Origin of the sequence: Paenibacillus sp. 2TAF8 (assembly GCF_052114825.1) — a bacterium.
In the GTDB taxonomy this organism is placed as follows: Bacteria; Bacillota; Bacilli; order Paenibacillales; family Paenibacillaceae; genus Paenibacillus.
The window spans coordinates 1-55477 of sequence record NZ_JBFRFN010000009.1 but is presented as its reverse complement, the minus strand read 5'-3'; the positions used below and the strand labels follow the sequence as shown (position 1 = coordinate 55477).

77 protein-coding genes and 1 pseudogene are annotated in these 55477 nt (G+C 38.3%); 5 read left to right on the top strand and 73 right to left on the bottom strand.

The window, feature by feature from the left end; translation table 11 throughout:
- Positions 1-75: 75 nt before the first annotated feature.
- From AB4Z30_RS15125 to AB4Z30_RS15110, 4 genes are all read right to left on the bottom strand, one after another.
- Entirely contained in the window at positions 76-852 is a 777-nt protein-coding gene (locus AB4Z30_RS15125) for a (2Fe-2S)-binding protein (RefSeq protein ID WP_441927747.1), read from the bottom strand.
- A 1-nt stretch (position 853) separates the two neighbouring features.
- Positions 854-1894 (bottom strand): ABC transporter substrate-binding protein, encoded by a 1041-nt coding sequence (locus tag AB4Z30_RS15120; RefSeq protein WP_441927745.1) that lies wholly within the window; start codon positions 1892-1894, stop codon positions 854-856.
- A gap of 151 nt (positions 1895-2045) precedes the next feature.
- Complete coding sequence (locus AB4Z30_RS15115) at positions 2046-2324, bottom strand: hypothetical protein (RefSeq protein WP_441927743.1); 279 nt, start codon at positions 2322-2324, stop codon at positions 2046-2048.
- A 26-nt stretch (positions 2325-2350) separates the two neighbouring features.
- On the bottom strand, positions 2351-2911 hold the full coding sequence (locus AB4Z30_RS15110) for a TetR/AcrR family transcriptional regulator (protein ID WP_441927741.1): 561 nt from the start codon (positions 2909-2911) through the stop codon (positions 2351-2353).
- A gap of 185 nt (positions 2912-3096) precedes the next feature.
- Here AB4Z30_RS15110 and AB4Z30_RS15105 point away from each other — a divergent pair, with 185 nt between their 5' ends.
- Together AB4Z30_RS15105 and AB4Z30_RS15100 are read left to right on the top strand one after the other, a co-directional pair.
- Positions 3097-3798 carry an NAD(P)-dependent oxidoreductase gene (locus AB4Z30_RS15105; RefSeq protein ID WP_441927739.1) on the top strand — a complete coding sequence of 234 codons (702 nt, stop codon included), beginning with the start codon at positions 3097-3099 and terminating at the stop codon, positions 3796-3798.
- Between the two features lie 127 nt (positions 3799-3925).
- Entirely contained in the window at positions 3926-4297 is a 372-nt protein-coding gene (locus tag AB4Z30_RS15100) for a hypothetical protein (protein ID WP_441927737.1), read from the top strand.
- A gap of 122 nt (positions 4298-4419) precedes the next feature.
- On the opposite strand, the gene AB4Z30_RS15095 is transcribed toward AB4Z30_RS15100, so the two are convergent.
- The 13 genes from AB4Z30_RS15095 to AB4Z30_RS15035 all read right to left on the bottom strand — a co-directional run bounded on the left by AB4Z30_RS15095 (position 4420) and on the right by AB4Z30_RS15035 (position 13450).
- Complete coding sequence (locus AB4Z30_RS15095; RefSeq protein WP_441927735.1) at positions 4420-4914, bottom strand: DinB family protein; 495 nt, start codon at positions 4912-4914, stop codon at positions 4420-4422.
- Positions 4915-4975: 61 nt separating this feature from the next.
- The gene (locus tag AB4Z30_RS15090; RefSeq protein WP_441927733.1) at positions 4976-5986 is read right to left on the bottom strand and encodes an LLM class flavin-dependent oxidoreductase; all 1011 of its coding nucleotides are present in this window, start codon (positions 5984-5986) and stop codon (positions 4976-4978) included.
- A gap of 48 nt (positions 5987-6034) precedes the next feature.
- The gene (locus AB4Z30_RS15085) at positions 6035-6787 is read right to left on the bottom strand and encodes an amino acid ABC transporter ATP-binding protein (RefSeq protein ID WP_434752309.1); all 753 of its coding nucleotides are present in this window, start codon (positions 6785-6787) and stop codon (positions 6035-6037) included.
- Positions 6784-7494: an amino acid ABC transporter permease gene (locus AB4Z30_RS15080; RefSeq protein ID WP_441927730.1), complete on the bottom strand. Its 711-nt coding sequence runs from the start codon at positions 7492-7494 to the stop codon at positions 6784-6786. Before AB4Z30_RS15080 ends, AB4Z30_RS15085 begins: the two co-directional genes overlap by 4 nt.
- Positions 7491-8186: an amino acid ABC transporter permease gene (locus AB4Z30_RS15075; RefSeq protein WP_441927728.1), complete on the bottom strand. Its 696-nt coding sequence runs from the start codon at positions 8184-8186 to the stop codon at positions 7491-7493. Before AB4Z30_RS15075 ends, AB4Z30_RS15080 begins: the two co-directional genes overlap by 4 nt.
- Positions 8187-8213: 27 nt before the next feature.
- A complete protein-coding gene (locus AB4Z30_RS15070) occupies positions 8214-9041 on the bottom strand; it encodes a transporter substrate-binding domain-containing protein (RefSeq protein ID WP_441927726.1) in 828 nt (275 codons plus the stop codon).
- Positions 9042-9496: 455 nt separating this feature from the next.
- Complete coding sequence (locus AB4Z30_RS15065) at positions 9497-9976, bottom strand: hypothetical protein (RefSeq protein WP_441927724.1); 480 nt, start codon at positions 9974-9976, stop codon at positions 9497-9499.
- Positions 9967-10182, bottom strand: coding sequence for a hypothetical protein (locus tag AB4Z30_RS15060; protein ID WP_441927722.1), 216 nt, complete (start codon positions 10180-10182; stop codon positions 9967-9969). The genes AB4Z30_RS15065 and AB4Z30_RS15060 overlap by 10 nt, the downstream gene beginning before the upstream one ends.
- Before the next feature lie 34 nt (positions 10183-10216).
- Entirely contained in the window at positions 10217-11095 is an 879-nt protein-coding gene (locus tag AB4Z30_RS15055; protein ID WP_441927720.1) for an alpha/beta fold hydrolase, read from the bottom strand.
- A gap of 21 nt (positions 11096-11116) precedes the next feature.
- Positions 11117-11656, bottom strand: a complete 540-nt coding sequence (locus AB4Z30_RS15050; RefSeq protein ID WP_441927718.1) for a hypothetical protein — start codon at positions 11654-11656, stop codon at positions 11117-11119.
- A 31-nt stretch (positions 11657-11687) separates the two neighbouring features.
- Positions 11688-12413, bottom strand: coding sequence for a hypothetical protein (locus tag AB4Z30_RS15045; RefSeq protein ID WP_441927716.1), 726 nt, complete (start codon positions 12411-12413; stop codon positions 11688-11690).
- A 31-nt stretch (positions 12414-12444) separates the two neighbouring features.
- Positions 12445-12795 carry a hypothetical protein gene (locus AB4Z30_RS15040; protein ID WP_441927714.1) on the bottom strand — a complete coding sequence of 117 codons (351 nt, stop codon included), beginning with the start codon at positions 12793-12795 and terminating at the stop codon, positions 12445-12447.
- An 88-nt stretch (positions 12796-12883) separates the two neighbouring features.
- Entirely contained in the window at positions 12884-13450 is a 567-nt protein-coding gene (locus tag AB4Z30_RS15035; RefSeq protein WP_441927712.1) for a histidine phosphatase family protein, read from the bottom strand.
- Between the two features lie 218 nt (positions 13451-13668).
- On the opposite strand from AB4Z30_RS15035, the gene AB4Z30_RS15030 reads away from it, so the two are divergent.
- The gene (locus AB4Z30_RS15030; protein ID WP_441927710.1) at positions 13669-13947 is read left to right on the top strand and encodes a hypothetical protein; all 279 of its coding nucleotides are present in this window, start codon (positions 13669-13671) and stop codon (positions 13945-13947) included.
- Between the two features lie 24 nt (positions 13948-13971).
- Positions 13972-14580, top strand: a complete 609-nt coding sequence (locus AB4Z30_RS15025) for a hypothetical protein (protein WP_441927708.1) — start codon at positions 13972-13974, stop codon at positions 14578-14580.
- Between the two features lie 17 nt (positions 14581-14597).
- Here the strand turns inward: AB4Z30_RS15025 and AB4Z30_RS15020 are convergent, their stop codons facing one another.
- The 10 genes from AB4Z30_RS15020 to AB4Z30_RS14975 all read right to left on the bottom strand — a co-directional run bounded on the left by AB4Z30_RS15020 (position 14598) and on the right by AB4Z30_RS14975 (position 20499).
- Positions 14598-15089 carry a hypothetical protein gene (locus AB4Z30_RS15020; protein WP_441927707.1) on the bottom strand — a complete coding sequence of 164 codons (492 nt, stop codon included), beginning with the start codon at positions 15087-15089 and terminating at the stop codon, positions 14598-14600.
- A gap of 23 nt (positions 15090-15112) precedes the next feature.
- Complete coding sequence (locus AB4Z30_RS15015) at positions 15113-15667, bottom strand: hypothetical protein (protein ID WP_441927705.1); 555 nt, start codon at positions 15665-15667, stop codon at positions 15113-15115.
- An 88-nt stretch (positions 15668-15755) separates the two neighbouring features.
- Positions 15756-15926, bottom strand: a complete 171-nt coding sequence (locus tag AB4Z30_RS15010) for a hypothetical protein (protein ID WP_441927703.1) — start codon at positions 15924-15926, stop codon at positions 15756-15758.
- Complete coding sequence (locus tag AB4Z30_RS15005) at positions 15910-16239, bottom strand: hypothetical protein (RefSeq protein ID WP_441927701.1); 330 nt, start codon at positions 16237-16239, stop codon at positions 15910-15912. The genes AB4Z30_RS15010 and AB4Z30_RS15005 overlap by 17 nt, the downstream gene beginning before the upstream one ends.
- Positions 16240-16273: 34 nt before the next feature.
- Entirely contained in the window at positions 16274-16930 is a 657-nt protein-coding gene (locus tag AB4Z30_RS15000; protein ID WP_441927699.1) for a hypothetical protein, read from the bottom strand.
- Between the two features lie 66 nt (positions 16931-16996).
- Positions 16997-17440, bottom strand: a complete 444-nt coding sequence (locus AB4Z30_RS14995; protein WP_441927697.1) for a GNAT family N-acetyltransferase — start codon at positions 17438-17440, stop codon at positions 16997-16999.
- A 750-nt stretch (positions 17441-18190) separates the two neighbouring features.
- The gene (locus AB4Z30_RS14990; protein ID WP_441927695.1) at positions 18191-19099 is read right to left on the bottom strand and encodes a serine hydrolase domain-containing protein; all 909 of its coding nucleotides are present in this window, start codon (positions 19097-19099) and stop codon (positions 18191-18193) included.
- A gap of 108 nt (positions 19100-19207) precedes the next feature.
- Positions 19208-19579, bottom strand: coding sequence for a pentapeptide repeat-containing protein (locus AB4Z30_RS14985; protein ID WP_441927693.1), 372 nt, complete (start codon positions 19577-19579; stop codon positions 19208-19210).
- A 53-nt stretch (positions 19580-19632) separates the two neighbouring features.
- Positions 19633-19800 carry a GNAT family N-acetyltransferase gene (locus AB4Z30_RS14980; protein WP_441928156.1) on the bottom strand — a complete coding sequence of 56 codons (168 nt, stop codon included), beginning with the start codon at positions 19798-19800 and terminating at the stop codon, positions 19633-19635.
- Positions 19801-20025: 225 nt separating this feature from the next.
- Positions 20026-20499: a hypothetical protein gene (locus tag AB4Z30_RS14975; protein WP_441927691.1), complete on the bottom strand. Its 474-nt coding sequence runs from the start codon at positions 20497-20499 to the stop codon at positions 20026-20028.
- A gap of 196 nt (positions 20500-20695) precedes the next feature.
- On the opposite strand from AB4Z30_RS14975, the gene AB4Z30_RS14970 reads away from it, so the two are divergent.
- Positions 20696-21379 (top strand): class I SAM-dependent methyltransferase, encoded by a 684-nt coding sequence (locus tag AB4Z30_RS14970; protein ID WP_441927689.1) that lies wholly within the window; start codon positions 20696-20698, stop codon positions 21377-21379.
- Positions 21380-21543: 164 nt separating this feature from the next.
- Here the strand turns inward: AB4Z30_RS14970 and AB4Z30_RS14965 are convergent, their stop codons facing one another.
- From AB4Z30_RS14965 to AB4Z30_RS14740, 46 genes and pseudogenes are all read right to left on the bottom strand, one after another.
- A complete protein-coding gene (locus AB4Z30_RS14965) occupies positions 21544-22038 on the bottom strand; it encodes an NUDIX domain-containing protein (RefSeq protein ID WP_441927687.1) in 495 nt (164 codons plus the stop codon).
- Between the two features lie 735 nt (positions 22039-22773).
- Entirely contained in the window at positions 22774-23310 is a 537-nt protein-coding gene (locus AB4Z30_RS14960) for an HAD-IIIA family hydrolase (RefSeq protein ID WP_441927685.1), read from the bottom strand.
- A gap of 23 nt (positions 23311-23333) precedes the next feature.
- Complete coding sequence (locus AB4Z30_RS14955) at positions 23334-23942, bottom strand: GNAT family N-acetyltransferase (RefSeq protein WP_441927683.1); 609 nt, start codon at positions 23940-23942, stop codon at positions 23334-23336.
- Positions 23943-24430: 488 nt separating this feature from the next.
- A complete protein-coding gene (locus tag AB4Z30_RS14950; protein WP_441927681.1) occupies positions 24431-24964 on the bottom strand; it encodes a GrpB family protein in 534 nt (177 codons plus the stop codon).
- Positions 24965-25085: 121 nt separating this feature from the next.
- Positions 25086-25544, bottom strand: a complete 459-nt coding sequence (locus AB4Z30_RS14945) for a hypothetical protein (RefSeq protein ID WP_441927679.1) — start codon at positions 25542-25544, stop codon at positions 25086-25088.
- 41 nt (positions 25545-25585) lie between these two features.
- Entirely contained in the window at positions 25586-26647 is a 1062-nt protein-coding gene (locus tag AB4Z30_RS14940; protein ID WP_441927677.1) for a serine hydrolase domain-containing protein, read from the bottom strand.
- A 50-nt stretch (positions 26648-26697) separates the two neighbouring features.
- Positions 26698-27693: a phosphotransferase enzyme family protein gene (locus AB4Z30_RS14935; protein ID WP_441927675.1), complete on the bottom strand. Its 996-nt coding sequence runs from the start codon at positions 27691-27693 to the stop codon at positions 26698-26700.
- 42 nt (positions 27694-27735) lie between these two features.
- Positions 27736-28239, bottom strand: a complete 504-nt coding sequence (locus tag AB4Z30_RS14930; protein WP_441927673.1) for a GNAT family N-acetyltransferase — start codon at positions 28237-28239, stop codon at positions 27736-27738.
- A 93-nt stretch (positions 28240-28332) separates the two neighbouring features.
- Complete coding sequence (locus tag AB4Z30_RS14925) at positions 28333-28821, bottom strand: DUF4760 domain-containing protein (protein ID WP_441927671.1); 489 nt, start codon at positions 28819-28821, stop codon at positions 28333-28335.
- Between the two features lie 98 nt (positions 28822-28919).
- Entirely contained in the window at positions 28920-29495 is a 576-nt protein-coding gene (locus tag AB4Z30_RS14920; RefSeq protein WP_441927669.1) for a hypothetical protein, read from the bottom strand.
- A gap of 100 nt (positions 29496-29595) precedes the next feature.
- Positions 29596-30015, bottom strand: coding sequence for a DUF7674 family protein (locus tag AB4Z30_RS14915; RefSeq protein ID WP_441927667.1), 420 nt, complete (start codon positions 30013-30015; stop codon positions 29596-29598).
- Between the two features lie 234 nt (positions 30016-30249).
- Positions 30250-30642: a hypothetical protein gene (locus AB4Z30_RS14910; protein WP_441927665.1), complete on the bottom strand. Its 393-nt coding sequence runs from the start codon at positions 30640-30642 to the stop codon at positions 30250-30252.
- Positions 30643-30783: 141 nt separating this feature from the next.
- Positions 30784-31584 (bottom strand): CPBP family intramembrane glutamic endopeptidase, encoded by an 801-nt coding sequence (locus AB4Z30_RS14905; RefSeq protein ID WP_441927663.1) that lies wholly within the window; start codon positions 31582-31584, stop codon positions 30784-30786.
- Positions 31585-31746: 162 nt separating this feature from the next.
- Positions 31747-31989 carry a hypothetical protein gene (locus AB4Z30_RS14900; RefSeq protein WP_441927661.1) on the bottom strand — a complete coding sequence of 81 codons (243 nt, stop codon included), beginning with the start codon at positions 31987-31989 and terminating at the stop codon, positions 31747-31749.
- A gap of 311 nt (positions 31990-32300) precedes the next feature.
- Positions 32301-33071 (bottom strand): nucleotidyltransferase, encoded by a 771-nt coding sequence (locus AB4Z30_RS14895; protein ID WP_441927659.1) that lies wholly within the window; start codon positions 33069-33071, stop codon positions 32301-32303.
- Between the two features lie 73 nt (positions 33072-33144).
- Positions 33145-33567, bottom strand: coding sequence for a GNAT family N-acetyltransferase (locus AB4Z30_RS14890; RefSeq protein ID WP_441927657.1), 423 nt, complete (start codon positions 33565-33567; stop codon positions 33145-33147).
- Between the two features lie 46 nt (positions 33568-33613).
- Positions 33614-34102, bottom strand: coding sequence for a hypothetical protein (locus tag AB4Z30_RS14885; RefSeq protein WP_441927655.1), 489 nt, complete (start codon positions 34100-34102; stop codon positions 33614-33616).
- 118 nt (positions 34103-34220) lie between these two features.
- Positions 34221-34856, bottom strand: a complete 636-nt coding sequence (locus tag AB4Z30_RS14880) for a serine hydrolase domain-containing protein (protein ID WP_441927653.1) — start codon at positions 34854-34856, stop codon at positions 34221-34223.
- A gap of 341 nt (positions 34857-35197) precedes the next feature.
- Positions 35198-35713, bottom strand: coding sequence for a DNA topology modulation protein FlaR (locus AB4Z30_RS14875; RefSeq protein WP_441927651.1), 516 nt, complete (start codon positions 35711-35713; stop codon positions 35198-35200).
- A 166-nt stretch (positions 35714-35879) separates the two neighbouring features.
- Entirely contained in the window at positions 35880-36689 is an 810-nt protein-coding gene (locus AB4Z30_RS14870) for a GNAT family N-acetyltransferase (RefSeq protein WP_441927649.1), read from the bottom strand.
- Between the two features lie 111 nt (positions 36690-36800).
- Positions 36801-37352, bottom strand: coding sequence for a hypothetical protein (locus AB4Z30_RS14865; RefSeq protein ID WP_441927647.1), 552 nt, complete (start codon positions 37350-37352; stop codon positions 36801-36803).
- Between the two features lie 53 nt (positions 37353-37405).
- Positions 37406-37768 (bottom strand): hypothetical protein, encoded by a 363-nt coding sequence (locus tag AB4Z30_RS14860; RefSeq protein WP_441927645.1) that lies wholly within the window; start codon positions 37766-37768, stop codon positions 37406-37408.
- A 152-nt stretch (positions 37769-37920) separates the two neighbouring features.
- Positions 37921-38493: a DinB family protein gene (locus tag AB4Z30_RS14855; protein ID WP_441927643.1), complete on the bottom strand. Its 573-nt coding sequence runs from the start codon at positions 38491-38493 to the stop codon at positions 37921-37923.
- On the bottom strand, positions 38490-38996 hold the full coding sequence (locus tag AB4Z30_RS14850) for a GNAT family N-acetyltransferase (protein WP_441927641.1): 507 nt from the start codon (positions 38994-38996) through the stop codon (positions 38490-38492). The genes AB4Z30_RS14855 and AB4Z30_RS14850 overlap by 4 nt, the downstream gene beginning before the upstream one ends.
- Before the next feature lie 92 nt (positions 38997-39088).
- A complete protein-coding gene (locus tag AB4Z30_RS14845; protein WP_441927639.1) occupies positions 39089-39619 on the bottom strand; it encodes an AAA family ATPase in 531 nt (176 codons plus the stop codon).
- A 145-nt stretch (positions 39620-39764) separates the two neighbouring features.
- Positions 39765-40343: a hypothetical protein gene (locus AB4Z30_RS14840; protein ID WP_441927637.1), complete on the bottom strand. Its 579-nt coding sequence runs from the start codon at positions 40341-40343 to the stop codon at positions 39765-39767.
- Between the two features lie 40 nt (positions 40344-40383).
- Entirely contained in the window at positions 40384-41073 is a 690-nt protein-coding gene (locus AB4Z30_RS14835) for an HAD family hydrolase (RefSeq protein WP_441927635.1), read from the bottom strand.
- A gap of 184 nt (positions 41074-41257) precedes the next feature.
- On the bottom strand, positions 41258-42073 hold the full coding sequence (hisJ, locus tag AB4Z30_RS14830) for a histidinol-phosphatase HisJ (RefSeq protein WP_441927633.1): 816 nt from the start codon (positions 42071-42073) through the stop codon (positions 41258-41260).
- Between the two features lie 198 nt (positions 42074-42271).
- On the bottom strand, positions 42272-42808 hold the full coding sequence (locus tag AB4Z30_RS14825) for an AAA family ATPase (protein ID WP_441927631.1): 537 nt from the start codon (positions 42806-42808) through the stop codon (positions 42272-42274).
- 357 nt (positions 42809-43165) lie between these two features.
- Positions 43166-43489, bottom strand: a complete 324-nt coding sequence (locus tag AB4Z30_RS14820; protein ID WP_441927629.1) for a hypothetical protein — start codon at positions 43487-43489, stop codon at positions 43166-43168.
- A gap of 180 nt (positions 43490-43669) precedes the next feature.
- Positions 43670-44461: a GNAT family N-acetyltransferase gene (locus AB4Z30_RS14815; RefSeq protein ID WP_441927627.1), complete on the bottom strand. Its 792-nt coding sequence runs from the start codon at positions 44459-44461 to the stop codon at positions 43670-43672.
- Between the two features lie 85 nt (positions 44462-44546).
- A complete protein-coding gene (locus tag AB4Z30_RS14810) occupies positions 44547-44687 on the bottom strand; it encodes a hypothetical protein (protein WP_441927625.1) in 141 nt (46 codons plus the stop codon).
- Positions 44674-45429: a methyltransferase domain-containing protein gene (locus AB4Z30_RS14805; RefSeq protein ID WP_441927623.1), complete on the bottom strand. Its 756-nt coding sequence runs from the start codon at positions 45427-45429 to the stop codon at positions 44674-44676. The genes AB4Z30_RS14810 and AB4Z30_RS14805 overlap by 14 nt, the downstream gene beginning before the upstream one ends.
- A gap of 206 nt (positions 45430-45635) precedes the next feature.
- The gene (locus AB4Z30_RS14800; RefSeq protein ID WP_441927621.1) at positions 45636-45968 is read right to left on the bottom strand and encodes a DUF6547 family protein; all 333 of its coding nucleotides are present in this window, start codon (positions 45966-45968) and stop codon (positions 45636-45638) included.
- A gap of 721 nt (positions 45969-46689) precedes the next feature.
- Positions 46690-47625, bottom strand: a complete 936-nt coding sequence (locus tag AB4Z30_RS14795) for an aminoglycoside phosphotransferase family protein (protein WP_441927619.1) — start codon at positions 47623-47625, stop codon at positions 46690-46692.
- 634 nt (positions 47626-48259) lie between these two features.
- A complete protein-coding gene (locus AB4Z30_RS14790; RefSeq protein ID WP_441927617.1) occupies positions 48260-48718 on the bottom strand; it encodes a DUF2262 domain-containing protein in 459 nt (152 codons plus the stop codon).
- 343 nt (positions 48719-49061) lie between these two features.
- Positions 49062-49934, bottom strand: a complete 873-nt coding sequence (locus tag AB4Z30_RS14785) for a phosphotransferase family protein (protein ID WP_441927615.1) — start codon at positions 49932-49934, stop codon at positions 49062-49064.
- A 56-nt stretch (positions 49935-49990) separates the two neighbouring features.
- Positions 49991-50164 (bottom strand): hypothetical protein, encoded by a 174-nt coding sequence (locus tag AB4Z30_RS14780; protein ID WP_441927613.1) that lies wholly within the window; start codon positions 50162-50164, stop codon positions 49991-49993.
- Positions 50165-50184: 20 nt separating this feature from the next.
- Positions 50185-50646, bottom strand: coding sequence for an NUDIX domain-containing protein (locus tag AB4Z30_RS14775; protein WP_441927611.1), 462 nt, complete (start codon positions 50644-50646; stop codon positions 50185-50187).
- 112 nt (positions 50647-50758) lie between these two features.
- Positions 50759-51286 (bottom strand): GNAT family N-acetyltransferase, encoded by a 528-nt coding sequence (locus tag AB4Z30_RS14770; RefSeq protein WP_441927609.1) that lies wholly within the window; start codon positions 51284-51286, stop codon positions 50759-50761.
- Between the two features lie 212 nt (positions 51287-51498).
- Complete coding sequence (locus tag AB4Z30_RS14765) at positions 51499-52167, bottom strand: hypothetical protein (RefSeq protein ID WP_441927607.1); 669 nt, start codon at positions 52165-52167, stop codon at positions 51499-51501.
- Between the two features lie 178 nt (positions 52168-52345).
- Complete coding sequence (locus AB4Z30_RS14760) at positions 52346-53098, bottom strand: GNAT family N-acetyltransferase (RefSeq protein ID WP_441927605.1); 753 nt, start codon at positions 53096-53098, stop codon at positions 52346-52348.
- Positions 53099-53256: 158 nt separating this feature from the next.
- A complete protein-coding gene (locus AB4Z30_RS14755; protein ID WP_441927603.1) occupies positions 53257-53502 on the bottom strand; it encodes a hypothetical protein in 246 nt (81 codons plus the stop codon).
- Positions 53503-53926: 424 nt separating this feature from the next.
- Positions 53927-54322 (bottom strand): hypothetical protein, encoded by a 396-nt coding sequence (locus AB4Z30_RS14750; protein ID WP_441927601.1) that lies wholly within the window; start codon positions 54320-54322, stop codon positions 53927-53929.
- Between the two features lie 340 nt (positions 54323-54662).
- The gene (locus AB4Z30_RS14745; RefSeq protein WP_441927599.1) at positions 54663-54983 is read right to left on the bottom strand and encodes a hypothetical protein; all 321 of its coding nucleotides are present in this window, start codon (positions 54981-54983) and stop codon (positions 54663-54665) included.
- A gap of 262 nt (positions 54984-55245) precedes the next feature.
- Positions 55246-55477: pseudogene (locus AB4Z30_RS14740) on the bottom strand (hypothetical protein); the annotation flags it as partial.

Below are 55477 nucleotides of genomic sequence, written 5' to 3'. Positions count from 1 at the left end.
TCGTGTAAAACGCTGCTCTTGCAGCGGTATTTCTCTCATCTCCTGACAATCGCATAGGTATAATCATTGCTGTTGTCATTGTAGTTGAGATTCTTTCTCATTGTCAATTTTCGGACATTTGAGACAATATTCCCCTGACATCTGATAATAGAAACAGCAGGTAAGCCGCTCACTTTTGGCAACATGTACATCGTCCTTACAATCGGTGAAACGGGTCAACGGATTCTTCCTCTCACCAAACACTTGCCCGGACGCCACCTGCGTCAGATAGGAGAAGTCCTCTCGAATGATCTGACGTTCCTGCTCCGTCTCACCTTCATCAGGAGCGTACAGTCGCCCGATCCGTACCATGATATTCTCCCAGAGAATGCTCATCGAAAGAGGCGCAACCGCAGCCAGTGTCTTTAACAGAGGTGTCAGCTGTACCGCAAACATCTCCTGAACCGCCTTTTCCCGCCATGCGTGCCTGTCTCCCGTTAATTCCTCAGCCCGAACCCCGTTCACCGCTAGAAAAGGAAACCGTGTACCCTCCTCATGCTCTTCGAGCTTCGGATGATACAGAAAGGTGTTCTCCAGCTCAAACGTCACATGCTGATGATGGAACGTCATCGCAGTCACGAGCGGAGTCGTCCATAGATAGCCAAGTCGCTTGGCTAACATGGAAGCGGCAACCTTCATGTCTGGTGCATCGATATAATGTTGAAACCAGCTGATATACTCTCGGCACGCCTCTTCGTCATGCAGCTCACTCAGCGCAATGCTACGGACACTATGTTGAGGCGGCTCGCCAAGCAAAATCGAATGATCCTCCACCGTCTCTTTCCATACGTCTGTCGAGAGATATCGGTTCATATTAGTTCGATCCGAGCAGGGCTTCCGAAGCCTGATCTACAATCAGATTAATCGCAAGCGGTCCGTAGTACGCGATCCATAGCGTGGAGTTTACGTCATACGTGCGGTTATTTTTTACAGCATCAAGAGATTTCCATACCGGGTTATTCACCATCGCCTCTGCTTCTGCCGCAAACAACTCATCGGACAGTACAAAGTAACGATCTGCTCCAATCTCAGGCACTTTCTCCATCGAGATTTCTACGGAAGTATCATCCTTGATTCCTTCAACGAGTGCAGGCATTTTCAAGCCCAGATCATTATACAGAATGCCACCTGTGCGGTGCTCAATGCCATGAACACGGATGCCTTCTTTACGCGGACGAATTAGTGCTACCGTCTCATCGCCCAGCTTCTCCGCCAGTTTCGTTTTCATTCCTGCTACTTTCTCTTCATAAGCTGTGCGCACTTTCTCTGCTTCGTCCTGCTTGTCTGTAATCTTAGCTACTGTAGCTAACGTATCACGCCAGTCTTCGTAGAAATCCAGTACCAGGGTAGGTGCAATTTTGCTTACACTCTCATACTGTTTCTCCTGGAAGTCGGTCATGATAATCAAATCTGGATCTAAGGCAACAATGGCTTCCAGGTTAGGCTCGTCCCGTGTACCCAGAACTTCAACGCCACTTGCCTGATCGCCTAAGTATTCTGGGAAATCAGTGTTCCCTCCAGCGATAACACTACCTGCCGGCTTTTCGCCAACGGCTAACATCTGATCCAAAAACTTAACATCCAGCACGGCAACTTTCTTCGGTTTTTCGTTTAGAGTGATGTCACCCTTCATACCCTTGATCGTTACTGGAAAAGCGCCGTCGGTCTTTGTCTCTGTACTCGCAGGTGTCTCCGCTGGTGTTGCCGCGGACTGTTTACCGCTATCTTTACCTGTTCCGGCACCGCAAGCCGTCAGTACTAAAATCAGGGCTAACATCAAGCCTATGAGTAATCGTGATTTGTGAGCAACATAGCCTTTATTTGCGGCTGCTTGCCCGTTTGTTCCTTGTTTCATCTGTAAATCCCCCTTATGTATACTAGTGATAATGATTTTCATTATCGAAACATAAAGAGAGTATATACGATCTGTGTATCGTGTTACCATGTACTTTTGCGACATTTCAGTCGGACTAATGCGACATCATAATTCATGTTTTACCTATCCACTATGCACCTTTTAATTTCTCAGCAATATAAGCCTGTAGACGGTAAATGTCTGCAAGAAGCTCTTCTTCCTCCGGCGTATTGCCATACTCCCCCAGCCAGCGCGGTGTGCGGATATGCCAATCCTCTGTCAGGTATTGCTTCTCATCGCGATACTCTAGAATATGTCCCAGGAAATATTCCAGTGAGCCGAAGGATTGCTTTCCTTGATCGTTAATGATGGATTGTGCGCTCTCAATGATGGTATGTAACCTTTGTTGAATATGCTCTTCTGGATTCATAGTGGATCTCCTCCAAAGGAATATTTTTAAGGATTCATATCCAGATTTCGTTCAAGCATTGCCCCTATACGTTCAGCCATCACGGAAGGTGGGAGAGGTCTTTCCTGTGTAAACCACCATTCCACGACCCCAATGATCGCTCCACCCACAAACTGAACCTCCACAAGTTGATCTTTCATGAATTCGGTGTTCATAACGCCTGGATCGCTCTCGTTCCCATTCTGTAATTCATCGATAAAAAAGTCCAGAAACTGCTTACGAAAAAAAGAACTGCCTTTACTCTCCAGCAATGCGGAGAAAAATAAAAAATGCTTCTCAAAATAGTCAAACCACATGAATACCATGTTGTTATAACCCATGTCCATCTCCGTAGATTCACAGATTTCATGCAAATTCTCAATATGCTCTGTGATGAGTTTATTCAGAAGATCAAATTTATCTGTGTAATGAAGATAGATCGTTCTGCGGCTGATATCCGCTTTGCCTGCAATGTCCTGGATCGTAATATGATCAAATTCTTTGTTCATCATCAGTTCAATAACCGCCGTTTTGATCGCTTCTTGGGATTTGCGTATCCTTCGATCCACCTTGACCACTTCATATCACCCTTTTTCTTCATTGTTAATACGCACTTTCAAACATCTGTGCACAATTGCACGCAATCCAGCTTTTTAGCCATTGTAAGATTTATATTTACGTATACCATTATACACAGACGATCAATAATACACTACTGTGCACTAATTCACAGTAAGAAATGGAGTTTAACCATATGAAAATTGCAGTCATTGGGGCTACCGGAGGAACGGGAAAAAAAGTAATCGAACGCGCCCTTACATTAGGGCATGAAGTTATTGCCGTTGCTCGTCGTCCCGAAGCCATTGCTCCAATAGAAGGACTTACAGTTAGGAAAGGGGATGTGTTCGATTTACCTGTTATGATTCAGGCGATTTCAGGGGCAGAAGCTGTCATCAGTTGTATAGGCCCTCCTATTAACGGATCATCCAATTCCGCCAAGAAGGGCTTAGATAATCTCAGTGCCGGTTTACGTACAATGAAGGCTAATTTCTCACCAGGCACAGTCATGTCTGAAGGAATTCCAAATATCATTACGGCCTGTCAGCGTACAGGGGTTACACGTATGGTGATGCAAAGTGGCATTAATTTGAGTGATGGCAGAGAGCTATCTTATGTAAACAGTCTCGCCGTGCGTCTGATGCGCCGTATTTTTTGGAAGGCCATTCAGGATAAACGTATTGCGGAACAAGCACTCATCCAAAGTGATCTCGAATGGGTCATCATGCGTGCATCCGTGCTTCAGTATGCGGAAGGGAATTCGGAATATACGGCTGGCCCACTCGCTCGCATCAATCCACTTGCTGCACTTCCTTTTGCAGATTGTGCGGATGGGCTAGTACGTGCGGCAGTCAGCCAGCCCGATTGGACCGGAAAAATTGTGAATATAGGGAGATAAGTCGTTCGGATTGGAGGTTCGTTCAATTTCTTATATACTCTATGTAGGCCTTTGTTTACAACCAAAGAATCGATGCCCCAATAATGATGGAGACATCGATTCATATCATCTAACTATGGGGTGAATCATGAGTATGCAACTAAATAGGAAGTATATTACTATAGTGTTCACTGTTGCCATTATTGCTTTTCCTATTATAATTGGATTCTTTATGTTAAACAAGGTTGTCGATCCGGAAGAGATTATGGTTACCAAGACTGAAGTTTCTCCTGAGCTTATTACGATACAAGGTGGATTTGGAGACAGTATCAGCAAATATCACGGTTACAACGTCTCACATCATGATCATTCACTATTCATTCAGATCAAAGGCAGCAAACTTCCGATTAGAGGTCATAAGGACTTCAACATTTCGTTCTCTAATACTTATGGGAATATTAATGAAATCTACTTAGAAGGGCAGGACAACGCTAAAAGAAAGATTTGGCCCCAGCCCTGACTTTCATGTGAAGCCAAGTTGAGCTTAGCTCTACATGGTTACTTCTGGGTCAATTCCATATCCCATCCATAATAGACATAAAGGATGCCTGCATTCCCTTCGCTCTCACCACCGCACTCCTATTACTGCACCTGCTTTTCGACCAACTCTTGTTTGATTCTGCGAATCTGGTTGAAGTGGTTCTGCACATGAGCAACAAAAGCCGGAATGATCGCGGTCAGAGATACCGTCTCACCTTTGAAGTTAATACCGGTTTTCTCCCATTCTTCGTCGCTCAGCCGCTCCAGTAATCCTGAATTGTACTGCACCAGACCATTAGCAATCGTGATCAGATGAGAGATCTGCTCTTCGTTTGCTTTTTGTCCCGCAACCCATGCATCCTGATTAAAACCAAGCAGCGTCGCCGGTGATCCCGCTAATATTTCCCGGATGCGGAAGGAAACGACGATACTGTGGTCCACCAGATGTGCCAGTACTTCGGTAACACTCCAGGAGGATGGAGTAGACTTCCACTTTAACTGCTGCTCGGTCAGACCTGTAATCTCCTGTTCAATCTCTTCATAAGCGTGTACATATGCCGATATCATTGCTTCTATCTTCACTGTTGTGTTCCCCATGTTTACCGCTCTCCGATCTATATAAGTTTAACTAAAATACGGATGATAGGAATAGTTATGCTTACACCAGTTCCCCTGTAAATGCTTCTTTCAGCAATTGAAACGAGCGGATTCGTTGTTCAAAGTCAGGAATAATCGTTGTAAACACAAAGCTGTTCACGCCATATTCCTCTGACAGCTCAAGCAGTCGCTTCCGCACGGTTTCCTTGGTCCCGCGTGTAATGTCCGCTTCGCGCTCAACCGCCGTATACGTTTCTCCCGCCTGTCTTGCGAATTCCGCTGCCTGCTCCAACGTCTGCACATTCACCGTTTTGCCACTCGCTAGCGTTGCACGTACCGTTTTGTGCTGTCCCGCTAGCGCATTCGCCTCTTCTTCCGTATCTGCAGCTATGACCGACAAAGCCAGAATGGCTTCAGGCTCTCCGCCATGTTCAGTATTAAACTGCGTGCGATACGTATCCAGAGCGGTTCGTGCCGTTTCAGGATCACTGTTGATAAACAGCGCGAACGCATAAGGTAACCCCTGTTTGGCTGCGAGTTCCGCACTGGAAACACTTGTGCCCAGCATATAAACACGTGCCGGCTGTCCCGGTAACGGATGTGCGGTCAGCCCTGGCTGTGCATGGGTTTCACTTGCCGGAGCGTTCAGAAAGTTTCTCAGCTCCACCAGTTTGTCATCCAGCGTTTCCGGATCGGCGATTCCCTTTTGCAACGCCTTTGTGGAACGAGGCAAGCCGCCTGGAGCTCGCCCGATCCCTAGTTCAACCCGTCCCGGAGCTAGTGTCGCGAGCACATTGAAGCTCTCAGCTACCTTATATGGGCTATAATGCTGGAGCATGACACCACCGGAGCCGATCCGAATCTTTTGAGTCTGTGCCAGCAAATACGATACAATTACTTCTGGCGATGATCCGGCAACACCTTCCGAGTCATGATGCTCCGCTACCCAAAATCGGTCATATCCAAGTGACTCTCCGAGCTTCGCCAGTTCTACGGTATTTTTCAACGCCTCCGCAGCCGACTGGCCCGGAAACACAATACTCTGATCCAAAATCCCTAATGTAAATGACATCTCTCTTCCCCCTTGGATATTCCTTCTCATGTTTCTGATCCCGTTTTCTTATATGGAATATGCAGTATCCGGTGTAATGCGTTTGAGAAACTGCTTCGTCCGTTCTTCCTTCGGATAGCGGAACAGCTGCTTCGGTTCTCCTTCTTCCACAATGACCCCACCATCCATAAATACAACGTGGTTCGCCACTTCCTGGGCAAAACCCATTTCATGAGTCACGATGATCATCGTTATGCCTTCCTCTGCAATCTGGCGAATAACCGCCAGTACCTCACCTACAAGTTCCGGGTCCAGCGCCGAAGTCGGCTCGTCGAACAAAATAACCTCTGGATTCATCGCCAGCGCCCGGGCGATCCCGACACGTTGTTGCTGTCCACCTGAAAGCTGACTGGGGTAAGAATCGAGCTTGTTTCCGAGACCTACCTTTTCAAGCAAGGCGACACTTCGCGTCCGCGCTTCCTCTTTAGCCACTTTGCGCACAGCCACAAGTCCTTCCATTACATTTTGCAGCGCTGTTTTGTGGCGGAACAGATTATATTGCTGGAATACCATCGCTGATTTTTGGCGTAAGGCATGGATGTCTTTTTTGGCGTGCTTGCCGTAATCCAAGGTAAAATCACCCAGTGTGATATGCCCGGAATCCGGTTTTTCCAAATAGTTAATGCAGCGCAGAAGCGTTGTTTTGCCTGATCCACTAGGTCCCAGAATCGCAACGACCTCTCCGCGCGCCACGTTCAGATCAATTCCTGACAGCACCTTATTGTCTCCGAAGCTTTTGTGTATTTGCTTGAGTTCTATCATGACACGCCTCCCCGGTTGTACGACCTGAACCGCTTCTCTGCCACTGCGGTTAGTCTTTCAATCATGATGGTCAGACCCCAGAAGATGAGGGCTGCCGCCACATATGCCTCAAAAAATTTCCAGTTGGTCGATGCGACAATCTGCGCCTTGGCGTTAATCTCCACCACCGATACCGCAAATGCCAGTGTAGAGCCATGCAACATGCCAATGAGCATATTTGAAATGTTGGGTAGACTGGCTGCAAAAGCCTGCGGTAACACAATTCTGCGCAATGCCTTCGTCGCTGTCATGCCCAGTGAATACGCAGCTTCGATCTGCCCGCGATCCACCGCGAGCAAGCCGGATCTGACTATCTCTGACGCATAAGCACCCGCGGTAATTGAGAATGACAGGTAAGCAAAGCCGATCAATGGAATGGACGAGGAGTTGAACCCGAGTCCAAGTGATGAAGAAACACTGTCAATAATCATCGGTAGACCGAAATAGATCAGTAGCAGATGTGTAATCATCGGTGTACCGCGTATAAACGTGACATAGGCCGTTCCAAGCTGACTTAGTACAGGAACCCGAAACTGGCGGAGAAGCGCCACCGCTGTGCCGATGATAAAACCAAGCACCACCGAGACCACCGTGATAGCCAGTGTAGTTGGGATGACACCGAGAAGTTGCACAAACGCGGTCCATACAAAGGAAGCATCAAAGCTCATATCGGAGCAAACCCCCTCTTCTGCACTTTCCGCTCAAGTACATGGAACACCCTCTCCAGCACAAAACTCAAAACAAAATAAATGAGCGCCAGCGAGATATACGCTTCAATAAAATGACGAGAGATCGTTGCCAGTGTAGACGATTTGCCCGTCATTTCCATGACACCCACACTGAACGCAAGAGATGTATCCTTCAAGCTGCCAATCACCATATTGGCGAATATAGGCAATGCCGTCACATAGGCCTGCGGCAATACAATTCGGAAGAACGCTTGCGGGCCAGACATGCCCATGGCATAAGCAGCTTCGACCTGACCCCGATCCACAGAAGCGACTGATGCTCGAATCATCTCTACCATAAACGCTCCGCTATGGAGCGAGTAAGTCAGAATGACAAAGTAAATTGCAGGTGCTCGGTTGGCATTAATACCGAACAAGCCCAAAATTTCCGGCACACCGTAATAGAACAAAAACAGTTGAATCAAGATCGGTGTTCCGCGAAAAAAAGACACATACAGCTTAGACAGCTGTTTCAGCACCGGAATATTGTACATCTGCGGCAGTGCCGCGATGGAGCTGATGATTAGACCAAGCACCATTGCACTAACGACAATGAGAAGCGTAGTACTGATGGTGGGTAGAAGTTTTACAAAGTAGTCCATGACATAACTGAATTCAAATGGTGCACCCATCGCTGCGACCTGCCTTTCGTCTACGTGTTATTTGGTTTCTGATTGCGTAGCGTCAAAGCCAAGCCATTGCTCACTCAGTTTCTTCAATGTACCGTCTGCCTTGATTTCCTTGAGTGCTTCATCGATTCGATCAGCGAGCTTCTGTTCTTCAGGATCATCCTTGCGGAACATAAACAGGGTGTCCGATTCACTGAGTGGAGGCCCCACCAATTTCAGATCGCCACTCGGATCAACGAGTGGAAGCGTAAAGTCCGCCGCTACAAATGCTGCAACGCGTCCAGCCTTCAGCTGTGTGATGGAATCGTTCGCCACACCGCTTGAATACACAATATCAAGTGCATTGTCGTGTTCCTTGTTGTAGTTTTCCAGCAAAATGGCCTGGGCACTGGTTGCTGTCGTTAACACTTTTTTACCTTTCAAGTCGTCAATGGAATGAATCGTATTGTCATCTTTGAGAACCGCGATTTTGTTCTTCCAATGGGAGTAAGCTTCTTTATTGAATAAGTATTTCTGTTCGCGCTCCGGGTTTTTCTCCATCTGATGTGCGACCATGTCAATCTTGTTGGTTTCGAGGCTGAGCAGCAAGTTCGTGAACTCCATCGTCTGTAGATCAAACTCGTAATCATCCAGTCGTTTATCAATTTCTCTGACGAGTTCTACATCGTATCCCGTCAGCTTGTTATTTTCGTCAATAAAAGCGACATTCGGAAATTGCGTGCCTGTTCCCACAATAATCTTGGTTGGTTCTTTCGCTCCGCCAGCTCCCGATGCTGTCTTCGTGTCTCCCCCGGTACTGCATCCTGTGAGCGCCAATACGATTGCAGTTGTAAGTGTTAGAACAGACCATTTTTTCATGTTTTTCTCCCCCGTTATGTGTGCGATTATTTTAAACCACTAATTCTTACATGTTAACTAGGAATTAATTGATCTAAAAATAGCATTCCAACAGGAACATCGTCAACGGGTTTACTTATAGAACAATTCTATATATAAATAAAATATTCAATAGGTGCGATTACACCTCACCTTAGTCATACTAAGAGTATCCACTTGCTATAATATAGACGACTTCTACACTAAACCTGATCATTATCGTTATCTAACGATGATCTTGGAGAAACAAGAAAAAAACCTAACGCAGAATCGTTAGGTTCAACATGTCTAACATTCTTATGAAACTATAATTAGACGCCCCTTCTCCTTCACTTATCTTCTAGTTATCTTCTAATTATCTTCGACTTAACTTCTTAAATGCCGAGTACTCTTGCCCGGAGTTCATATAACTTAGTATTTTTTCCGCACATGCCGCTTTAACTGAGCCCTTCTCCTCTTAATATATCCTTTGAAAATTGGTCCACAGCGAGCCAGGTAGACACATCTTCTTCTTCATACTTCTTCCAAGCGATTACAACATGAATGTCACATATTTCATCCGATTCCATCTGTGACATGGGCACACTAATCCCTTTTCCAGAACTCAGGATGTACCCTTGTGCTTCTACATCAATACCTATACCAAAGGATTTTGGAATACGATCCCCTTGGTTTTTCCTCCCCATTAACAGGGCTCCGTCTTGTGTACCAATATGTAACTGATAGATTTGATTGTTATATTCAATTGCTTCGAGTCCTTCTCCAGTATCCGATCCACAGCTTGTCCAGTTATATCCCTCTTTCCACAAGGCCGTGAAGTTGCACTCATCAATCTGGTGCCCACTCTTCGGTTGGATTCTGAAAACAGCTCCCCAGCATTCTTCTACTGCCTGATCGCAAGCAAGTTCTACATCCACTCTACAAATCGCGAGTTCGCAGTCCCATGAGTCGTAGAATACTTATACAACCATCCACCGTTGTTGAGCTTGGCGCAATCTGTTGCAAGATAGGATTGGTTTGAGACCGAAAGTGAGAATTCCACGGTGCCCAGAGGTGTACATATAGACGGCATCGCAGGCATCGCCTGTTGAACGATGGTTTCTTTTCCATGAAAAAGCTTCATGTTCTCTCTCCTTTGAATTGTTGCTTCACTGCCATCATTCATTCCAAAATTCAATGATTTTCTGGTTTACCAGATCCGCTTGCTCGTGGTTAATCGCGTGACCTGCATCTCGAATGATCTCATAATTCAACTGGTTGCGCTGTAGCTTATGTATCGCTTTTGGATAGTTAGAGAGGATGTCATGTTCCCCTATCAGAAACTTGGCCTTTCCTACCAGTGTGGCAAGTTCCACATCATCAACAAATTGTATCCGGTGTTTCATCATAGACTTGTTGTTGAAATACTTCAGCAAATAAGTCCAGTGTCGCATCAATTCTTCATTCTCGGCAAAGACCGCATAGTTAGGGCCGCATAATTTTCGAAGCAGCTTCTTACAATTTTTTTCCGACGGGAACAATGCTTCAGGCATAAAGGCTTTCATCATTTTAGACATCACTTCAAACGTACTCGATGAAATTCCGCCTGCCAGACACATCGCTTTTCTGATTCTGTCAGGTCTTTTTAGTGTGTAAAAATAGGACAGATATGCACCATAAGACACGCCGCAAATATATGAATTGTGGAGCTGAAAGGCATCCATGATGTCATCCATCCATCTCACCTGATCGAACCGTTTGAAATAGTCGGCGTTCGGCTCACTTTTCCCCGATCCTCCAATCGAATCAACGGCTATGACATAGAACTTCTTGGATAGCTCGTTCATGTTGTACACCCACATCATTGCCGCATTATCCCCAGTGCCATGGAAAAGTAACAAGGAAGGGTTTTGCGGATCTCCGGCAGTAATCACATGTGTCTGTCCAAAGCTCGTTTTAATAAATTCCTCTTCAACATGAACATCATACGATTGCAGCAGCTTGTCATACGACTGGTAGATGAGCTTTCTTCCTTGAGGTGATTTATATCGCTCCATTAGGCACCATTTCCCTTCCCTTTACATGGATGCTTCTCTTTCCTTTTTAACATATTGTCTAAAATAATTCCTAAACACATCATAGATTTCCTGCACTTCAAGGATCTCTTCTTGGAACTTTTCCTGTATTTCTATTCTTTGTTTATATTCCAGCTCGATGTTAAATTCCTCGGCCTCATAATGAGTTAATAATTCAAAAAAGTACTCACAAGGCTCTTTCACTGCTTCACAACCGTCAGCATACTGTCCAGCTTCCATCAGAAAGCTGGCCCAGGATAATTCTCTCCTGTCGTATTTTATGTACAAACAAGCAATATACTGATCAAAATGTGTATGATTATAATAAGTACAAAAAGGTTCGGAGTGGATGTATTTGTTAACGATCTCAATAGCCGCACCTTGATATCTCATCGTTGCTAATTCAATGATCCAATACGGCGGTTCCTCGTATTCCATAATAATGTCATCACAAAACGGGTGGAAGTGCTTGTACCAGATTAATTTACTCTGTAGCATAATCCCCAACTTACAAGCAAACTCTTTGGTAAGTTCAATCTTCATACATATACTCCTTCTGTAAGCTTGAATAGGATTAACGCTTGCCTATGAATAATTTCGTCTGAGTCCAATGAAGATTATAACCATAACGGTACAACTCGAAGTATGGATACAGGCAGTTTTCTGCTTCCTGCAGACCTTCATAACGGGGCCATTGCAAGTAATAGGCTACCCAATAGTCACAAGCAATTGAATAGTAGGCTTCGCTGAGGATTTCAATCGCTTCATCGTAGTCTCTACGAGAGCTAAGAAGGTCTCCGAGGGCTTCGTAAATCGCCTCGCTATCTTCTTCGTCCGTGCCTTGGATGGCTCTTTGCTCTAACTTTCCAAGCTCACCCTGTGGTAACACAACAACTTCCTGCACACAGGCTAGCTCTTGTAACGCTTCCTTAGTGATATCCGCTGATTCGTCATCTTCTGGCACCATAGAGAACAGACTTTTCAAGCCTACAATGAGCTCCAGACCCAGTTTTCGTAACGTTTCCTCGGAAGCAACCTCATATCCGCCATTGAAATAACCGGGCACGTATTCGCCGGTGAAGTCCTCCGGATTCAACATCACATAGATCGGACGTAGTCTGTTCAAGAAAAGCTGGCCCTCTGGAATCGGCTCAAATACTCGTTCAACACCTGCACCCGACGGCATAAACCACTGAAAAAATCCGTACAGATGCTCTGCTTCAAGCTGTTCGCCATCTTCTGGCATAAACTCTTCTCCACCCATAGCTAAACAATAGCGGCCATATTCTTGTTGATCCATACATACCCTCTCCCCTCTTTTTCGGGCAATCCTACCACTCTCTCCATTCTTCCGTAATATCTTCACCCTCCTTGATGTGCAAACCAGCCAATCTAGCTGCCTTGTCGATAAAATCAGCCAGTTCCTCACGTTCCATCGTTTCAATAAAATAATCATGGGCTTCATTCATTTCATTGAAGGTGACCACAACTTTTTCTACAGACTTCATAATCTGCTCGGCATCTTTCGTTCCTTGTAATGCGAATAACTCGTTTAAAAAGTAATCCAGCACTTGTTCCGACATTTGTATTCTCTCTTCTGTGAACATATCGTCTCCATCTTCGACCATTCTTTTACTCCAGAGTATCGTCGGTTTGTCCTGAAACAAGTTAGGCAGTGTCATTCGAGCTATTCCCTCCAACCTCAATGTTATCTATATTTTACCTATAACCAAGATGACGTACTAACTCCCCTGTCGAATCACTTTTTCCTTATTCTTGCCAGAGCCTTCTCACTTTCTCTAAGGTTAGCCCGTCGAATTGTAATTGGTAGATATCCGGTTTCGTAGTCTGGTTCATAAAATGCAATCCGTAACTTGGATCGAATTCATTCATTATTAACGTCATGACATGTCCGTGTGTGCCGATCGCTATATTTCCCCCCTCATATTCTTCTAAAATCTGCTTCATGACACTCACAGCCCTATGCTGGCAGACTCTGTTCGATTCTCCTCCCGGTAATGCGTAGTCAGGGTCATCAAACATCTTCTGCTCAGCAGATGCAAAATCTTCATCCGCCACAACCCCATCGGAAAAATGTCTTTCTCGCAAATCTTCCATGAGCTGGATTTCTAACCCTAGAACCGTTGCAACTCCCTCCAAGGTTAAAACAGCTCTGGCATAAGGACTTGAAATGATGGTATGTATTCCTTCTTCCTTTAATATCTCTGTTACTTTAGCTGCATTCTCCCTGCCCTTCAAGGTAAGTTCTCTCGTTCTTTCCGTTCCTTCATTGTACGGCGACTCGGCATGCCTAACCATATAAATGATCGTTTTCATAGGTTCCTCCTTACATAATCGATCTGGATAGACATCAATGGCCCAATAGGTCTTAACATTTATATATGTCAAGATGCCTCACCTTGTCTATTACAATAATATATAATAGAGTATCTTTAGAGTTTATTTCCATAAAAGGAGAATTAACACCTATGAGAATAAAGCTTTTGGTTCTGACTCTACTTATCTTCTTATCCTTATTAGCAGGCTGTTCTAGTATGTCTACCTCACATAAGCAACGTATTGTAGAAACGGCCGCCCCCATAAGTGTTCAATATATAAAAAAGTATTATAATGCGGACTTTATTGTAACCAGTCACGATATAGATGCCCCTTACATTCATCCACGGCTATACCTGTATGGTTACATCAAGGGACATGAGGATGAACATATTACCATTTACTACGATTACTATACACATGAAGTTTCTAGTGTAGGAGGACCAGGCTGGTTTATAGATAGTCGAAATCCGAAAAAGGATGTACCTTCACCTTAAAATAATCTGCATAGAAAGGCTGATATGATGCCTCTTTTCACAAAAAAATACGTACTTTTCTCCATATTGAGCATGCTCGTTATCTCTATTGCTACTATCGGAATTGTAAATGTTCAATCCAAACCGGATCAAACCGTCTATAACGTAGTCAATCTTCCTGCCAACTCCATCACCTTCAGCGAAGTGGAAAAGCTGCATGAGTTTGCTGAATTAATCGTGATTGGTTACGCAACAGATGAGTTTGCGGATCGCGAACATGTCATAACTGCATTTGATGATGGAACCATGGAATCCTTCCACACCAACACCACTATCAAGATTAAGCAAGTCCTAAAGAAACCTGAGGATTTCCCTGCAGATCTAACTCAATTGACAGTTATTGAACCTGTCACCCTGGAAGGGAATGTCAAGTACACAGCAAATGATTATGTAGAACTGAAGAAGGGTGAACCAAGTGTGCTTTTTTTACTGAGAAATTCCTATGGTAACTATGGTTTGATTAATGATAATTTAGGTAAATTCAGCTTGGAAGGTGTCAGCCAGAGCAGTTTACCCGAAACCGCCACAGCACAACAATTATACGATTACCGAATATTTCGGAATGCCGTCTTGAAGAAGTACAACCTGGACTAGGGTTATCACGACGGATTTCACAAGCGTTTATCCCGATCATACTCCATCAATTTCTCCTCAATGAACGCCCATGCGCTGTTCAGATCTCGGTGAACCCAATCGATGTCGTCCATAGGCTCTTCACTATATTCTCCCAAAATCAATGTTCGTATCGCCTCTTCCGATTGTTCGCCTACAACAAGTGCTACTGGAAAAGGGATTCTCCCAGACTTGGCTTTACCGATATCAATAACACGCTCGATCAGATCGCCCCATTCGTAGACCAGCTCACTAAAGTCCAAAATCAAACCGTCTGGTTCCCAGGCTTCCACTACTGCTTCTCCGATGGCACACATATAAATAGCATCTGAATTCCCAGATGAACCAAAACCATACTCACCCATGAATTTCAAGATCATGATGCTACAGTAATTAACGGCTTGGGAATCTCCCATATGCACTTCATATTTCAAATCACTAAGCTCTTCCAGCTTCAACTGCTTGGTTACAATGTCCATAATATCCTCCATATATATAACTCCATATTACTCTTCTATCCGAACCAGAAAATCACGCGTACATCTTGAGGCTCTCCTAACACGGAAAGCTTCGGGATCGTTTCATAAATAAAATCGGAACATACCTGTTTAACCTCTCTATATTCCATAAACGCATCACAATAAAAGCGCTCGTCCCAATTGAACTGCATAAGCTCTTCTAACAAGAGCCAGCTGTGGTCATAGAAGTCATCTTTACTCTCTAATGCCACTTGAAGCAGCTCGGGAGAAAGATCAGCCGGAAGACCTCGCGGGGCAGCTATAAACTTAAGATTACGGTCATTTCTGGTATTGGACAAAATACCAAACAAATCGTAATTTCTCACTCCACTGTAGAATTCATATCGATTGCTCTGTATGAGTGGAGCAGAACGTTCTTCCGGGTAGAGATGGTAATTGGGATTGACCTTCCAGTGATCCTCACTAACCCAACGGGCACTATCCTTTAGTTCTTTTTCACTTTTTGGAATTTCGATCAAGCTGCCATTCGCCCACTCATACTCTCTTCGATAATATCTTTTCTCTACATAAAACCAAATATCTGTCCCCATAACTCCTCCTGAACCATACTGCGACTTTTGTCGAATCATCGATTTCTATCTCTTTTAATATCTAATCGCTGAACTCAGTCATGATGAACTACTCTTTTTTCATATAATTATAAACATTAAAATCATCATACTTCACATAGAACCCTTCCTTGATAAGCTTCTGTTCTTCCTTATCAATTCCAAAGGAAAAAGCTGCGCCTGGCCCAAGTCCTGTCTGACCTACTGCAATTTCTTTCCCATTCTTATCGTACAATTTCATATTTGTATCCATACGAAAAATAAATATCGTTACCTCTGTTTACCACATCCAGTAGCAGATTGGAGTTGTGGATCTCGGCTGCTTGGATATCTTTTTTCATGGGTTCATCGACGTTAAACGTGATCCATTCCGGTTTCACAAAAATTTCAACAGGAATATGTTCTGATCTCAGCGTGACGGTATAGCCATCTTGGTTCAAAACCTTTTCTGCTATTGCCTCGCTTGTGTATTCTGACTTGTAATACTGATATATAAATATCGCAGCTACAATCACAATAACCGTTGAAAGTAATGCCCGACTTCTGTTGTTCATATCTGTTCCTTTCCAATTCGGTGCTTATCTAAGACTACACGCCCATCTCTTCAGCGATTTGAATTAAAGCTGCTGCGGACTGCTGCTGGCCAATCAGTTCATACTGTAGCGCCTTTCCGTTGCTTCCAGCCTCAATCCAGATTAACCGATCCGTTCCGTGATTCGAAAAATAAAATGCTTCCGCGTCCCGAACGCGTAGTGGTTTCACCTGAGACAATTCATCTTCTGACAGGTAAATTCGGCTTTTGGTTGTCCCAAAAATGTGAAGGGTCAGTTCCCCTTCTCCTTGATAACAAATTCGGACACCTACAAGTGTGTTGTTTGGATGCAAATCGCGGATCACAACCTGTTGTCCAGTGGTTCTGCTCTCTTCAGCCATAGCTTCAATCTCATCCGGTGTCAGATTATTGAATCCATAATAGACCTGAATGCTCTCAACCCCCGCACGGGCCGGAAATTGTGGCTGCCACTCAGTCAGCTTTTGCTTCAACTGCTCCAGTTCGTGCTCCCATTCAACGGCAGCATAATTCGTCTGCTGAGTGAACTGGTGCTCTCCAGCATTTGCAATATAAATGGCCTTTCCGTCACCGGGTTTCAGATTGCGTATAATTTGATCTACGACGTAATCACTCTCCTGAGATTCCATCTGAATTCTACCAAGAAAATCACCGCTCTGACTCTTCATATCCATTCGTGATCACTCCTCAGATTTGATATGTATCAATCATTCAGATCAATGTACCTGCCACCTATTGAATTACATATTTAGTACAAATCCTGTTTTCTTACCTTTTCTAAAACCTGCTTTCTCATAAAAGTGATGCACTTCTTCTCGCTGAGAACCCGTCATTAACATCAATTTATAACAATGATTTTGCTCGGCGATATCCTTGGCCTTCTCAATTGCCAGCTGACCAAAACCCTGCCTCCTGTAATCCTTATGTGTTATTACATTTTCGATCAATCCATAGGGTCTGGCATTTCTAGTCAGATTTTTAATCATGACTACAATACAAGAAGCAACAAGTACATTTTCATGTTCCACAACAACAATGTGCATGTTCTTGTCCTGCAGCATTTCAGCCCAATGATCATCCAAACTTTGATCTCTGTTTAGTTCAGGATCATTCGGTTGAAGAAACGTATACAGCAATAACAAATCCTCTAATTCATCTTCACGAATCAAACGAACTTGAGTCATGCCACCTCACCTTTCTACAAAATCAATCGATCTTTTATACTAAAAACATGACATTTTCTCTCAATCTTGTCAATTCATCATACTATATTGTATTTGTGCAAGTATATCTTGTAAAAGGTGAAGCGGGCACGGCTGTGCAGTGACAGGCCGCGTAAGGGTGAGGTGCTACCCTAGGGTTGCAGCACCTCATGAAGAGGGCCCCGCGACCAATAGTCACGAGGCTCACATTTATTGATTTTAGAATTTAGTCCCAATCCATGTATAATTGTACTTCTAACTTAGCCTCCCCACACGCTGGACAGTCCAGCTCCGTGCTCTCTACATCATCTATAGGAGGTTTTGTCGGCATTTGCGTGCCACATCTGGGACAATCATGCCGATTCGTATAAACGTCATCTCCCGATTTTAATTCTAGAAATATACGGTTTAACAAGTTCTTGCACTCTTCACAGACGTATAGCCCATAAAAACACTCAAATGTTGTGTCTGGTTTGCTCATAAACTCTCTAATGCGTTGTCGTCCTTCTTCCTGCTCATACCACTGCAAAATACAATTCAAATGCATAAAACTAAAACCAAAGCCTAAAGAAACATTTTGGCTATAAGAGCAATGTTTGCAGCTTAAAGTACCTGCTACGCCCACATTAATAACCCCCACTTATCTTCTTCAACGCAAATCTTCATCTTCTTGTTATTAGCTCTATCCTACTAGCAGAGTATGATTTCCTTATGTGACGAAGTGCATGAAGGTTATGCCAGAAGGCAGTCATAGAACGTCTCATTAAAAAGGATCTGGTCTTCAATGTAGTTATCAGTATATTTGTTTAACATTCGCACGGCGACGGCTTTTTGTTCAGGCATAATCACACAATGACACCCTGCTGCACCTGTTGCATAGTACCAATTCTTCTTGTAATACCAACCAAAAATTCGATCTCGGTCTGCTGTATCATTTCTAAGTTGCTCCACTAATTGGAAGACTTCAAGAGGTATAACTTGTTTATGATCAACCAGGCCTTGATGCAAGTGTAGATTGCCCCAACACGCCAAATCTTTTGCACTCGAATATAGATTTCTTTCATAACCTTCACTCGATTCAATTCGAATGGATGCATAGCCGTCGGCAGCTTGAAAATCACACACTAATTTCTCATGTGGTATTGCTGCCCATTCTGTATTACACAACTCCAGTGGTCTAAATACGCGCTCCGTAATCAGTTGTGCAATGGTACACCCAGTAACTTCTTTGATCCATTTACAAGCCACTTCTTCTCGTTCCATTCGGTCCACACCAAAATATTTAGCACCTGATTTCGTAGCTAAATCTCTGATCGTTATACCTTTCAGTTCGCTTGCCGGCATATCTGTAATGATATCCGAAACCTTCGTATCTATTGATAATTTACTCTCGATAACTGCGATTGCGGTCGCAAGTCCAACATACGTTTTTCTTAATGAGTATAAATTAAACATAGAATCTGCTGTAACTTGCAGAGCTCCACTTTTAAAATGGTGCTTTCCTGCATACCACTCTGTCGTTATTTTCCCGTCTTGAATAACGATTACTGAAGCAGCGGAAGCACCGTATTTCTTCGCCGCTTCTTGGGTATATGAAATTAATGGCTCTAACTTGTTATTCATAGTAACAGGCATGTCCATAACGTCCCCCCGTGATTAAGTATTAGAGCTTCATATCATTTTTCATTATTTTTCTAAACATTCTCAATCAAGTTACTCTTTTTCAGTTTTTAGTATTGCATTAATTTCTTATTTCACCATCTCTTTTAAATCTTCGATTGTATTTTCATTTGAGTGTTGAGTATTCCTAAGAAAAACAATTCCATCAATGTGGGCATTTTTAAACATACAACCATCAATAGCATTATTAATGAATTCTGAATTAGATAGATCAGCTTCACCAAATTTCGAAGCTTTAATGTTCGAATGAACAAACTTCGCATGTCTAAAAGATGAGCCCGTAAAGTCCAGTGACAGTATACATTCTTCAAAGATTACTTCGTCAAAATTAAAATAATGAATAGATCCAAATTCCGTTACTTCTACTTTTTTAAAATGCTTTCTTCCTGAACGTACGAAATCTTTTAATATTTTAATTGTCATTTCAGTTTCTATAATCATTCTAGATGACTCCTCTTTATTCCCTTTCACTTAGATACTTCGTCCCATTGCATCTAACGTCGCCTTACCGCTTTAGTGAAAAAATAGGATAATCTAGCAACTCCTTTAGATTTATAGAATTCATGTGCTTTTGTGCGTTGAAATCCGCAATTCAATATCATGTAAGAAAGTCCGTTCTTTGAAGCAAAATCCTCGGCATGATCAATTAATTTAGTGCCTATTCCTTTTTATTGAACATCTTTTTGAACAACCAGACCATTAATTTGTAAGTATCCTATCTCATATTCCAATGCCATGATTTGCACCATTGAAATACAACCAACTACCTTGTTATCTGATACGGCAACTATTATTTTGTAGTTTTCATCTGAATTCAGTCTTTCGATCCGTGCAGGAACTATTTTCAGAAGTAACAGTCGGACTGCCTAAGTCTTTGTTACATAACATTACTCATGCTCATCCTTCGGTCTATAAATTCCTTTGAGAGTATCAAAATAAATCTTTTTATCAAATTGTAATTCAGGTATGATATCCAACCAGGTCACAGTCGTGCCTATAAGTTCATAATTAAAAGGTATGCCTAGCTCGCTCATATCCATCCCAATCCTGCTCCAAATTACCTCTTTATCATCCTTAGTAACCTCAGCCACAATTATAGTGCATATCAAATCTGTGTCATCTGGGCACATCAAAATAGGCAAAATCGCGTTCTCTTGGTCAGAATAAAACCGATTCATTAATAAATCTAGTTCTTCTTTAAAACTAATCCATTCAGTCACTGTCGGGACTAAACCTAGAAAATGATGATCCGGATAGCACTGATCAAGATAGATATCGAGTGGAGTGCCATTGATAACAATTACTGGATGCTTAACATCGACATATTCACTCGTTTGCTCAATGACTTCAAGTTGATCCATTTAAATCACTCTGCCTTCCATCATACCTCTTTTTTGATTAATATTGTATTCTCCCCAATCCTTCTGTTGGAAGGGTTGTTTTAAACGCAGCTAATAGGTATTACCTATCAATTTTATCAATTCCATATATTGGTTTATTCTCGGCTTGTAGTATATCATTTTATTAGTCTAGTTAGTGAAGAGGGGAACATATGATATGAATAATGATATAAGAACACAATTTAACCAGGTATCACAGAAGTACGACGAACAAAGAAAAAAACTTATTCCTTGCTTTGAAGATCTGTATAACATCGCTACTGCATTAGCAGCTTTAGAGAAAGATGCTCTTTCAGTTTTGGATTTAGGCGCTGGGACCGGACTAATGTCAAGTTTTATTCTTCAAAAACATCCAAATTCAAAACTAACACTGATTGATCTTTCTGAGGGTATGCTTGATATTGCTAAGGCCAGATTCAGCGATCATACCAGCATTGAATTCATTGTAAGTGACTATACTCAATTCGAATATACTGAGAAATACGATTTAGTCATATCATCACTTTCGATACATCACTTGACCGATTCTGAAAAAAGAGAGTTGTATCAGAAGCTATATTCCATAATGACCCCAGATAGCATATTTATTAATGTGGATCAGGTTCTTGGGAACACTACATATTTAGAGGACCTTTATAAATCAGATTGGAGAACGTACATCGAAAATTCCGGCTTAGAACCGGATGAAATCTCTTCCGCCATGGAGAGAACCAAATTAGATAAAATGTCCACGCTTGAACAACAGTTACATTGGCTAACCGAAGCTGGATTTTCAGATGTAGATTGCATATACAAATACTTCAATTTTGTTGTCATGTTCGCTAGAAAAATAGATAACTGAACTGATTACGTTGAAATGAAATCATTCAATATTTATAAGCACCTTTGTGCTAGCGGGTTTGTTCATCAGCCTGAAAAACTTAAGCACGTATAATTCCCGCAGGGTGGGCATACGTTTAGCCCTGCAGGATTATCCAACTAAACCAGATTCCTCAATTTTTTCGATTAACTCCTGAAGTCCCTGCTTAAGTAGGTTTCTCGAATCTCTTCGAACAAAAACTCCTGTAAAAAGTCATGAGTTGTTCTGGGAAAATGATACGTTCTATATTTAAGATCTTTCTGTATCAATGAATGTTTGATTTTTGCAATAGGTAACCATTCTATTCCTATCTGCCCTATGTCAGCTTGTAAGCCATTTAGGACCTTATTGGAATCAGGGATACATGTATACATAAAATCGATTGCATGCACTTCTTTCATAATTAACGAATACTCATAATTTTTGGATATGTACTCTCTGATGCATACCAAATTACTATCTATAATATCTAGTCCAAGCTCCTCTAAGCATTCTCTTTTGAGCGACTGTCCTAACGTTTCATCTGGTTCCTGTGCTCCTCCCGGTAATACATAATAAATCCCTATATCCGGACGTTCTTTCTTAATAAAAAGCAACTTATCATCCTCAACAATTAATGCTCTAACTGCGTTTCTGATCATCTTGATCCACCTCACAAGATACATGTTATTCACTATTAAAACGATATTACTTATGTATTTCGTTTAGCCCCCTCCCAATCGTACTGTTAAATTTCTGTATATACTCTTGTTCTTCCCCTTCATTATGAATTCTCCTGAAAAACCTAACTTTTCTTTATACTCAGTAAGCAATCGACCTAAAATATAGTTCATCATGTATCTTGAAGCGCTTAAATCCCATATTCTCATCATCTATAACATTCGTAGCCTCCCTTGAATGGAAAACAATCAAATTAAAATATTCCAATAAGAAATTGAACGTCAATTGATGTAACGCTTTCATTATCTTTTTCGTACATTCCGAATTGCATTTCACATCCAAGTCATATAACTCTACAACACCAAAGGGAGGCATAACATCCTCATAATCAAAATCATTATTCGCTGTATCCGTTACGTAACTATTTTTGATCCATGTAATCTTTGGTGAATGCTCCTGATATAAATCAATCACTTTACATTGAAAGTACAAGCTTTCATTATATTGAACATGTATGTTTGCAATACTTTCACGTTATCCTTCTGTGACATTAATATGATGATCGACCACCAGCGCGTTGATTACTGGAGACAAGTATTCCACGTCTTTAAATCTATAATCTTTTTCTTCGAGAAATGTCCTTACTCGCATAATCACCCTCCAAACATATGAGCTAATTGATCGCTGCACAGATTATTCTTGATGACGCACATTACTCATGCAAGGTGACTAACAACATAATTAACGGCATCTTCGAAATCTTTTGCAATAAAATCTGCTTCAGTATCCGACCATTTATGTCTGTATTTATTCAAAGCTTCATTCCCCGCTCCTGTCAAAACTAATACTTTATGGCATCCAGCATGATAGCCTGCCAATAGATCAGACCATCTATCCCCAATTACTACACAATTACTTAGATCTAATTGATCCTTCTTAGCTGCCTCAAGTAGCATTCCTGGGTTCGGTTTCCGGCAATCACATCCATCCGTATGTTGATGCGGACATACAAAAACATCATCGAGGCCGAAATCCATCATTTCTCTTACAAATGCGTCTTTTGTTGCTTCACCTCTTGAAATGCCAGGCTGATTTGTAAATCCATACAGTCTAATTCCAAGTGCTTTTAGTTTTTCTAAAGATTTTTTAGTGTATGGAAATAATTCAAACTCCCCAGGGTAAAGGATTTCATCTGAACCACCAATTGTTCCATCACGATCAATAAAAACAGCTTCTATTTTATGTGCTCCCATAATCAACCTCCATATTAAAGGGTTTAGTTACTTTTATTATGATGTTGTATAGAATAGTTATCTTCGAATATTTTCGCGGAGTTCTCATTTATGATCGAATACATTTTGAGGTCTTTAAATTTCCCTTTAATGAATACCTGCTTTCTACAAATTCCTTCAAACTCCATTCCTGATTTCTCCATGACTCTTGAAGAGCCCGTATTCGCTGGTATACATCTAGCCTCAATTCGAACTAAGTCCATCTTTTCAAAACCAAATTCGATTATTTTCTTCACACACTCTGTCATATAACCTTGTCCCCAATAATCTCTTGACAATGCGTATCCGATCTCTGCTTTGTGGTGATTGGTATCCCAACCTACAAAGTCGCAAGTTCCAATGATCCTCCCTGTTGTTTTATCTTGTATCCCCCATGGGCTTATCTGACTTTTGTTATATTTATCTATGATGAAATCAATAAAATTTTCTGTATCCTCTATTTTCATATGCGGATACCATGTTGTATATTTTGACACTTCCGGGTCACTACAATAAGAATAGATATCCTGCACATCATTCTTTTCAATTTTTCTGAGTATCGTTCTGGAAGTCTCAAGCACAGGTAAATCATTGAATATATCTTCTACCTTCATTTTAATTCCTCCCATTTTCATACTTTTAACTATGACTACTAATTAAGTATTTCACTTTCTATTAACTTATATTGATCATCAAATTCTTCACCAAGCCTCTTTGGTTCCATAATTATTAAATGATTCATGTGAGTCTAGTGTACTATAATCAACAGGATTCTCCCCATTATTCGTGTTTTCTTTCCATACTTCTTCATTGTTGCCATATCTACCATCAACCATTGTTGCTAGACCTTCATCAAACCAGACTGGAATTTTTCTTATGATTGAATCGTTCCCTCAACTCTGCATGTGTGAACTCATGCGATATTACATTCTCATTTAACCCCTTTGGTCCTATAACTATATAATTCTTCCATGGATAATAATAAGTTTGACCCGTTAGATTTTCTGCATACTTGTTCAATGCATTCTCACTTAGAGAACTATTAAATATGGAGATGAAACTCTGCTTCCGAATATATCAATCCCCCCTCTAGATTCTTCATTTACTTATATTCACGAATAACCGCTGTTACAAATTCAGTTTTCCCTTTGGTATAGCCCTCACGGTTATCTTTATACCTTTTTGCAAGGTCTTTCTTTAGATTTGAGTACGCTTCAATTAAATGAGGCTGTTGTCTTAAGATATCTCTAAAAATAATATGCTTTAATAACGCGTCACTTTCTTTACTACAAACATACAAATGATGCTCTGCTTTTCGATTCATTACTTTGGTATAGGGAACATTCTCATCACTTCTTGCAAATGCCTCTCTGTTCTCAATTCCTAAATTCCCTTCGTGAGTGTAACCTAGGTTATCCAATTTCCTTATTACCTGTGAAATTAATTCCATGGAATCTATGACGATATCAAGATCTATAATCGGTTTTGCTGCAAGACCTGGAACAGATGTACTCCCAACATGTTCAATAGATAAAGCCAGATCACCTAAGTGTTCTTTCAATATTTCCTGCAATTCTAAAAACGTTAATGGCCAGTCGTTATTATAATTTTCTATAATTACATGTTTTGAACTCAATGTAGATACCTCCACAAAAGTATGACTTTACGAAGTTTTAGACACCCTATTTACGAAATGACCCAGTCTTAGATCGTTTTATCTTTGACTGGGTCGTGTCTGATCGGAGTTCGAGTTTATTCTACAAGCTTCGATTCAATATGTTGATAACTTCATCTTTACTCTTAGATAATCTATTCATCATCTCGACGATCAGGTCATCAGAGAAAACCACATTGCTATTAATATTACTCAAATATTCTTTGTAAGAGGCTACAGCGTCCTCAACAGTGATTGTTTCAAGTAACTTTACTTGACTGACCTCTATATTTAGAAATGTGGAACAGTACACTTTAACGCATTCCTCAATTACAGATATATCTATTCCCTTATTAGGATGCCACATCTCAAAACTTCTTGGTTTTAACCCATTCGCATTTAAAGGCAAATTAATATAAGGTAACTGATACAGATCTTCATCTGCCGGATCATCATAAAAGTAATGGTAATGAATTTGATCATCCTTTATATACTCTGTTATTTTATCTATGAATTCCATCTCATCAGGATCATCTTTTAAATTCTCTACGGCATTCTCCATAAACACTTCTCCTGATAACTTCAATAGTTACACACACGAATTTAAATTTTTTGATAGATTAGCTTCGTGATGTGATCAGAAATATCGTCTACATCCGTGGTCGAAAGATTATTTAAAACGATAATCGTCACTTGGTCATCAAGGTATCTGGTTATTTTGTTTTTGAACCCTACAATTCCACCTCCGTGGAACACACTTTTACGAGAGCTGTTATTAATCAGTTCATCCTTTATAAACCAACCATAACCATAACCAAATCCATAATCAGTGAATAGACGCTTCATTCCGTCACTTGTAACTAACTTGTTAAAAGATAACGCTTGATCCCATTTATATAAATCTTCTGTGCTCGACAGCAGGTCACCTCCACCTGTTGCAATAGACATATCAATAAAAGCGGAATTAACAACTCCCCTTGAATTATCCATCTCGTAGCCGGACGCTCGTTGTGAAATGATATCCCTGTAATGATCGGGCCCTGTACTATTCATTAATAATGGGATGAGCATATTCTTCGCCAGAAACTCTGCATATGTCTGCCCTGTCACAACTTCAATCAGTTGAGCTAATAGTAAATAGCCCGAATTGGAGTACTTGAATTGAGAGCCGGGCTGAAAATCTAATGGCAGCTTCATGATTAACTCTGTCGTTAGGTGTAGTGGGTTAAATTCCGTCATTAATCTTTTGAAATCTTGAAGTTGAGTAATATTAGGGATTCCCGATGTGTGGGTTAACAGATGATGAATCGTTATATTTCCACCAAAGGTATAGTTCGGGAAGTATTTAATTAATTCATCTCTCTCATTCAGAACCTTTTGCTCTAACAGCATCATTATAGCCATTGAGGTGAATTGCTTTGTTATTGAACCAATTCGGAATCTGGTTTCGGGAGTACATTTAATTAAATGCTCTCTATTGGCTAGCCCTACTCCCGCACTGAATATCTTTTCGTTGTTCTTTACTACCAAGACCGAACCACTAAATTCTTCATTCCGGCATTTATTTTCCAAGTAGTTATGTAATGCAGTTGATAGGCTATTCAATAGATCACCGCTTTCCAGAAATTGGTCAATCAGATGATGTTTATACATCTGGGCGACCAAGGGGCGTAGGCTCCTTGGCATAAATATAATGTTATGTGATGCCGATTGAACTACCTACAGAAATCCATTTCAATATAAGGAATATCATTCTGGATATTGTTCAAATAAAATTTCAGCGCTTCCTTGTCCCAATCACTCCAGTTGTTATAATTATTAAAATCATAACTTCTATAAATGGCTGAAACTATTCCAAACTGTCTAAGATTAATAAAATCAGGTATTAATTTTAACCATGCATTATCCATCGTATTTTCTTTTACATATCCATCCATGAAATTATAATAATATCTCTTGGTTATCTCTAACCTTTGTTTTCCATCTACAACCCATGGGATCGGAATTTCATAGAATAAAGGAATAGCAATATCACTTACGAACCAACTGTATTCGGCTTCATCAAAATCAATAAAAACTACATCATCGTTTACATTCAGGTAATTTCCATGATTCAAATCTCCATGGATAATCCCATACGAATCCGTATTCTTCGGAAGCCGGCTGAGCTTATTTTTTAGAATTTCGTATTTGTCTATTACATAAGAAAGTTCCGCTGGTAAATACTCTTTCATATGTATAAGGAACTCTTTTTCCTGCCATTGTCTCCTGTTTAAATCAGTTGCTGCATTTAAATTCTTTGAAACTTTATGCATTTTCCCTGTATAATTACCGACTCTATGATAGAACAGATTGCTTTCTTCAGCGATTCTAGCCTTTCGTCCACTAGAAAACTCAAAAGAAGTTGCATAAAATTCTCCACCACCGATATTCTCTACATATTTCCCATCAATAGAGATCACTGCTTTTGAAACAGATGCATTATTGTTAGCCAAGTAATGAATAAAATCAATTTCAGATAAAATCTCTTTTTCAGTTCGATGTGATTTATGGGTTACCCGGAGGACAACACTTGTTTCTTTTGACTTTCCAAAATAAACAAAGTTCTGAAATCCTTCTAAATCTTTAAGACTTGATTCAACGATAGTAAACTTTTGTGCCGCCTCATGAAGTACTTTCTTAGTAAAAAGTTCTTTAATATGCTTTTCCATAGAGTTTTTCCCTTTCTCTTCGCAATTTGTGCCTGAAGGTTTTTACCTGTGTAATTCAAGCCTACATCCTTTTTTGTCTTTAAATTTTCCATTTTCAAAAACAAAGTCATTCACTTTTTTGAATCCGTTCTTCTCAAGGACCTTTAGTGAGCCTGTATTGCTCTCCAAGCAAGCACTTCTGAGAATTTGAAGATCTAATTCATTCCATGCAAATACAATAGCCTTTTGGGCTGCGATTGTTCCTATGCCTTTATTCCAAAAAGGAACTGCAATCCAGTAATCCAGTTCTGCTGTTTTCTCTTTTAAATCCACAGCATTTAGAGACATAACTCCCGCAAATTGATTATCAGATAAAATAGTAAACACATAGGATATCCCTTGCTCGCGTCTAGCGATCACCATTTTTGCCCATGATTCTCCGGCTCCGTCCGGATAAGGATATGGAACATTGCTTGTCTCTGAAATTCGAGGATCACCCGCATATTGCTGTACGAATCCGGCATCGTTAGGTAATACAAATCGAAGCGTGACTTTTATACGGATCATCTCCTTTTCAGGTTTTTAACGTAAGGAATGATGTCTTTAATAGGTGCTTGATTGGTATTAACTTCAGTAAAACTTCTATATCTATTATGATGCTCACTGTCTCAACCATAGAAAATACCATTTCTTTTTAGATCGTTTTTTACTATAGCTCGTAATTTTGTTATACAGATATTCAAAATCGTTCGCATACAAAGGATTATCGTTTCTTCTTTTTTCAATATACTTTTTTAGTACAGCATATAGTTTTGTGACACCATGCCCAGATGCCCCTTTAAATATGTAAAATGGTAAGTTCCCATATCTAACCATCATACTCCATTTATTAAAAAAATTGCATATGATAGCTGCATCTCCGTCAAATTCATTGATTAGATTTGTACTATTTTTATCGTTTAAACTAAGTAAGTTTCTTCTACTTTGAACTAATTCTTTACTGTCGCCTTCTTTGTAATATTCTTTTATTACATCCAATTGCGTTTTCTTTTTGTTCCATTTGCTAATTAAGTACCCAAAAAATGATAGAATTGAAGTTGTGATTGCAGTGAGAATAGAAACAAGTAGTTGAATTTCTTTGAAGTCCATCTTTTTCTCCTTTGATATACAGTGTGCATGTAGCGAATGAGGGCGAATAGAAAATAAAAATAATGAATAAATAACTCTGTCTACAAATTTTCAGTTCCTCAAACATCTCTTTCCTTTTTCATCATTTCGTCTATACTGTGTAATTCAATTCTATCTTCAATCTTTCTTAAATCGATGTAGTTATGTTCTATTTCTATTTTCAATTCTTCTCTTTCAAAGAAATCAAGAAGTCTATAGGACTCCTGTTTAACTGGCTCTCTGTAATCCATTAATTTAATATGATCCCGTTGTAATAACTCTTTATATTCATCTGAAGTAGTAATGAACGCAAAAGCAATATATCTTAAAAAATGATAACCATCGCAATAATCATCGTATAAGACTTCCATAATTCCCAAAAACTCTTCAGAGTATTTAGTTAAATCAGTCAAATGCTTTATTATTCTTTCTTGTTCGTAGTATCCGATATTGATTAGATTTAATATCTGTTTCTCGGTATCTTGAAATGCATACTTGCTTTTATAATTCCTTGAAACGAATTCTAAATACTCCATCTCACCAAGATATTCTTCAAGTTCAATATTATTGTAAAGCCATTGTTCCAGTTCGACTAGGCTAACTTTCCGTTTAATAAAGTTATACAAATATCTATGCGAAGTAATCTTGTCATCCATATTTAATCACCTGTTTTATGTTTGATCTCTTCTTTCATATTTTTAGGGTTCATTGTGATCATCTCCTAAAGTATGTCCTCTAAGTATGTACACCAGAAAATTATGATTGTTCTTTAATCGGTCCTCCTATGTATTCAGTCTTTCCATTCCAATAATCAATTAAATGATTCCACCAACGCTTTGATTCTGATTTTAATAATCTTTCAAATTCACTATACTCAATATTCTCATCCAGTAATTGATTCTGAAACGATTCCAGAATACCGACTGTAGCAACTTCTTTAACAGATGAATCTCCATTCGTATGGAGCTGTTCAATGACTTCGAATAATGCATCGAATTCTTCCGTCTTTTTACGTTGATAACACTCAATAACATGTTTGACGAAGTCACTTATATCGACATAAATCAATCTCTCTTCTCCAGGTTCATAATTCTCATTGATGTACTGCTCGTATCTACTCTTATAGGAAGGGACGGCTGTTAATAATTTTTCTAGGATTTGTTCTTTTTCAATCATTATAGTATTCACCTTCCGATTCAACATCGTTGTTTCAGCATCATTGAATATACTAGGGTTTGTCTTGAAACCTACTGAAGTGCATATTTTACAGCCTTTTCTCCCCCACCCTAAAAATCTCTTGGAAACAAATTAATAATTTTCTTTATCATATATGCACCGTCTTTTTTCTATTTTGATTTTGATACAATTACGTCTGTTTCGTCAGCCTCGCAGCATGATTTGCCGAATTATTTAGGTTTTCATCTCTCTTATATATGGTGTGATTGAAAAACAATCTTCCAAATTGCGCTCATCTTGTGCCCAATAATGAATAGTATTGATATGTAATTCATAGTCTTGAAGTAGATTTTGTTTTATTCTATTCCATAGTTTGTTATTCTCTGTTCCAATCCCTTCGGAAAGGTAATCATCAAAAGAAGAAATAATAACAATCATCAGTGTGAATTTCTCATTTTTGTTTAATTGATTATTCTCATAATATGTAATGAATTCATCTACTCTCGATGAATCAGCCGACGTATATTCCCAGTCCTGTGAATATGGAGTGAGAGGCGGTAAGTTTAACTTCTTTATGAGACTTTCAATGGATTTTTTGTCAGCGTATTTAGGAGCATTCTCCTTCATCTGTCCGCACCTCATAACTATATGTTAATTACAGCAATTTCATCCAACCCGTTTCTTATTTAACTTCTCAGGTCATTATTTCTTTCAATTGCTTTTCAGCGCCCATTCCTTCACCAGATCATCGATCATTCCCAATAATGATTATACTATTCGCCTACTCTTTTTGTTGTATACCATAACGGTTACAATTGAAACAAGAACAATCACAGTATTCGCGGCAATTGTTCCAATCCAAGTCATAGTCATGGTGCCAAAGATGGGGGATGACGCATTGAACATGGTGTGGAATAATACGCACATAAACACACGGCCTTTTCCTGATATTTTGTAGATTGCCCCGTTGAAAAACCGAAACGCAATGAGTTGAACTGCAAACATCCAAAAGTTAATGAATCCCTCTCCATGATTCGTCCCCGGAATAAAGAACAGAGGGATATGCCACAAAATCCAAATAACCCCAACGATAATGGAAGATAGAATATAACCATACTTTTTGTCGATTCTAGGCTGCAGTACGTACGACCAGCCTGCTTCCTCCAAACCACCGATAATAAGACCACCCGGCAGGGAAAGGAAGAATGTATAAAATGGAAGCACCATTTCCATGCGGTCTGAAACTGCAATATGTATCAAAAAATACACTGCAAGCCCTGCCGCAACGAACAAATAGAGAGATATGTTATTTTTGACGTAAAAAACAGTTTTTAGCCATTCCTTAAAATCTGCTATTTTTTTATTTTTCTTCAGAACAATATATGAAGCAATAGCGGGTGACAAAATATAGATTGCAAAAGGGATATTCATTCCGAATTGCTGCAGCGAGTAAACCCAATTGTGAACCGAATAACCAAATTGCCCAAGAGAAATTAAAGTACCTGACACAAGAGAAGCAATAAAAAATGTCACCATTGTAAATTGTACTGTGATTTTGTAGTCTGTCACAAGTTCTCCACCTCGCATTTACTTCAATATATCAAATCCATTTCCGTCAAGATATGTATGCTCCATTTTTTGATTTGTGTATGGAGTATAAACTATTGTGTTAATATCATGATTCGTTTTGCTTATCGTCCCCCCATTCCTTTACCAGATATTGAGCAGCTATCAATTATCTTGTTCATATCTCATTGCTAAATCCTTAAGTGATCTATCTGTTGTTTTAGACTTCATTCCAAAGAATTGCGAATTGATCACCTCAATTAAAGGAGTATAGAAAGCAATCACATTAATTTCTTTGTTCGCAATATTTAAGCCCTTAGCTTTAAAAAACTTTTCTGAATATCTCTTATCAAATCTATAAGTGGAGTATTTTTCTTCATTTGTTTTCTCGCTCTCTTCAATAGTCACTCGGAAATGTTCTACAAATTCAATTCGATCCTTTATTAAAGTCCACCCGAAAAGGGTGATATCTTGACTATAAGGTGTTAAATAGGCATAATACCCTGTGCCGTCCGCATGAAATTCTAATTGTGTATCCTCAAAAGAATCATAGAAAAACAGAAAAATATCTCAGATGACCATGATCCAACGAGATCATTAGCATGTAAAAAATGTATTGACTCACTCATATTTTGTACCTCATTTTATTTATTTTGCCGATGCTGCTGACATCTTATAGAACACGTTTCTTTTGCCATTTCATATCTTATTCACGCATTTTAGCCGGAGGACTTTCTGGAAGCATCCATTTCATTTAAGGCGTTCTCAAAATAGCTGTATACTTCATCTGCATTTCTCAGAAACTCTTCAACAAGTACATGGCTACTATCCAAGTAACAAGCATATAAATAATCAACTAAAGCGGAGTCAATCTCGCAATAGTTCAATATAGCATTTTTCATCTTAGCCATGTCGTCTTCCCATACCCCTGTATCTACTATAATCAATGAATATAATGCACGAAGTAATCTCTTCGAGTAACCTTTGGTATATCTAGTTTTCATCGCGTCATCACTAGCATTAGAAAGTGAACGATGTACACGCTCCACTTCCTCCTTGGTATCTGTATTTAAGTCTAAGATGAATTCTGGAGAGATAATGATCGGGGGTACTTTTTCACCAATGTCCTCCCCATGTATGCAAACACAAATGATCTTAACCCAAAAACCCCAATCATTCGGTCTACTTAATACATCATCCATCGAGCAAATGATCGTATCCATCTTCGTGACAAATGGGTATTCTTCCAAAAGCTTATCCTTGATATTCGACAATTTTTCGTAATCAATATCTTTGGGATTGGCACATACAATCGTAAAGTCTGCATCTGACTTATAAGGTTGAGCCATTCCTTTGGGAATTGAGCCACACATGTAAATGCTATGAATCTTATCTTTGAATTCGTTCAGGATATGCTCTACATACTTATCAACCAAATCCTTATATTCGCTCTGTATGTTAATTTGATTTATAACTTTTTCTAATATCATAAAGACTCCTCCTAAACTAAGAACTTCTTTCAACTATGTGTCCGGTGAATTTCTCTTACTCAAAATGCCTTTACTATGGTTTCATTAAGTATTGAATCATTCCTGCACCATAACTTTCATTCGGTCTCTCCACGAATCCAAACCTCTTATAGAAGTCCTCTTTGCCTTTTGCTGACATGAGTCCCACTGAACTTCCTGGCGGATAAGTACTTGTGATATACTCCATCAGTTCCGTCATTATTGTATTACCTAAACCTAGCCTCTGATAGGAAGGTAGCACGATAATGTCTTGTACGTAAAAAGTAAAACCACCGTCGCCTACGATTCTTCCATATCCTATGGTCTGCTCTTCAACCTCTATACAAATGGAATATAATGTGTTCTTTAATCCCAGTTCAATGGCCTCTATATTTTCAGGATTACCCCAACCCACGATTTCCCTCAGATTCATATAATCTTCTACACTAATTTGTTTTTTGAGTATGTTCACTTCCATTAATATCACCTACGCTAAAATTTATGTTGAGATTCCCTGCAATCCTCTACTGCACTTTAAATTCTTTGGATTCACTCGATAAGCTTATTTTCTTTTGCTTGCCTTCATTATTCATCATAAATTCAACATGCATTTTAACTTTGTAATTGCCCGGCTCGTGGATAACGAATTCATAATATTCCTTACTTCTTTGTTCTTGTCCATTATTTCTATATTCTTCACCAGAACGAATCTCCACCTGATAGCCAATAGCGTGTTCTAATAGAACATTTCCGTTTGGAAGGATTCTCTCGCCATCTTCATCATAAATCTCATAACTGAACATGCCTGATCCATGAGATATCTCCACTGACCTACTTGATGAGTTTTTCAAATACCCTACGATTTGAAAAACTTCGTTAACCTTAACATCTTCAATTTCATCTATTCCAACCTGAAAGATTGAGTTAGAAGGATCTTTTTCATTATTGGGCGAACAGGCAGGCAAAATTAAAAATAAGATCAAGATCATTATTTTTACATTTAATTTTATCATTAGATATATTCACCTCATGCCAAGATATCAGATAACACTTGGTATTCACGAATCCGAATGCTTAGAGGACGTATGCCCCGGCAGAGATGTAGTTAGGTTGTCAGGGCTGTCCACCCTGCTATAGATTGATAAGGCATTCCTCAAGTATTCGTATTGGTTTCAAAGAATCCTTATACATGTCACTAGTTATTGCAGTAGTCATACTCAAACTAGGTATTATACATATATATTGACCACCAAAGCCCAAAGCAAATATCATTTCTGTCCCACTTACTTCTGTATTGTTCATATTAAGGTGTCTTACCCACCAATGGTAAGCATACTGACCAATAGATTCATAAGTTAAATAATAAGGTTGCATAGATTTTTCCAACCAGTCTGATGAAACAATACGAGTGTTTTTCCATTTCCCTTGTTGCAAGCATAACGTACCAATCTTTAACATATCAACCGTGGTCATCGTCAAGCCGTCTCCCCCCCGGTTAATCCCATTACTGTCTTCGTACCAATGTACATTTGTAATGCCAAGAGGTTTAAACAGATGAAGGTGTGCGAATTCTATAGCTTTCATGCCTGTAGTCTTCTGCAAGATCGCTGTTAACACATGCGAACAACCAGAATTGTAATTCATTTTTTCTCCTCTGTTATGTTCAAGATTTCGTTCAAACACATATTGGATCATGTCAGAACTAAACAGCATTGGAGTGGAATAATTCCATTCACCGAATTCGGGCCATTCAAACCCTGCCGACATCGTAAGTAAATCCTCAATAGTGATGTCTCGTTTTCTAGGATCATCAAGTACATTTGATTTTTTGAGGATTGTTTTCTATTTTACGATTTTTGTAGTATTCAAACACTAAGCAATCATCTCTCATGATTAGGCAGCTTTTGATTTTTGTTTTTTTTATTGCTCGTGCAAATTCATCAAGCGTCTTCGAATTCATTCTATCATCCTTATCTGCATATTATTTTATTTAACGTTTGTGTATTCATGAACTCCAGAGTGGTTGTCAGCCGAGATGCATCTTAGAAATCCATCCAGCAGACCAAAAGCCTATACGAGCCACTGCTTGAATATGATATTATGTGAGGTCACTGTGAATTACTATCGTTGATTAATTCATTATTATTTTTTATTATTGCTAATTTGTAATCATACGGTTTTAATATTTCTAAGATTTCCTTCTTTCTCTCTGCTTCAAAACCATGATTCCATTTAATCATTTCGACTAACCCTTTTAGTGTTTGTCTATAATTAGATTTTTCAATGCCTATTCTTTGTTTAATAAATCTATTCATTATTCTTAAGTCTCTTACAAATGTATTTGGTGTTAAAAATATGATTTTGTCCGCTAAATTGAAACTATCAGCGAGCCACTTGTAATACACGCCTTCAACAATCCAAGATTCTTTGACTATTATTTCATTTAATAGTTTGTCACGAATTTCAGGAGAATTCTTTCCTGCCATTTCTACTGAACTACTCCACATTACCTTGTCTAGTTCATAGTAAGGAATGTCCAATTGCTTAGATAACCTTTTAGCCAGGTATGTTTTACCACTTCCAGTAGAGCCAATGATGTGGATTCTTCTTGGCAATTCCGTCATAATTTTCTCCTTTACTTATTGTATTCAATGTATCTTACTTGCTTCAGGGCGACAATTCACGAACCATCATTGCTTAAGTGCGCAGAGGAAACGGCCGCAGCTCAGCTTGAATACGTTTTGATAGGACGTTCCCGCCTTCGAGCTATTTCTAGATCTAACGCTTCTGTTAACCTTCTAACCTAAATGCATACACCGGGTAGCTATCTTTCACTTCGAATCCCAATTTTAATGCCAGATTATGTGAAGGTACATTCTGGTGAGTTGTCTCCCACAATGGAATCATTCTATTCTTTAATAAATGATCAATTAATCGAATTGCAGCTAAACTTGCGTACCCTCTACCTCTCTGCTCTTCTGCAAATGTATCAACGTCAATAAAATATTCATTAAGAAAAACAAATCCATTATTTCTACAGATTGTAATCAATTCATTTGCATTTCTAATCTCTACTGCAGGACACGTTTTTGTTTTGAACTTCTGATCAACATATGATAAATCACTGAACTTTCTTGGTAGTATTTCATGCTCGCATAAGTTGATCTTTATATCATCCAATGATGAACTAGTAACATTGTTATTTTCAATGTATTTTTCTAAATTTAAGGTATACACTGACTCATAATGCTTATCTACTTTAAGCAAATGAAGCTCTCCTAGAAAAAGAATATCCCAACATTCAACATCGGCAGTATAAATTTCAAACCAACTGGTATTTAATTGTTTACAATCCGGTACTACCACATCACTAATAAAACTGTTCAACTCTACTTGATCTTTATCACTTTTCGTATTGCCCTCCAGATAGATCCATCTACCCGTCGCCCATACAATTGCTATATTAGGTTTATGAACTTGATTAACAAATACCCTGCCTGGATAGTTCCCATGAATTACAGACAAGGCAGGAATATATTGCTTCTTTTCTGTAAAAAATGATTCAACAAGATAATAGTCATTAAGTTTTAATTCAATCATCAAATTTTCCTCTTTCATTAGCGTACTCCGGCACGCTTGCGGTAAACTTCCTGGCTTGGAACAAAAATTCAGCAAATTTGATTCTTTCAGTGTTTTCAGACGCACCCTAGTTTATTTGTTATTTTTAAAATAATCATCTACTCGCTTTATATATTTAGCATACATATTTTTGATTTGAGTATTTACCTTTATAAACTCTGGTGAAGATTGATCTAACAGTTTTTCTTTTTCATTATCTTTCATATCAACTATGTTTTTAGTAATAAGCATAACGGCGTTATTCATCTCGGTAATTAATTGTGAAGCTTCTCTTTTATTTAAAGCATCTTGTTCGAGTGATAAATCAGCAAACAACGGATCATAAGCAAGTGTCAGAAGATTTTTTAAGTCTTTGGATAGAAGAGTTGAAAAATTGTGAGTTGTTCGATTGACTAATAATCGATACATATTAGCTTCTCGGAAATCATTTTTAATATAGTATTCGTCTATTATTTTAGATAAACGATAGATTTCATCGTATTCAGTAGTCAAATTTTGTACTGCATCTTTCTTTAATTCATCGATCTGCTTGTATAAAAAAACATTATTCACTCCAAGCACAAGCGTTATAATACTCACGAAAATAAATAAAAACATCCCTTTTATATCCCTCTGTCTTTCCATCAATCCCCCTCCAATGTACAAAAATAATTAAAAGATTAATTGGTTTTCTTCCACTACTTACTCTTATTTATAAAATCTCTATATCTATCATGTAGTTGTATTCCATTTTTTATAGATTCCCCTGTTTGTTTGTCTATCACATCCAGCTCAAAACCTAAATTACTATAACCATCAAGCATTTCTAATATTGAGCACATCACTTCTTCTATTAGTTCTGCTTGAATATCATTGAATTTTTCCGAATTAATTACTTCCCCTATGCTTTCGTATTGTTTTTTAAATTCAGTCCACGGCATCTTTGAGTTTTTATGTAAGCAAGAAGAAGATAACTCACTATAAGTCTGTTTAATACTTTCGAGTTGTTGGAAAAAAGCAGTTAATTTATTATCATTGAAATCTGTTATAATGACTCGCATCCTTTCTAATCTTAGGATCTTCCCAAAGTGAACGGTCCCTATGTGGTTAGGGTCTGCAAGGATCTACGATCCGACACATGTCGGGTGTCCAGCGTTGCCAGACCCCAGACTCATGCCTACAGCATACAGCATGAATTTTATTCTATCTGATGCTAATCGGCTTTAATGAAATATTTATACTCATCCATTACTTTTTGTATTTGTACAAGGTGCCGTTTTGCATGCTGACACAAAAAATATATATATTGATACACATCAATCTTACCTAAATTGTTTACCGTCATTGTTGTTTGATAAAGTATCCCTTCTCCGTTTTTCATCTCTTGCAAAATTTCTTTACATTCTTGAATTTGATTATCGAGCAAAGATTTTATTTGTCTTAGTTCTTGATCTCCCTTAGGCTCCATATGTTCTGGTCTAATCCAAGGAAATGAATTATGTTCAGCTATGGCGTCGAGTTCTTTTAGATTGATTTGATAAGATTCTAATAATGATTCCAAATCTTTCTTTTTAGATAATTCAATCGCTTTTCGTTTTCCTTTTCGAATTAAGATCAATAAAAAGTGATTGGTTAACGTGACATGCTCTAATATTTGTTCAATACTCCATCCTATCTCAGGCCTAAAAGTAAGTGCTTCAGCATTTAAGTCAAACCAGCCTTGATAGTCAGCCAAAGTTTGAGTCAGTTCTTTGTCTATAAAAAGAATTGTTTGGTTTATATTCATGCTTTCTCCCTCTTTCGAGTTGCTGACGAAAATGTTTGAATCGGCCCTTCCCAAGTATCATCTCTTACTTCCAAGTAGTTTCCATTCGTATATCTTTCAATTGTCTTTCTCCAAAATGCCTGAGCTGGCGTATTTGCTTCCATTTGGGCAACTTTCCAATGACCATTGAAGTTATCAAATAATTCATAGGCAACAAACTGGCCGACTTTCATTCTTCTATATTTCTTCATAACAAAAAACTCTGCCATCCAGTATACAGTTTGATTAGATTCATTTGCCCCAATATCTCTTACAAGAGCAAAACCAGCCAATTTATCATCTACTTTGATGAAAAATGGATATCTTCCGTCTTCTGTCCAATAATGATCTAAGTACTTATACTCATAAAGTCCATTTGGGTTTACATCATCAGGATCAAACTCACTAAAATCATATTTATATAATTCAAGAAGATTCCGTAAAATAGATTTTTGCTCGTATTCAACTTTATGTATTGTAATCATCAACGTTTTCTCCTTTTGCAGCGTGTAGTCATATTTCAAATCACTTTTTTGCATTAACGAACCCGAAGGCTATTATTATCTGTACTTTGTTTTCATTCGTTTATATATTCTAACACTTTTGGCAAATACTCTTCGATCGGTTTTGACGAATCCACCACTATATACTTCTCCTCTTCTGGTTTTTTACTGTTTTTTATGGTTCTATAAAATGCCTCCTCAGACGATGGTGCTTCAATTTGACTCAAGAGTCTTTCTCGATTTTTTAATCGATTTCGAATTAATTCTATATCTTCTATATAACATTCCACATACTTATATTTCTTTTTGTGTTTTCTCGCTAATTCAACTCCGGTTTCTAATAAATTACTATACAAACAAGGGCTGTCCATAATCACACTGTGTCCATTCGATAAATAATAATCCACTAATGACCAATCTACATCGTAAGATAATTGTCCCATTATTTTACCTTCCATCTCATACCCTTGTGATGATAACGATTTCATAATTGCAGTTTTGGAAATGTCATGATCAACTATGACAGCTCCTGTTGTTTGGCTAATCTCTCTTGCTAGTGTTGACTTACCTGACCCAGGGAATCCTGACATCTGTAAAAAGAACATACGTCCCCCTCCTTCATTATAGTATCTGCGAGTCTTTCGGATAACATTGTTGTATTCAGACGTCCCACCGACTTAAATCACCGCCAGATGTCTATTACGATTGTTCATTAGTCGGTGCGAAAGTGTCTGGTTGATTCAAATTCTTTCAATTGTCAATATAGCTACAAAAATCATCTTCTCTCACATTAATTTTATTAGTTTTTGATGGAGCATGGTTTTCCAACACTTTCAATATTTCTTGAAATGTAGTTTCTACATCACTACTTGAATTTATTATTCGATATTCATTCGGGAGTTTGTTCCTTCCTCTAATGAGGGAGTTCATTTTTATAGAAGTTTCCCAATCCGTGTAACTGTTCCCGTTATCTCTATTTAGAATTCTATATTTAATCACTTCATCTTGATCACTACAAAGTGTCAAAATAGTATAGTTATACCCTTCAAATTCTTTAGGAATATCCAACATTCTAATATCATTAAGATCGGTAATAATAATATTTTTAAACCCATGACGATTATAGTTTTTTACGACCAACATCAAATTCTCAAACGCTAATTGTTCTTCTTCTTTTTGAGTAATTTGAACTGAAGGTGCTAGAGAACGAAATTCTGGAATCCAACCAAATTCAAAATATGGAGTCCTAAAGTGTTCATGTAACCTTTGGCACAATGTTGTCTTTCCATTCCCAGGCGAACCGTGGAGAATAATAAAATCGACGTTCAAAGTCTTCACCCGCTTACTAAAGAATTTTTGTCTTTATGCTCTAACGCTGATTCACTGAATTACTTGCAAGATTCCATTGTTCAATTATCTTTTCGATATCTTGTAAATCCCTTACAAGACCATCATATTCAAATTGATCTTTATAAAATGTGTCTTCCTTCCAGATTCCCTTCATACCAACATTTTTACTAGCAGCAATATCATTAGTGGGATGATCTCCAACGTAAACACATTCCTCAGGTTGAACACTCATCAAATCAGCTGCTCTAAGAAATATAGCTGGGTCGGGTTTTCTAAGCCCTTCTATCTCAGAGATTAGTATCACATCAAAGTACTTCTGTATCCCTAACGCGTGAATATTACTTGATTGAAAGTCACCAAATCCATTGGTAATCATCCCAAGTTTGAGGCCTTGTGCTTTGAGCTTTTCGAGCGTTTCAAATGTGTTTGGAAATGATATAGCATGCTTACAAAATCCACGCTTATAATCATTTAATAAGTCATTCCATTCGAGTGGCAGATCAAATTCCTTTATTAATTCCTGATAGACTCTGTCCTTCCATACATATCCGCGATTATCCAGTTCAATAAATCGGCTTACATACCTTTCCTTTTCTATATTCCTTACTCCCTTAATCTCCCGTTCATATTGATCGACAACGAATTGATACAGAGAAGAGTTACGATCCAACAATGTCCCATCAAGATCAAAAATAACTGATCGAATCATATGGTATCGCCGCCTTTCAATTGGGTTCAGTGATTTTCATATAACGTTTCGGTATTCACGACGCTTGGCGAATGCCAAGTCTGTTCGGCACAGGCCGGACCCAAGATGAATGTTCGCAGCGTGAATATTATGTTAGGTGATCTTCTTGCGTTCTATGAAATACGAGCGAAACTATCTTTTCTAATTATTTATGATTTGCAAACCAATCCCAGCCTGTGCCTACATGTTCAGGTTTGTGTGCGTCAGAACCATAAATACATGCAACTCCTTGGCTTTTGCATTCTGACAAAAACCATTCTGGCACGTAAGGTTTACCGCAAGTAGTTACCCTTAACCCTGCGGTATTAACATCAATTCCAACATTCGCTTTTATCAAAAGAGGAATAATTGCCTCAAGCCGGTTCCTCATCTGCTTCTCATCAATTTCAGGTAATACACGTGAAAATTTCTCAATTAAGTTTATATGTCCTATTCTTTTACGCATAGACAATTTCGCAACCCATGTAATTGCCGCTTCTACTTGATCGTAATATGCATTTACAACGCCCTCCATATCCCCATAAAACCCCAGTATATACTCACGAAAATCATCTACTGAATTATCTATACATCGCATACCACCATGACCTTGCAAATAGTGTACAGAGTATACAATATCCTCTAGGTCATCATTAAAATCCTCTAACATATTCTCTGTAAAAGCTAATTGCTTTGGTAAAAAGTCCATCTCCAGACCAATGGTAACCTCAATTTTGTTTTCATAAAATTTCTTCATCTTGCGAGCAAAATCAATATATTTAGGCAACTCGTCAATTGGCATAGCCAGTCTCTTGAATAAAGAAATATCATCAATCCACCCAGTGGGTAATGGTGAATGTTCGCTCAGTGTATATCTTTGAAATCCCAATTGTATAGCTCTATCAATGTATAATTCTTGTTTCTTACTGCTTCCATGATAGCAATATTGAGTATGGGTATGTCCATCCCATTTCAACTCCATGAAAACTCCCCCATTCTTGTATTGATGGTTGTATTGCTTAAAAACTTGAGCAAGAATTTCATTTAACTTTCTCGCATTCATGTCCCCCGACTGGGTTGTCTGCTGAAATCTCTCCTCGAAATCCATTCCGCAGACCGAGAATCATAGGAGTCCTCTTGAATATTATGTTATGTGGAGTCAGTCACTTCGTTTAACTACTTACAAATTGATTTTTGAAATCTTACCTAAAATTATTCTTACAACTTCTTCTATTTCTTTATTATCTGTATCAATATGTTCTTGAAATTTAATATCTTTAAATGCGATTACACCTGCGTTTGTGTGCTTCCGATACCAATCATCAAATTTGTCTCCGCGATTTTCAACTCGTTTTTTAATCGTCTCTTCTGATGCTAAAAGGCAAAAATGAAAAGTATCTCGATCAAAACTTCTAAACCCATTTAATATGTAATCGAAATTTTCACACTTATATATTGTCATTGGAACAATCAGATGTTTCTTGTACCTATTCATTAATTCTTGAGCTGTCTTTACAACAAGTATTCTCCATAGTCCTATATCCTGAAAGTCATCCGTTCGTTCTTCTTCCAAGTAGATGTCTTCTGTTATAATTTTGTTTAACATATACCCAATTTCTTCAGGATCATAGATCATACTATTAGGTATTAGAGGCTTCAGCTTTTGAGAAGTCGAGGTCTTGCCGGATCCAAATGACCCATTAATCATAATAATCATGTGATCACTCCCTCCATCTACTTTAAGTTTAAATTCCGTCTTGACTGATTACACATAACGTTTCTGTATTCACGATCCAGCGTCCGCTGGGTATCTGGCAAACACTGGACCATGGGCAAAAGCAAGCAGCATGAATATTATGTTAGCTGATAGCGTATTTTATCTTTGATCCAGTCACAGATGCTTCCACCAGATCCCTGCACATTTTGGAACTGTTGACCATTGGTTCTCATCTATTTTTCTTGCAAGTTCAGTCCCAAAGAAAAACTCTGTATTTTTCTTAGCTTCAGATGTACTAGAAAATTTATAATTTGTTCTGATTCATCGATGCGAAAAATCAATATTTGTATTCAACAATTATCCGATATATATAATTACTTCTTTCTCTTTAAATGCCACAGTCATCTCTTCTAATAGTTTGTCGACTCTACTAACTAAATGACTAGATTCATTTTCAGTTAGATTTCTCTTTGCCCATTCCTTTAATAAAATTAATTCATTAGTTAGTTCAGGAAATTGATTCTCATCCACATCAATACCCGGAGAATAAAAATAGGAAGTGATCTCTAATTCCAGCTCTTTTATTCCAGGAATCCAACATCTTTCGAAAAATGCTTCTGTAGACACTGGTACATAAAATTGTTTATCTTCGGGCTTTATGATTATTGCTGCAATTGACATGATAATCACCTTGTTTATTTCATTTCTTTTGTTGGTTGCTCATAACGCTTTTGTATTCATGAACCCCAAAGGGGTGTCTGCCGAAATCTCTCCTCGAAACCCGTTCGCAGACCGAGGCTCCGAAAGGAGCCACAGATTGAATACTATGTTAATCGATGCCAGCCTAAATTCCCTTCACAATTAATTCCTTGTCCATGTTGCACGGGTATATCCAATTCTCATACCCACTCTTTCCATATTCCGATGGCTTTGTGAGCCATATGAGCACTGACTAACAACAAGATCACAATTGTTGTAGGTATCATGAATTCGTCTAAGTAATAAATTGGTTTGAAATCCTTTATTTCGATATTCCGGAAGTGTTGTCGCAAATGTTAATGAAGCAACCTTGTCCTCTATATACATTACAGCTACTGCAACTGGACAGCCTTGATCCAACCCCAAATAATAGTGCCAGCCAGGACGGGAAAATAGTACTCGGTTATTTGCAGCTACATGTTCTTTCCCATCAAGAGATAAGCCTGTACCTAAACAATGAATCTCTGCATATGTATCAAACTCATCTTCGAGTAATTCACGAATTTCCAGTTTATGATGATCCAACGAATTTAGATTTCCTGGTTCACAAAAAAGTGTTGTATGAAATCCAGATTGATAAAAGCCTTTATTATGGAGTTTTTTCATAACTTTTTGATTTAGATTACTGGGGATGATTTGAATCTCAAAATTCCTTTCCCGCTCATTATAAAAGTTTAAGATATCTTCAATGACATCTTCAGAAATCCTTCCCTTTACATTATTAAAGAGCCCCCATGGCATAGTTTTACTATAAAACGCTGTGCTCTTCCCGAATTGTTTAATTTCAATGCCCTCAGGGTTTCCTTCTCGTTCTCTGATTGCTGTCATTCGATCAACCATATAATTAATTTCAGATTTTTCTAGACTATCTGCCAGTTCCAAATTCAATATCATTCAATTTATCCCCTTCCTTGATTCGCATACAATAACTCCTTAGTGGTTTCGCCTAACATTCCTGTATTCCTGAACCCTAGAAGCTTTAGATCCGTCTGGACCGGGTAGCTCCGCCACTTACTCGGTTATCTGCTGAATCCGTTTCCATAAAAACCCTCTGCGGACCAAGGACAGCTTGCTGGGTTTCCTTATTGTTCCATCCAATCTCTTCGTTACTTCTCACCAATCATAAAATACTGCTTAATCTGCTGGTTTTCCGAATTAAATGGTTGCCCTTCATAATCCACGAACCGCACATTCTTAAAACCTGCAGCCTCCATAATTTGGACATGACAATAGCTGTTTACATTCTTCGCACCCAATCCTGTCTTATGAATCATCGTATCATTGGGTATATCAAATATTATCTCCTCGTGTTCTGAAACACATGTCGCTCTATTATATTCGTGGCGTACCAAGCGATAAACTCCATCCCGATATGTCCAAGTACGGCAGTCATTATGTCGTTCATCAGTATGGTATTTAAAATAGTTTTCATTCCACATCTCATAGATAAAGATACCATTTGGCTTTAAAGAGTTGAACACTCGATTCGTAGATACCCCTGTTAATCCAACAGGATCAGTCCAAATCGCGACATCATATCCGTTGTCAAAACTTAATTCATTAAAATCACAAACAAAATAACTCGCCTTTTCAAAAGCTCTATTGTAATCCTTTGAATATTCAATGAAAGTACTTGAGATGTCTATACCTGTAACCTCATAATCTGATTTCAACCATACTTGATGATACCTAGATATTCCACATGCAATGTCCAGAATTTTGGTTGAATTCTCGGGAAATAGCCTTTGCAGTTTTTCAGCCATAACGATCTGGATCTCAAGATCTTCAAAACCCCATTTGATATATTCTTTGTCGTAATCTTGTTCACCATATCTATTGAACTTTTCTTCTATAATTTTCATTTATCCGCCTCATTTCTTACGATTTACGATTCTTTCGGATAACGTTCCTGTATTCATGAACCCCGAAGGGAGTGTCCGCTGAAATGCTTCTTCGTAATTCACCTCGCAGACCAAGGCTCTGAACGAGAAGCAGCTAGAATATTATGTTATACGAAGCTTTACTACTTCTCCGAATCCGGCCAAGGATCTCCTTCTCTTCTGCATACTCAGTCGAAATACATCTCTGAATCAAAAGGTTCCTTTGCTATTTCAATATCATTTTTTATCAATTTCATTCCATTCAGGTTTATTTCATCATTTAAGTACACCAAAACGTCATGTATACCACCATCTCGTGATTGTTGAATGATTTGTGCAAGTAATTGTTTTTGTTCTTCAGATAGCGAACCAATGAATTCATTAACTTTTATATTTTCTTCTGTCTTTGGCCACCCAGTAGTCAATACCCATCTTGATAATACTCCAGGCCGAATTTTGACTAATCCATCAATAAAATCTTTATAGTTCTGAAGACTATTTGAATGTTTTCCTTCTTTCATATGCTCCTCCGCACTTTTTATAATTTCATATAACATTGTCGTATTCACGAACCCCGAAGGGGTTGTCTGCTGAAATCCCTCTTCAAAATCCACCTCGCAGACCAAGGCTTTGAAGAAGCTACAGCGTAAATATGATGTTATTTGATGAAAATACTTCTTCGAGATTGCTTACTAATCTGCTCTTTTCGTAGCTTTTTTTATTTTGATTCATCTTTTTCGATGTGTTATCATATTGTTAATAAAGACTAGGTGCTGCGAACACTTGGTCAATTCAATTGGCTTGGATAAATACCTTCTTAAGTCGAGTTAGGACAAAAACCCACCTTCGGCTGTCAACCTCGGGGTGGGTTTTTACTTTGTCCTGTTGTTATTGATATACGTTAAATTGCAAGACATGATGCTCCAAAATAACTGTTAGAGTCATCGCATCTTTCACTTCCATGATTTTACCTCGTTTCGAAGAAAAACCATACCCACCCAAGATTCAATTGTATCTATATTTTACCTGTGTTTACATATCCGTACAAGTGTTCTCATCTACTTTTTTAGTATTATTCCTATATTCTATTTTCAGTTTATCATTTCTATTATATATCGTTCCTGTATTCACGACCCAGTGTACGCTGGGTGTCCGGCGATTGACGGATAAAGAACGTATGTCCGCAGCGTGAAATTATGTTAAATGCTGTCACTGCCTTCACTGAAGTGGATTCGTCTCTATCTAGGATAAAGTCATGTTTATATACTTATTTAATTCGTCCAGCCATCTCTTATCTTCTTTCCAAGTGGATAAAAACCATGACATATATCGCAATCCCAAGTATCTAGAAGTAATTGTATAATTCAACTTAAATTTATCCTCTGATAGATTTATTAACCCTCTCGAATTAATTAAAATTCTATAATTTTCCGCTTGAGAAAACTCTCTATATCTAAGTGCTACATCAAAGTACAAGGAACCATAATGCGCTTCTTCCCAATCAATAAAATATACCTCTCGGTTTTTGTGAACTAATGTATTTCCCGGGTGTAGATCGTTATGTACAAGGGTATGAGATCCTTCATCCCTGATAACTTCATCAATGTCTCTAACTATATGCTCTGCAACCTTATCAATTTCAGAAATAAGGTCACCAAAATCACTTATAAAATCTAAGTCTAATTTTGCCTTATTCCAACTCGGTCTCCATTTCTCGTTAAGTACTGATTCAATATATCCTGAATCAAGAATGGGAAGCCATTTAAATTTATTATATTTTTTGAAGTTGACCGCATGTATATTTGCTAGAGTAGATTGTTCATCTCTTTGAAGCAGTTCGATATCTAAATTATTGTAATCCGTTTCATAATCTACATCCTGCATGCAAAGATATTCTCGATTATTACTTGTCATATTTAATGTGAAACTAAATGGAACATTTACAGATTGATCATATAAATAATTTAATGTACACCTTTCAATGAGCGAAGCTTTCTTTGAAATAAGATTAATAGTCCAGTCGTGAGTATCATCTCTAAGTAATATTTCATGTTTTTTAAGCTCTACGGCTGAGGTGCCATAAGCAAGATCGTGATTATTAATACTCAATATTTTAGCATTAGGTGATGCGAAGCGATCAATTGTACCCTTAATTGTATTTCTAAGTTCTGTATTCATATATCCTCCTTCAATAGCACTAAAAAAACTTTGCTGTGATTGCATATAACGTTCCCGTATTCACGAACAAGAAAGGCTTAAGTCAAGCGAATGCGAAACGGATCGCAGACTTAGCCTTGCAGGGTTGGCACGTGAATCCACATCTATGCAACTTCTTATCCGTGACCGTGGAGCTCGCAACGATGCGCTAATGCTGTTATACGCACGGGCCTTGAGTTACTTTCAAACCCTAGGTTTTTATTAACTTAAATTAGTCTAAAAAGTAAACTAATCCCGTTGACTGCAATCAAAATATATATATAAAACTTCACTTTTCTTATTGTCTGAACACTGTCTACTTTGATTTTTCCATTAAGAAAATACAATGCTATTATTGATGCTATTAAACTTATGATACTAAACACCGTTGACACCATACCCCACATAATAGTTTCCTCCTCATAGATAATGTGAAAATTGTTATGATAATGACTTTTCGCACTTTTTCTTTCTATAAACTTCTCCCTTTCGTATAACGTTCCTGTATTCACGACTCGACGCATGTCGAGTGTCTTGCTTACGCCGGACCAAGGGCGTATGTCCGCAGCGTGAATACTCTGTTATGTGATGAATCAGCCTTCTTCGAACAAACTATCTATAATTCAGCATTAATTAGGTTATAACTGTAGTCAAAAGAGGCATGAATTCTATGTCCCCCAAACAAATCCCCGTCATAATATTCGCAGTAAATAAAATTAGATCGAACCTCAATAAAATATAAACTTATTAATCCTTCGAATTTCTCTATAGTTACCTCATATTCCCCTGTATCTACAGCATCCCAATCTAGTTCTTCATCATTTTCATCATACTCTGGCCAAAAATCATTTTTAAAGTCGATTAACTTTACAGCTATACTTCTTTTTGCAATTTTATCGAACTTCCCTAAATCCTTGAATATTTTTTCTGCCTTACGTATCAACTTATTAACATCATCCCGTTCTTTCTCTAGTTTAAGTATCCATTTTATCTTTCTCCCATTGTGTTCATACGCCATATAATCACTGTTAAATTTAAAAACTCCAAATACATCGCTCTTAACTATTTTGTCCATAATGAGATACCTTTCAAATAGTTTTATAATTTTTACAATTATGGTTAAAGTGTTTGACAAGCCCTTTAAATATATTTCGATCTCGCTGATCTTTCGCATAACATTCCTGTATTCACGAACCCGAGAGCCTTAAGGCGACAAAGTCGCCGGGTGGCTACGCCGATTAGCCTCGTAGGGTTGTCCCAGTGAATCAACTTCCTCGAAATGCCTCGGGCTGACCAAGCTACGGTAAGTCTGCGATGTGTGATTACAATGTTATAGAATTTCGGCTCTTCTTTGAAACACTAAATATTAATCACTTTTGCTAATTTATTCATCAACACGAAAAATTAATTAAGTAATTCTATCTAAATTCTTTAATTCCATCTTCAAAAGCTTCCGAGTCATTATGATCTATTCCATGTAGAGCTTCCTGTAAAGCAAAGGTGCTTCTATAAAAATGGACTCTTTCTGAAATTTGTCTTCCGTTTGGGTATAGATTAGTGCATGTTTCAAAAAACTCTTCTCCATAGCTGGAAAGAATTCCAGCTAAATCATATGCTAGGTCCCCAAGTCCTGAGCCTCCGAAGTCAATAACTCCTGCAATTCTTTTATCTTTTCGATTCCATATGATATTGCCTGCTCCAAAGTCTCCATGAATAAAGGTTTTCTTTAAATTCTGATTATGGGTATTATTTAAAAATATATTAAAGTTATCTACTACTTTTTCTTGTGCATCTAATCGCATAAATGGAAAGAGTTTCTCTTTTATTCTAATAAACAGATCTTCTATAATTCTATGTACACTTTCATGTTGTTTCTGAGAAGCTACCGCTTTCGGTATGTCCATAGAATGGAGTTCAATAAGAAAAGTAACAAGTTGTGAGGCAATTGCATCTTTAAGGCTTTGGCTTTTGATAGTTATTAATTCTTCCTTCCAAAAAGGAGCGCCTTCAATCAGCTTATAGCCCATGAAAGTCTTACCCACCTCCAGCTCATCAAATGATTTATAGGCTGGATGGGGGATCTGCATTGTTATAGTCTTTCTAATAGTTTCTAATAACTCTGTTTCTCTCTTTAATTTTTCTAATCCTTGCTTATACTTAGGAAACCTAAAGACGAGAGATTGATTAATAATAAATACGTCATTATTCTGACCGATCTCATTTTGTTTAACATCTTGAATATGTAAATCTGGGTAAACTTCTTGAATGCGTCGAACGTAGGTAGAGATCATAAATACAAGCTCCTTCGATAATAAATGTTTTACTTTCTTGAATTTCGGCTGATTTCCTATAACGTTCTTGTATTCACGAACCCGAGAGCCTTAAGTGGGGCGTAGCGCAACGGGTCGGCAGACTTAGACTCGCAGGGTTGTCCGGCTGATTTCACTTCCCTGCTCATAACTTCGGCCGGACCAAGGGCGTTAGCCGGCAGCGTAAATACTGTGTTATACGATGATCTCATCTTCTTCGAATCCCCTCAAACTATCGTGTACTTAAATGTTTAATATTTCTTCCATCTGTTCCGTCTTGGAGCAACTCTAGTAAACCATCTGGCACCAGTTTTACTGTCAAATTTCCCTTAAAAAAATTTAGTGTTTTCCATACTGCTTTATAGGATTCGCTTCCTTCTAATCCATCTATTTCTCTCAAATCGTAAAGTGATCTATTTATAAGTTCAGCCTCATAAATAAAATCATTTTCGTGTCCAATTTGATCTTGATAGTTGAATATATTCTCAATTACACCAATCAAGATAGGTTCTGAAATATCTGCATCGATTTCTTCTTTGACTTCACGAATTACGGTAATATTGCTACTTTCTCCATATTCAACTGTTCCACCAATAGGTCGATAATAAGTTACGCCTACAGCCTCATCAAAAAACTCTTCTAACAGTAGTTCTTCCCCTCTTCGGATAACACAAAGTGAAACTGTTCTAATCATTATTATGTCCTCCCTGCTTCTATACTTCCTCAAAATCCCTCTGCTGGATCGATGGTGTATGCTCGAAGTTGAATATCATGTTAACTGATTTCGACATCTCTTTGAATTACATTTACAGTTCATTATCCAATGCTTTAATTAAGTACATCAGTAGATCATCGTCTACCATCACTTGCTCTCCGGGTTTTGCTTCAATGTTCTTATAGACAATTCCTCGACCATCCATATAATACCCGCGTTTGTTGTACATAATTTGAGCATTACCATAATCTTTATAGAGTCCTACTCCTAAGCCAATTAATCTGGATCTCTTTGATGCTATTCTTTCAAGTTTATCAAACATTGTACTTGCGATTCCCTTCCTCCTGAACTCTGGAAAAACATTCAAGTCATTTATTTCTGGGATATTACCTGTTTTAAAATACGGATAATCCGAAGTAAATATTAAATGGCAACATCCAGCCAATGTATCTGCATAGTAGGCCATTAAAGTCACTCTCTTGCCTGCTATATTTTCTTCCAAGCACTTATAGAAATAGTCATTCGAGGTATACCATGGATATCTTTTCGAAAATTCAGAATCTAATAAAGATGCTTCTTCATGATTTGAAAGATGCCTTGTTGTTATTTGGTTTTCCATTGTCATTCCTCTTTCTGTTTATTTCAGTTAACGTTCCTGTATTCACGACGTCCAACTCCCTTAAGCCCGAAGGGAGGCCGCGATGTGGTTAGGGAGTTGGATTTGTTCGGCCGAATCGACTTCAACTTCTGCCGAACCGAGGGCCGAATGGCCCGAAGCGTGAATATTTTGTTATAGGATGTTTCGGTTTTCCTGAGTTACTTGTTACTCAATTAATCAAAAAGAAAATACATATGAATCTCTTCTATAACATCACTCTCATCAATAATAAATTCTGCGAAGAATCCTAGATCACCTTGAAAGTATTCATATATCTTTAAATTTGGTTTGTTCTCAATCGTCTTCAGGTTTTCATATTTAATATTTGAATATGCATTCTTCAACTTTTCTAAATGATCCCCAACTTTTATCCCTTCAGAGGTTTCATATTCATTCTTATCTAATATAATTTCTGAAAGCCATAGACTGCTTTTTTCCATTCCCAGAAACTTTAATGTTAATCCACTATAATAGAGATCCTTAGAAAACATACCACTGAAGGTATCTGCTCTATCACCGAGCTGCTTAACTTGAGAAGCTTCGTCAGGCTCTCCTAATATATGCACTACAGTCTTTTCATCATCTCTCAGTTGAACAAGGGATTGTTCATATTTTATTGAATAATATTTATCTTCTTTAATATATCCTAATTCAGGAGTTGAAACTTGCGGATCAGTTAATACAGCCTTTTCTGTAGAATCTGATTCTGAATTTGCATTTGTCGTTGGGGGTACTACCGAAGGATTTGTAGCAGTAATTGAGGGATTTTCTTCTTGGAGATCAGAACAACCAACAATGAAAAGTAAAGTAACACATATAATTATTGAACTTATAATTTTCATTGAATAACTCCTTTTTTGAACTTGTTGGAAATTCCTATAACGTTCCCGTATTCACTCAGCGTACGCTGAGTGTCAGACGACTGCCGAATCAAGGACGAATGTCCACAGCGTGAATATTATGTTATCTGAAGTGATTGCCTCCTGGGATAGTTGCAAAAAAAAACTTTTATTGATTACCTTATTTTCTTAGAAGAGCTTTTAAAAAAGATTTCTCTGTCATTCTATGATATGCAATTAATTCCCCGTTATACACAACATTAAATACTCCGTAAGGAGTAGGAGATAACTCCATCATCTGTGCCCGATCTTGAAAATGAATAATATTAGGATGAATATTGGCCGAATTGGCTGCTTTAATAATATTTTCTGTAGCCACCTCCAAATAGGGGCATTGATCCGTTCTACATATAGTCAGTCCTTCAACAAATCTTTCCAAACGTTCATTCCAATTTGTAGGCAAATAAGGTAGTATTGTGTCTTCAAATGGATATACATATAGTTCGAATGAATACGGTCCACTTTCGACAAATGAAAAACCATTTCTGATAAATATATCTTTGCTAGGCGCCCAACCGGTGTCAGCATTCGTCAATACAGCGACGCCCTTCATTTCCCGTTGTCTGGCTTCTTCTAAACATAACTGAATTAGCTTAGAACCCAATCCCATCCCCGGAGTTCCAACCCATAGGCAATGAATAACCATATACTCATCAGCATGAATCGCTCTCCAAGAGTATTGCCCCGGGGTGTACTCGATAAAGCCCAACGTCTTTTTCCCACCCTTGATTTGTATGTATTGCAGTCCTCGATCAAAGTTCTCTTCCGTCCATTTGACCTTTTTTATGTATCCGGAATGATTTTGCATACTTCTCATACAGTAGCTACCATGTTGGTCAATATTATTTTTAATTATATCTAGGCGTTGATCCATTTAATAATCTCCCCCATCCTACTTATTCAATGTCTAAATGTAGTTCGATTATTCTTAACTCTACTTAAATATGTTTTTGCGATCATTTCTGATAACGTTCCCGTATTCACGACCCAACAAATGTTGGGTGTCCGCCAGTTATTTCTTTAATGATCTTTTCATTCTTTTACTTCAATTAGCTTATCATCATTTCCTATAATCTCAAGAATCGGTTTTTCAAACGCCTTCTTAATAGAAACCAGCCGCTCTTCTAGATGTTCTCTGTTATCACCACTCATTACATTTTTGCCCCATATCCAGGAATCCGGCTCGTTATTTTCATAATAAACTTCACATATCTCATAAGAAATCAAACCATTTTTCCAATCCTTTTTGAGAATTCGATAGTTCCAATATTTAGTCATCTTTTCACCTTCTTTACTGAAATTTGAATTCTATTTTTTCACTGCCTAAAATTAAGAAGCTTTTAAATATCTGTATACACTTCTTGAATAAATCTACTGTTTCGTCCCCATTCATTTCGAACGAACCTTGAACATTATTCAACTTTGTATTTGATTCTAAACGACTTTATATTCTATCAGATTAAATTCATTATCTGTTTAATCGAAAATGGAGGTTTCAGATAACGTTCCTGTATTCATGACGTCCCACCGACTTAAGCGACCAACGGAAGCGGCCGCAATGCGGTTAGTCGGTGCGGATGTGTCCGCTGAATCCACTCCCCTGATGTTCGCTTCTCGCGGACTGAGGGCCGACAGACCCGAAGCGTGGATATGATGTTATAAGATGTCCGCGGCTTCCTTGAAATACTCAAAATGTCTCTTTTTATCTAGCTTCAAACCATGCCATATCTATTAAATCATCCCATTCTATTATCAGTGTCCTATACTTAATAATCCAATATCCAAAATCCGCATTGTACTTAAGAGAAGTTAATCCATCAAATCTATGAACATAAATATTGCCCTCTAATTGCAATTCTTCATTCTTCAGCACTTCAAAATCAATCAACAATTCTGATACATCTAATACTTTCTTCTGAGCATCATCTTCAACAACAATCCTCTTCTTGCTCTTAATTTCGGAAGTATCATATAAAATTGATTCTAAGACTTCAAAGTCAACGAACTTAAGAATAGCTTTCCCTGTGTACATTGCCTTTCCAGAACTGTTTCTTGGATGAGTAGATAAGACATCTATGTGTTCAAAGAATACAGACAAACTATGATTGTCATAGAAAATTGAATCGATAACACAATCATGCAATGAGATATGTTCTAGCGTGTTTTCGGAAGTGAAATTAATATCATGCCACCTCAACTTTTAGTTTCATTTTATTGGTATTCGCCGATTTCATCTAACGTTCCTGTATTCACGAGTCCGAGAGGCTTAAAGGAGCATCAGCGACTGGATCGAAGACTTAGCCTTACAGGATTGTCTGCTGATCCACTTCTTCGAATTGCCTCTTACAGACCAAGGACCGAACGGTCCGCAACTTGAATACGTTGTTATGCGGCGTTATTGCTTCTTCGAAATACTCCCAAGTGCTCGATTCAGTTATCTAATCATGCGATACCTCATGACTTTCAAGTTCACCGTTCTTATCAAAACTAAGTCGTAACAGACTATCATCTACCCCTACGCCTGCTCTTCCTAGATAATAAACATACTGACGAGAAGGCTCATCAAGTTTTTGTTCTGGTTCACCAAGTAAATCAATAATCTCGGTTTCCGTCATTCCTTTAAGCTCGTAACTATTTATCAAACTGTACACCATACTATTTCTTTTCTCTGCCTCTTTAAACCATGTTTCTTTATTAAACTGATTACTACATGAACAAAGAATTAGTAGTAATAGTAAAGAGAGAACTATCTTCTTCATTAGACTATCCCTTCCTTTTTCATTACAGCTTACTATTTATTCAATAATTTTCATGCGGGTATGATGGGAGTTGCACATAAACCGCCGAAAGTAAATTGTGTTCTTTAGTTCGAATTTTTTTAATTTCTTTCAAGAATGTCGCATAACGTTCCTGTATTCACGACCCGCCCTATGCCGGGTGTCCGACGTATGTCGGACCCAGGACGAAAGTCCGCAGCGTGAATATTATGTTAAGCGATGTATTGTGACTTCTTCGATTTGCTTAAGAATCATTATCGTTTGTCTGTCTTTCTCTGATTTCAGTAATTATGCGATGGTATTTTTCAATTTCAAACTTAAATTCTGATTCATTGGCATTCATTATGCTTTTAAGGTGCTCAAATTCTTGTATTAATCCCCTAGAAAATTCAAAAATTTGAGCCCATGAAAAGATAAACTTATTTGAACTTTCGATAGTCTGATCTTTGAAAGGGGATTGCTCTGTTAACCAAATT

Coding starts and splice junctions, on each gene's coding strand:
- AB4Z30_RS14875 (WP_441927651.1), bottom strand. CDS start 35,713: ATGACGGAATTGCCAAGAAGAATCCACATCATTGGCTCTACTGGAAGT.
- AB4Z30_RS15000 (WP_441927699.1), bottom strand. CDS start 16,930: ATGGATATGAAGAGTCAGAGCGGTGATTTTCTTGGTAGAATTCAGATG.
- AB4Z30_RS15060 (WP_441927722.1), bottom strand. CDS start 10,182: ATGAAGCTTTTTCATGGAAAAGAAACCATCGTTCAACAGGCGATGCCT.
- AB4Z30_RS15010 (WP_441927703.1), bottom strand. CDS start 15,926: ATGAAATTGTACGATAAGAATGGGAAAGAAATTGCAGTAGGTCAGACA.
- AB4Z30_RS14960 (WP_441927685.1), bottom strand. CDS start 23,310: ATGGGAGCACATAAAATAGAAGCTGTTTTTATTGATCGTGATGGAACA.
- AB4Z30_RS14820 (WP_441927629.1), bottom strand. CDS start 43,489: ATGTCAATTGCAGCAATAATCATAAAGCCCGAAGATAAACAATTTTAT.
- AB4Z30_RS15020 (WP_441927707.1), bottom strand. CDS start 15,089: ATGGAGGATATTATGGACATTGTAACCAAGCAGTTGAAGCTGGAAGAG.
- AB4Z30_RS15075 (WP_441927728.1), bottom strand. CDS start 8,186: ATGGGTGCACCATTTGAATTCAGTTATGTCATGGACTACTTTGTAAAA.
- AB4Z30_RS14765 (WP_441927607.1), bottom strand. CDS start 52,167: ATGAAAATTATAAGTTCAATAATTATATGTGTTACTTTACTTTTCATT.
- AB4Z30_RS14795 (WP_441927619.1), bottom strand. CDS start 47,625: ATGAATACAGAACTTAGAAATACAATTAAGGGTACAATTGATCGCTTC.
- AB4Z30_RS15025 (WP_441927708.1), top strand. CDS start 13,972: ATGATGCCTCTTTTCACAAAAAAATACGTACTTTTCTCCATATTGAGC.
- AB4Z30_RS14785 (WP_441927615.1), bottom strand. CDS start 49,934: ATGATCTCTACCTACGTTCGACGCATTCAAGAAGTTTACCCAGATTTA.
- AB4Z30_RS14800 (WP_441927621.1), bottom strand. CDS start 45,968: ATGAAAGAAGGAAAACATTCAAATAGTCTTCAGAACTATAAAGATTTT.
- AB4Z30_RS14760 (WP_441927605.1), bottom strand. CDS start 53,098: ATGGATCAACGCCTAGATATAATTAAAAATAATATTGACCAACATGGT.
- AB4Z30_RS14885 (WP_441927655.1), bottom strand. CDS start 34,102: ATGATAAAATTAAATGTAAAAATAATGATCTTGATCTTATTTTTAATT.
- AB4Z30_RS15070 (WP_441927726.1), bottom strand. CDS start 9,041: ATGAAAAAATGGTCTGTTCTAACACTTACAACTGCAATCGTATTGGCG.
- AB4Z30_RS15030 (WP_441927710.1), top strand. CDS start 13,669: ATGTCTACCTCACATAAGCAACGTATTGTAGAAACGGCCGCCCCCATA.
- AB4Z30_RS14890 (WP_441927657.1), bottom strand. CDS start 33,567: ATGGAAGTGAACATACTCAAAAAACAAATTAGTGTAGAAGATTATATG.
- AB4Z30_RS14910 (WP_441927665.1), bottom strand. CDS start 30,642: ATGAAGGAGAATGCTCCTAAATACGCTGACAAAAAATCCATTGAAAGT.
- AB4Z30_RS14865 (WP_441927647.1), bottom strand. CDS start 37,352: ATGGAAAGACAGAGGGATATAAAAGGGATGTTTTTATTTATTTTCGTG.
- AB4Z30_RS14745 (WP_441927599.1), bottom strand. CDS start 54,983: ATGAAGAAGATAGTTCTCTCTTTACTATTACTACTAATTCTTTGTTCA.
- AB4Z30_RS14945 (WP_441927679.1), bottom strand. CDS start 25,544: ATGGAGAATGCCGTAGAGAATTTAAAAGATGATCCTGATGAGATGGAA.
- AB4Z30_RS14895 (WP_441927659.1), bottom strand. CDS start 33,071: ATGATATTAGAAAAAGTTATAAATCAAATTAACATACAGAGCGAATAT.
- AB4Z30_RS15085 (WP_434752309.1), bottom strand. CDS start 6,787: ATGATAGAACTCAAGCAAATACACAAAAGCTTCGGAGACAATAAGGTG.
- AB4Z30_RS14805 (WP_441927623.1), bottom strand. CDS start 45,429: ATGAAAATTATAGAAGAAAAGTTCAATAGATATGGTGAACAAGATTAC.
- AB4Z30_RS14965 (WP_441927687.1), bottom strand. CDS start 22,038: ATGATCAGAAACGCAGTTAGAGCATTAATTGTTGAGGATGATAAGTTG.
- AB4Z30_RS15105 (WP_441927739.1), top strand. CDS start 3,097: ATGAAAATTGCAGTCATTGGGGCTACCGGAGGAACGGGAAAAAAAGTA.
- AB4Z30_RS15090 (WP_441927733.1), bottom strand. CDS start 5,986: ATGTCATTTACATTAGGGATTTTGGATCAGAGTATTGTGTTTCCGGGC.
- AB4Z30_RS14970 (WP_441927689.1), top strand. CDS start 20,696: ATGAATAATGATATAAGAACACAATTTAACCAGGTATCACAGAAGTAC.
- AB4Z30_RS14930 (WP_441927673.1), bottom strand. CDS start 28,239: ATGATCCGTATAAAAGTCACGCTTCGATTTGTATTACCTAACGATGCC.
- AB4Z30_RS14955 (WP_441927683.1), bottom strand. CDS start 23,942: ATGAAGGTAGAAGATATATTCAATGATTTACCTGTGCTTGAGACTTCC.
- AB4Z30_RS14990 (WP_441927695.1), bottom strand. CDS start 19,099: ATGGACATGCCTGTTACTATGAATAACAAGTTAGAGCCATTAATTTCA.
- AB4Z30_RS14835 (WP_441927635.1), bottom strand. CDS start 41,073: ATGATTCGATCAGTTATTTTTGATCTTGATGGGACATTGTTGGATCGT.
- AB4Z30_RS15055 (WP_441927720.1), bottom strand. CDS start 11,095: ATGGAGCGATATAAATCACCTCAAGGAAGAAAGCTCATCTACCAGTCG.
- AB4Z30_RS14850 (WP_441927641.1), bottom strand. CDS start 38,996: ATGATTACAATACATAAAGTTGAATACGAGCAAAAATCTATTTTACGG.
- AB4Z30_RS15125 (WP_441927747.1), bottom strand. CDS start 852: ATGAACCGATATCTCTCGACAGACGTATGGAAAGAGACGGTGGAGGAT.
- AB4Z30_RS14925 (WP_441927671.1), bottom strand. CDS start 28,821: ATGGACTTCAAAGAAATTCAACTACTTGTTTCTATTCTCACTGCAATC.
- AB4Z30_RS15015 (WP_441927705.1), bottom strand. CDS start 15,667: ATGGGGACAGATATTTGGTTTTATGTAGAGAAAAGATATTATCGAAGA.
- AB4Z30_RS14870 (WP_441927649.1), bottom strand. CDS start 36,689: ATGATTGAATTAAAACTTAATGACTATTATCTTGTTGAATCATTTTTT.
- AB4Z30_RS14915 (WP_441927667.1), bottom strand. CDS start 30,015: ATGATTGAAAAAGAACAAATCCTAGAAAAATTATTAACAGCCGTCCCT.
- AB4Z30_RS15050 (WP_441927718.1), bottom strand. CDS start 11,656: ATGAAGATTGAACTTACCAAAGAGTTTGCTTGTAAGTTGGGGATTATG.
- AB4Z30_RS14755 (WP_441927603.1), bottom strand. CDS start 53,502: ATGACTAAATATTGGAACTATCGAATTCTCAAAAAGGATTGGAAAAAT.
- AB4Z30_RS14845 (WP_441927639.1), bottom strand. CDS start 39,619: ATGTTCTTTTTACAGATGTCAGGATTCCCTGGGTCAGGTAAGTCAACA.
- AB4Z30_RS14775 (WP_441927611.1), bottom strand. CDS start 50,646: ATGATTAGAACAGTTTCACTTTGTGTTATCCGAAGAGGGGAAGAACTA.
- AB4Z30_RS15100 (WP_441927737.1), top strand. CDS start 3,926: ATGAGTATGCAACTAAATAGGAAGTATATTACTATAGTGTTCACTGTT.
- AB4Z30_RS14860 (WP_441927645.1), bottom strand. CDS start 37,768: ATGCGAGTCATTATAACAGATTTCAATGATAATAAATTAACTGCTTTT.
- AB4Z30_RS14985 (WP_441927693.1), bottom strand. CDS start 19,579: ATGATTATAGAAACTGAAATGACAATTAAAATATTAAAAGATTTCGTA.
- AB4Z30_RS15115 (WP_441927743.1), bottom strand. CDS start 2,324: ATGAATCCAGAAGAGCATATTCAACAAAGGTTACATACCATCATTGAG.
- AB4Z30_RS14770 (WP_441927609.1), bottom strand. CDS start 51,286: ATGGAAAACCAAATAACAACAAGGCATCTTTCAAATCATGAAGAAGCA.
- AB4Z30_RS15035 (WP_441927712.1), bottom strand. CDS start 13,450: ATGAAAACGATCATTTATATGGTTAGGCATGCCGAGTCGCCGTACAAT.
- AB4Z30_RS15095 (WP_441927735.1), bottom strand. CDS start 4,914: ATGGGGAACACAACAGTGAAGATAGAAGCAATGATATCGGCATATGTA.
- AB4Z30_RS14995 (WP_441927697.1), bottom strand. CDS start 17,440: ATGACTCAAGTTCGTTTGATTCGTGAAGATGAATTAGAGGATTTGTTA.
- AB4Z30_RS14815 (WP_441927627.1), bottom strand. CDS start 44,461: ATGATATTGAATTTGGAACTGGCAGATAGTCTAGAAAAATCTGAAATT.
- AB4Z30_RS14855 (WP_441927643.1), bottom strand. CDS start 38,493: ATGAATATAAACCAAACAATTCTTTTTATAGACAAAGAACTGACTCAA.
- AB4Z30_RS15005 (WP_441927701.1), bottom strand. CDS start 16,239: ATGAACAACAGAAGTCGGGCATTACTTTCAACGGTTATTGTGATTGTA.
- AB4Z30_RS15045 (WP_441927716.1), bottom strand. CDS start 12,413: ATGGATCAACAAGAATATGGCCGCTATTGTTTAGCTATGGGTGGAGAA.
- AB4Z30_RS15120 (WP_441927745.1), bottom strand. CDS start 1,894: ATGAAACAAGGAACAAACGGGCAAGCAGCCGCAAATAAAGGCTATGTT.
- AB4Z30_RS14920 (WP_441927669.1), bottom strand. CDS start 29,495: ATGGATGACAAGATTACTTCGCATAGATATTTGTATAACTTTATTAAA.
- AB4Z30_RS14880 (WP_441927653.1), bottom strand. CDS start 34,856: ATGTCGGCAGGGTTTGAATGGCCCGAATTCGGTGAATGGAATTATTCC.
- AB4Z30_RS14780 (WP_441927613.1), bottom strand. CDS start 50,164: ATGAGATCATCGTATAACACAGTATTTACGCTGCCGGCTAACGCCCTT.
- hisJ (WP_441927633.1), bottom strand. CDS start 42,073: ATGGAGTTGAAATGGGATGGACATACCCATACTCAATATTGCTATCAT.
- AB4Z30_RS14935 (WP_441927675.1), bottom strand. CDS start 27,693: ATGGAAAAGCATATTAAAGAACTTTTTACTAAGAAAGTACTTCATGAG.
- AB4Z30_RS14975 (WP_441927691.1), bottom strand. CDS start 20,499: ATGGATCAACTTGAAGTCATTGAGCAAACGAGTGAATATGTCGATGTT.
- AB4Z30_RS15080 (WP_441927730.1), bottom strand. CDS start 7,494: ATGAGCTTTGATGCTTCCTTTGTATGGACCGCGTTTGTGCAACTTCTC.
- AB4Z30_RS14825 (WP_441927631.1), bottom strand. CDS start 42,808: ATGATTATTATGATTAATGGGTCATTTGGATCCGGCAAGACCTCGACT.
- AB4Z30_RS15040 (WP_441927714.1), bottom strand. CDS start 12,795: ATGACACTGCCTAACTTGTTTCAGGACAAACCGACGATACTCTGGAGT.
- AB4Z30_RS14790 (WP_441927617.1), bottom strand. CDS start 48,718: ATGGACAAAATAGTTAAGAGCGATGTATTTGGAGTTTTTAAATTTAAC.